Source organism: Mucilaginibacter pankratovii, assembly GCF_014773265.1.
Taxonomy (GTDB): Bacteria; Bacteroidota; Bacteroidia; order Sphingobacteriales; family Sphingobacteriaceae; genus Mucilaginibacter; species Mucilaginibacter pankratovii.
On the sequence record NZ_JACWMY010000016.1, the window covers coordinates 115,344 to 169,824 of the forward strand.

Genomic DNA, 54,481 nt, shown 5'->3' on the forward strand with positions numbered 1-54,481 from the left:
ACCAGCCTGATAGAAAAAGTGGTTAACAACCTGCAGGTAATGGCCGAACAGAAACATCAAAAGATATTACTGCAACTTAATTGCGCAAGTACCGCCAGGGTAGATAAGGGCCGCATACTGGAAGTTTTTGAGAACTTGCTAAGTAACGCTATCAAATATTCGCGCATAGATACCTGGATAACCATTTGTTCGGAAGAAGTGAATGGCAACCTTGTTGTAGAATTTCGCGACCAGGGACAAGGGTTAAATGATGAGGATATGCAAAAGCTGTTTACCAAGTTTGCCCGTTTAAGTGCTGTGCCTACCAATAAGGAGATCAGTAACGGCCTTGGCCTTTCTATAGCCAAAATTTTGGTAGAACTGCATAATGGGAAGATCTGGGCCGAAAGCAAGGGAAAAGACCAGGGCGCATCGTTTTTTGTATCGCTGCCGCTGCTGCAGAAGTAGCCGGGCAGGCGTTACCTCTTGTTACCAAATAACCTTCAACTCTTGATGCCCGTTAACAGTGTATTCCACATTACCGTCTTTTAAGGCTTTTCCCTTCAATTCATCCTTACCTACTTTTACGGTAAAAGCAGGCAGTTTCTTCTTACCTGTTTTAATGATGAGCATCCGGCAGCTTAAACGTTCGTCGCCTTTTACTTTAAAGCTTACGCTGCCGTCTTTCCTGTGTTTAAAATTCGCGGTAGGGTAATCAAGGTATATCATAAAATCTTCTCCCGGCACTTTATAAAAGTGGCGGGGAATAATGCCAAAGGCCACCCCCGCACCATAAACCTCCTGCCCTACCGTGCCCGATTGCTCCCAGCCATCATGGATATCTTCTATAGCTATCCAAAGCTTATGGTCTACCTGCCCGGTTTTTACCTCTTCAGATAGCATCTCCTTTGGCAGGTTTGGCGGGTAATAGTAGGGTGCCCTGTTTACAATATATTTTAAAAACTCGGGGACGAGCATAGATACCGATGGAAAGATCTCCTCGTCTTCGGCATACAACAGGAAATTATGCATGGCCGCAAACACCTCCTGTTCTTCGTAAGCGGCGGTATACGGTGCATCATTTAGTGGGAACATCGCGAAAAATGTTGGGTAATCTTTAGCGTACCCATAGTTACATTCCCACAGCTGGAAGTTTTTAAAGATATTGGCCAGGCACAGGTAGGTTAGGTCCAGGTATACTTTTTCTTTGGTCTCCTTATACAACCAAAACATCGCGTTTGCAGAGAAAGCCGTGTTATTGGCCTGGTAAAACAATTCGAAGCCTTTGCCCTGCAATGTTTTTGCCGCTTTTTTTGCTTCGCGAAGGTATTTATCATCTTTGGTTAACTGCCAGGCATGCAGCATCACCAGCGCGTACAGGCCCGCTACATCTTTTTCGCCGCCTTTGCCGGGTTGGGTCTCTTCCTTTACCACCTCCAGCGTTTTCATGTTGTACATTACCGGCCATTCGTAATTAAAGTGATGAGCAACCTTGATGGTAAAGCCCAGCGAATCTAAAAACAGCTTTTTAGCTTGTTTGTCCCCGCGGATCGCCAGCCGCCCTAAATTCAGCATCGGGTGGTGCAGGTACCACGAATCCATTACATTGGGCTTCAATTGCTCTTCCTCGCCGCTTAGCTCATCGGCCAAAGCAGGCAAAAAACGCACTACCGTTTTCAATTCTTCGCTGTAAAAAGCGTCCAGGCCATTTTTTATTTTTTGGATCGATGGCAGGTCTTTTTGGCTCCAGTCATAGTAATCCGTCAGCGGCAATAGCACGGCCAGCTGCACCATTAACTCGGGTGGCGTAGCATAATCGGCCACATAAGCGTTCAGGTAATCCTGTTCTGCCGCGTGCGACCAGCAGCCATGGCTAAATTCCAGATCGTGCAAGCCTTGGTCAACCATACCCGGCCAGTCATAATATTCGGTAGCGGGTTTGGGTAAATGCAGGTAAATATCGGCCAGCAGGTTCAAGAATTGTTTGGCCTGCGCCATGTCATCTTTCGGGTTTTCGCGACTAAAGGCGATAAAACCATCAGAAAGCACAATTTCTTTATGCGCGGGTATTGGCTTCTCCTTTAAAGTGGGCGGTAGGGCAAAACCCATTTCGGGCCAGCTACCCCCAACAACGTTGCCCAACGAGGTTTCGGTCGCCTGCGCGTAATCGTTAAGTGCTGTGAGGTTTTGGAAATAAAGCGCCGCGCCGGATGCAGGCTCGTCTATACTAAAATATTGCAAGCCCGAGCGGGTGCCTACCTGGTTTACATAAATTGTCCCTTTAGGGTCAGTTCCGCTTTCGTCCGGCCCGGTCACTACTACATCTCTGGGCCAAAACGGCACCAGCAGCGGTTCGTTTGCGGTAATTGTAGTTGTATAACGTATCAGCGGTTTGGCCTCGTCCGGCAACTGCAGTTTAACCCGGTAGTGCCCAATGCCGGCCGAAAGGTTAATGGTTATGCCGTCTTCATTCTTAACCACCCTGCCCATTTGTAAATGATCGTTGGGCGCGTAGGCCGGCCGAAGAATTACCTGTGCTCCTTTTGGGCAAGTAATGGCTATCCACAGGGCATTATTCAGGTTATGCACCCTGACGTTGTACCCGGAAATTTCCTGTTGAAAAATGGCAGGCAGGTCTTGCTCGTGAAACAAGGTTTTAACCGCGTTTGCCCAGGGTGATATGGCATTCATTGTAAAAAAATTAACTGTTAAACAACTTTCATTAAGCCAGAACGCGTTGATTAGCGCTCCAAAAAGAGCCTCGCTTATAATACCCCAACCTTTCTGGTATTGTTTTTAATTTTTTGACAATTTCTTAAAAAATTGATTTACAGCTCATTAAAAAAGCAAAACGCGTACGTATTAAAAAATAAGAAATATTATTAATTTCTAATAGAAACATTGCGCTTCCCTGTTGGTTGTATAAAAGGCACACAATTCCACAGTACTCAATTATTTACTTTTAAAATTTATATCATGTTTCACCACGTTAAATCACTACAATTCAATGCCAGGGTGTCCCGGCCCGACCCGCGCTTTGCCAACCTTTTGTTAGAGCAATTCGGCGGCGAAAACGGCGAACTTGCTGCCGCGATGCAGTATTTTACACAAGCATTTGGTGCCAAGCAGCCGCACCCTGATAAATACGATATGCTGATGGATATCGCTACCGAGGAGTTTAGTCACCTGGAAATAGTAGGTGCTACCATCCAAATGTTGCTGAAAGGCGTTAACGGCGACTTGAAAGACGCTGCCGAACAAAGCGAGATCATGGTGGCCATGAACGGTAAGGCCGAAAAGGAAAGCGTGATACATGCAGCCTTATCTGCAAACCCGCAGTTCCCCATCATCACAGGTGGCGGGCCAACCCCACGCAACAGCCAGGGCATTCCGTGGTGCGCATCTTATATCAATTCTAATGGCGACCTTACCGTCGATCTGCGTACCAACCTTGCCTCAGAATCGAGGGCGAAGCTGGTTTACGAGCACCTGATGAAATTTACGGATGACCCGTACGTGCAGGAAACGCTATCGTTTTTGATGACGCGTGAGGTTACCCACTATAAAATGTTTGAGGCGGCTTTAAACAGCATCCAGCCTAATTTCCCTCCGGGTGTATTGGCGGCAGATCCGCGTTACCTGCAAAACGTTTATAACCTGAGTGACGGCACCGTGCGCGGGCCATGGAACGAAGGCGAAATAAAAGGCATGGGTAAGGATTTTGTTTATGTAGAAAACCCGTTAGAGCAGGTACAGCAAACCGAAGGGCAAACCAATCTGCCACAGGATTTCGACAAGGAACTGAAAGCCACGGAAAAACTGGACAAAGAAATGAGCGAAGTAAAAAGCGGCGAAGTAAAAAACGCAGAACCAAAGGGCGTAGCCCAATGGAGCAACTATTAATGCCGAACAATAAATAATGGCTGCAGGGGTGAAAATTCACCTCTGCAGCTTTTTTTTTACCGGTATTGTACTCAGCCTTTCTATATTTAGCCCCCGATAAACGGCAAATTCCCCCTTTTGTAAACCCGAAAAGGCGACAGCTTGATGGGCAATTAATGTGCGTATGTTTAGCTTTCCCACCTGCTTGTGTATAAAAAAATGTACACTTTACATAGTACAAAGCGCTCAGTTGACCCGCTCCTTAAACCTTCATGTAACTTATTATTTTACGAGTTAAATCCTTAAGGATATTGTAAATAAAATGTTATAAACCAAACAATAATAAGCCCCTCAAGTTTATTCGGCATGTTTTTATAAGATACTTTTACCATAATCAATAAGTAAAATAGCGTAATAAAGCAATGTACTTGCGTATTAGTTATAATACTTACATGATACATCGGAACCAAATATTACTTTAAATGAGCATTACCAAACCAAAAAAGCCTGCATACCCTACCCTGCCCAAAACACCTACAGGTATAACCGGGCTGGATGAAATTACCGAAGGCGGGCTGCCTACCGGCAGGCCCACTTTAATATGTGGCCAGGCCGGCTGTGGCAAAACCCTTATGTCGATTGAATTTATCGTGCGCGGGGCAATTGAATTTAATGAGCCCGGCGTATTTGTAGCTTTTGAAGAAAAAAGCGACGAATTGGCCATGAACGTAGCCTCTTTAGGCTTCGACCTTAAGAAACTGCAGGAAGATAAAAAAATACGCATAGATCATGTACACATCGATCGCAGCGAAATTGAAGAAACCGGCGAATACGACCTTGAAGGCCTGTTTATCCGCCTTGGCTACGCGATAGACAGCATCGGCGCCAAGCGCGTTGTGCTGGATACGCTGGAGAACCTGTTCTCGGGCCTCAGCAACCAGGCCGTGCTGCGTGCCGAGATCCGCAGGCTGTTCCATTGGCTGAAGGAGAAAGGCGTAACCGCCATTATTACCGGCGAGCGCGGCGATGGCAATGCCTTAACGCGCCAGGGGCTGGAAGAATACGTATCAGATTGCGTTATCCTGCTGGATCATAGGGTGATCAACCAGATCTCCACCCGCAGGCTGCGCATTATCAAATACCGCGGCACCGTACACGGTACCAACGAGTATCCTTTCCTGATAGACGAGGACGGCATCTCGGTTTTACCGGTAACTTCTTTAAAACTGGCCAAACAGGTATCAACCGATAGGGTGCCAACCGGCATCCCTGCCCTGGACGAAATGCTGGGCGGCAAAGGCTTTTACCGTGGTGGCAGCACACTGGTATCGGGCACGGCGGGTACCGGCAAAACCAGCATAGCGGCCTATTTTGCCAACGAAACCGCCAACCGGGGCGAAAAGTGCGTTTACTTTGCCATGGAGGAATCTCCTAACCAAATCATGCGCAATATGCGCTCGATAGGCGTTGAACTTAAAAAGCATGTAGATTCGGGGCTGCTGTTATTCAATGCCTCCCGCCCAAATATGTATGGGCTGGAGATGCATTTGGTAGCTATCCATAAGATCATCAAAAAGTTTAAACCAAGCGTGATTATCATCGACCCGATAACCAACTTTATCAACATCGGCTCGATAAGCGAAGTGAAAAACATGCTGGTCCGCCTGATAGATTTTCTGCAGGAAGAACAGATCTCTGTAATGTTTACTGCCCTATCGCTTAACACCATTGTAAACGAGCAAACGGACGAGGGCGTATCATCGCTGGTAGATTCCTGGCTGCTGGTGCGCGATATAGAGTACAACGGAGAGCGCAACCGCGGCCTGTATGTAATGAAGGCCCGCGGCATGAAACACAGTAACCAGGTGCGCGAGTTTGTGATATCTGATGAAGGCCTCAACCTGATTGAGGTTTACGTAGGGCCTGAAGGTGTACTAACCGGCTCTGCACGCAAACAGCAGGTGCTGCTGGAACAAACCGGCAAGGCCATCCATACCCATTCAATAGGTCGTAAAGACAGGGAAATTGCCCGCAAACGCAAAGTGCTGGAGGCAAAAATTTCCAGCCTTAACAGCGAATACGAATCGGTAGAGGAAGAACTGAACAAAGTTTACCTGGAAGATGAATTGAAGAAAGAAATTTTAGAAAAAAACCGGGAAGAGATCACACGGATACGGAGAGGCGCGGAGGATACTAACAAACCCGCCGGAGGAAAATAATATGGAGTTTGATGAAACAGCAATAGATAAAAAATGGGAATTGAGGCTATACGTGGCCGGCAAAACCCCGAAATCGGTAACGGCGCTTAGTAACCTCAAAAAATACTGCGAGGAACACCTCAAAGGCCAATACCGCATACAAGTGATAGACTTATTAGAACAACCGCAACTGGCTGAGGGTGACCAGATACTGGCCATACCTACACTGGTGCGCAAAGTACCCGAGCCTATCCGTAAAATAATTGGTGATTTGAGTAACGAAGAAAAGGTTTTGGTGGGGCTGAACATTCGGCCTGCTTAATTGTACTATCGTAGCTTATGGCCAACCAAAATACAGAATTTGCAGATTACGAACGTAACGAAGAGGCTTCGGCCTATATATTACGCTTGTTTATAACCGGGGCATCGCCCAATTCTATCCGCGCGGTAGAAAATATAAATACTATTTGTGAAAAATATTTAAAAGGCAACTACGACCTGAAAATTATAGATATACACCAACAGCCTGAATTAGCACAGGGCGAAGATATTGTTGCTCTGCCGCTGCTCATTAAAAAGGCCCCCGGCACCGAAAGGCGCATGATTGGCGATATGAGCGATACTAATAAAGTTTTAAGAGGGCTTGGCCTGCCCGAACTCAATTAACACCATGGAGCAAAACAATTCAAATAACAGCTTATTAGCCGAGATTGAAGAGCTGCGCCAGCAACTGGAGGAAGCCACCGATACCATACACGCTATCCGTACCGGCCAGGTAGATGCTTTGGTGGTAAAAGATAACGATGGGCACCAGTTGTACACCCTAAAAACTGCCGACCAAACCTATCGTGTCTTCATCGAAAAAATGAATGAGGGCGCGGTTACCATAAACCGGGAAGGCATTGTTTTATACTGTAACACGCGTTTTGCCGAAATGGCCGATACTCCGCTGGAGAAGGTCCTTGGGATGCCTATGGTATCCTTCGTCCCGGAAGAGTCTAAAGAAAAATTACAAAAACTGATTGATGGCGGCTGGGATAAAGACTGTAAACAGGAAATTACGATAAAAGATGGCAGCGATAAGGATATGTGTTGCCTGTTTAGTTGTACCACTATCGATTTGGATAATGGTACGGCACTTAGCCTGATCATAACCGACCTTACGCTGCTTAAAGCTACCGAACAGGAGCTAAAACTGCGCAACGATCAATTGGAAGAGGCGCGGTCTGCAACAGAAATGCTGAATGAATCGTTAGAAGTAACTGTTAAAGAGCGCACGCACGATCTTACGATAAGCCGCGAGCATTTTAAGCTGCTTACCAATAATATTGCGCAGATGACCTGGACTAACCTCCCTGATGGCAGAATAACATCGTACAACCAGCGCTGGTACGATTATACCGGGCTTGATTTTGGCACAACAGGCGGCTTTGGCTGGAAGGATGTGCTAAACCCTGATGACCTGGCAGAAACAACAGAGAAATACCGGGCGGCAATACAAAGCGGCGAAATGTTTGAGGTAGAGAACCGCTACCGCCGGCATGATGGTGTTTACCGCTGGCATTTGAACCGTGCCAACCCGCTAAAAAACGATAGTGGCGAAATTATTTTCTGGGTAGGCACCGCTACCGATATTGAAGACCAAAAGCGCGAAATGGAGCGCAAGGATGAATTTATAGGGATAGCCAGCCACGAGTTAAAAACACCGCTCACCAGCTTAAAAGGCTACCTGCAGTTAATATCGGGCTATAAAAAAGAGGAACTGCCGCCTGTAATAAAAAACTATATCGCTAAAGCAGGCGGATCGTTAAACAAGCTGCAGTCGCTTATCAACGATCTGCTGGATGTAAGCAAGATAAAGGCAGGGAGGTTGGAATATGCCATTGCCGATGTAAACACCAACGACCTGGTTGGGCAGTGTATGGAGAACGCTGTACATATGTACCCGCTATATACGTTTGAAAACCGGGCAGGTAAAAATTACAAAATACGCGGCAACCAGGAACGGCTGGAGCAGGTGCTGATGAACCTGATAAACAACGCTGTAAAATACTCCCACTTTAATAAAACGGTGCTTATCAATAGCGAAGAGCGGGAAGGATATGTACGCATATCGGTAACCGATAAAGGTATCGGGCTATCAAACGACCAAAAAAGCAAGATATTTGAACGCTTTTACCGGGTAGAAGATAAAAAGAACATGACCAGCGGACTTGGGATGGGGCTCTATATTTCCAACGAGATCATCCAGCACCACAAAGGGCGCATCGGCGTGGATAGCGAACCGGGCAAAGGCTCCACCTTTTATTTTGAGCTGCCGCTGGTGGAAGAATAAGGCTATTTAAAAAATTTCCCGGCGATGAAATTGAATGTTTAAACATTGTTCGGGCTTGTTCGGGCTGTTCGCGCTTCATGTCGAACGCGAACAAGTCCGCCGCCTATCCTGTTTCGGGGCGAGAAACTCCTTTCTTTTCCAAATACAGAATTGCCGCTTAAACAAAATTTACTGATATTGGCAACATACGTATTAAACCCATTATGAGCACCCCAGATAACGGCAATGTATCCTTACATGTAGGCGATGATGGTATAGCTACCATCAGCTTTTACCATCCTGCCCAAAACTCGCTGCCGGCAAGCCTGCTTAACCAACTGGCAGAAATGATCACCTTCGCCGGTATCGACTCCGCCAGTCGTGTTATCCTCCTAAAAAGCGGAGGCGACCGTACCTTTTGTGCCGGTGCCAGCTTTGATGAATTGCTGCAGATAAAAGATAAACAAGCCGGCGCGGAATTTTTCTCGGGCTTTGCCAATGTGATAAACGCCTGTCGCAAATCGCCAAAAATTATCATCGCCCGTATACAAGGTAAAGCCGTTGGCGGAGGCGTTGGCCTTGCTGCCGCTGCCGATTACTGCCTGGCTACCGAAACCGCATCCATAAAACTAAGCGAACTTGCTATAGGTATTGGCCCCTTTGTAATATCGCCCGCGGTGATCCGCAAAATAGGTTTGCCTGCGTTTTCGCAGCTTACTATCAGAGCGGTGGATTTCCAATCGGCACAATGGGCTAAGGAAAAAGGGCTTTATAACGAGGTTTACGCTGATATACCGGCACTTGATGAGGCTGTGGCAGCACTCAGCAAAAAACTGGCCTCCTATCATCCCGAAGCGCTTATAGGACTCAAACAGATCCTATGGGAAGGAACAGACAACTGGGACCAGCTTTTATTGGACCGTGCCGCGATAAGCGGAGAGTTGGTGTTATCGGAGTTTACGCAGGATGCTTTAAAGGGATTTTTGAAGAAGTAAAAATAACGGTCATGTTGAATTTATTTCAACACCCCAACATAAAGGTCGCCTATATGCAAGCCGTTTTGCAGGTCGAAAACCATGCAAGCGGGGTGCCGAAACAAGTTCGGCGTGATAATTTGGCTTAAATACGCGCACAAAAAAAGCCCCTCAACCGAGGGGCTCCATATATTTTTATCTAATTTATAATTACCATTTTCTGCCACCGCGGCCCCATCCATTTCCGTGTCCACGACCATGGCCACGGCCTTCATAATAATGTTCGCGGTAAACTACCCTGCGGTATTGTGGCCTGTAGTACGCCCTGCGATATGCCGGACGGTAATAAACGGGGCGGTTAACATACACGGGTTGTTCGTAATAAACGGGGGCAGGTTCTTCATAATAGGCCGGGTATACTACCCTGCGGGGTTGGTTGTAACCAATATGGATGCTTGCGCCTACCCTTACCTGGGCTTTTGCAAACTGTGCCGAAACAGTTAGTACCAGGGCTATTATCGAAAATTTGATGAATTTCATGACTTGTAATTTTTAGTTACTAATTCCTGTTTGTTTTGCAGGTATGACTATCTAACGCCTCAAGGGTTTAAAAAATTATGCCTTTTTTTTTTACATTAGCCCTCATAAAGCCGCAAACGACTGCGCAGGGAGGCTATTTCCTGCTGCATATTTTCCACCTTATCCAGCAATTCATCTATCACTAAAATACCGGGCTCGTTAATATCCAGCTGGGTATGCAGTCGGGCTAATCGTTCTATTTTTTGTATCTCAGCTACTGGTATACAGGTAGTTTGGTTAACAATGGTCACCTCTATCAATCCGGCTTCCTGCAGTTGATCTATAAAGGTGTACTCCACATTGTGGTACACACAAAAATCGGTTACGGTTATCAAGTTATCGGTTTTCATTGGCTTAAATTTTTTTTCAGGATTTTGCTAATTCTTCAAATAATTCGCGCTGTTTTGCAGACAGATTGGTAGGTAATTGTACATTATAAGTGATATACAGATCGCCAAACTGCCCGTCTTTTTTGTAAACCGGCACGCCTTTGCCTTTCAATTTAACTTTGGTACCGCTTTGCGTGCCTGCTGCAACCTTCAATTTAACTTTGCCCGATAGGGTTTCGGCCGTGATCTCTCCGCCCAAAACGGCTGTATACAGGTCGAGGTTGATGGCTTTATGCAGATCGCTGCCCGTGCGTTTAAACTCGGGGTCATCGGGTATGGTAAATGTGATATACAGGTCGCCGGCCGGTGCACCGTTTGCACCGGCAGCGCCGTGCCCGGCTATTTTGATGGTTTGCCCGTTCTCTATCCCCGCGGGGATAGTTAAACGGATATTTTTACCGTTAACAGTAAGCGTTTGCTTCTTCGATTCCATCGCATCGCGCAGGCTCATTTGATAGGTAGCGTTCAGATCCTGCCCGCGGTAGCGCTGCTGCTGCCTTCCGCCGCCTGCACCGCTCCCCGGCGGGCCGCCGCCGAACATCGAATTAAAGAACTCCGAAAAATCGCTGCCACCACCAAAGTCGCTTCCGCCAAAATCCTGCGCACCGCCACCGCCAAAGCCACCGCTATAGCTGCTTTGCCTGCGTTGCTGTTGCTGGGCCTGCTCGTAAGCTTCGCCATGCTGCCAGTTTTCGCCGTACTTATCATACTTCTTGCGTTTCTCAGGGTCGCTTAAAACTTCGTTGGCCTCGTTTAGCTGCTGAAATATTTTGTTCGATTCCGCATTGTTGGGGTTCAGGTCGGGATGGTGTTTGCGGGCCAGCTTACGGTACGCGCTCTTGATATCCTTATCCGAAGCCGTTTTATCAACGCCCAGTATTTTGTAATAATCTATAAAAGCCATGGCAATAAAGGTTGTAATGTTTAAACCTGTAAACAAACGCTAAGTTTTAAACCCCGCATTAAATTACGGTAAGTTTACATAAATTACGCCACCAATTACCCTATAATGACGACTATCACTAATTCCCTTGCCGGGTTTAAAAGCAGCCCTACGGCTTACCTCAATATACTTCGCATTTTCGCCTGCCTGATGGTGCTGACCGTGCATAGCGGCGAGTTTTTTTATATTGGCCCGGTAGGCAATATCATTCGCACGCACCATGTTTGGGTAAATAATTATGGCAGCTTTATGCGGGCCTGTGTACCACTTTTTGTAATGATATCGGGCTATTTACTATTGCCGATAAAAGAAGCGCCGGAAGTTTTTTATAAAAAACGTTTTACCCGGTTGCTTGTGCCTTTTCTATTCTGGTCGGCCATGTACGCTATAGTGCCTTATTTTAAAGGCGAGTTTACCGCGCAGCAGATGTGGCAGGGCTTATATATTATCCCTATCAATTTTAATGGCCCCGCAGGTCACCTGTGGTTTGTTTATATGTTTATTGGTGTTTACCTGTTCATCCCCATCATATCGCCATGGGTGCAAACCGCATCGCAAAACTTTAAGCTTTTCTTTTTGGCGATATGGATATTTACGCTGTTCATCCCCTATATCCGCACCGTATACCCGGAGGTTTTGGGCGAGGCATTCTGGAACAAGTTCTCCGCCGTGCATTATTTTTCGGGCTATATCGGGTATTTAATATTGGGCCATTATATTAAAGATCATGTTAGGCTATCCAAAGCGGCAACGGCCATCATCGGGCTTTTACTGGTTATAATTGGCTATGCTATTACCCACATTGTTTTCGCACACCAATTGCCGTTCGCGAAAGATCTCCCTGAATTGGAGCTGAGTTGGGCCTTCCCAACCATCAACGTGGCTTGTATGGCAACCGGCTTGTTTTTACTGTTCAGTTTGATAAAAATTAAGAGCCCGGGACTGGAGAAATTCGCCGCCGGGGTATCAGGACTTACCTATGGAATGTATCTTGCGCACATTTTGGTACTGGTAGTACTATTTGGCCCTATAAATACCTGGCTGCATAACGACAGTAAGCTGGTGATACCCGTATTGGCGATAAGCACTTTTATTGTTACCTATGTGGGGATAAAAATATTATCGTACCTGCCGGGGAGCAAGTATATTGTGGGGTAGAACCGTTGATTTTATTGATTAAATGATTGCGCTGATGCCTGCTTTATTTTAAGAACAATACTTATGGATACATCTATTTTCAAATATTTTAAGGATATCGAAACCAGGGATATAGCGCCGGGCTATCATTCTAAAATAATCCACACGGCTACCAATACCATCAACTTTATTGAGGTGGATGCAGGCAGCGAAGTGCCGCCGCATCAGCATATACACGAGCAATGCGCTTTTGTGCTGGAAGGGCAATTTCAGCTCACGGTAAACGGCATCCCCCAAATCATGGAGAAGGGCATGTTTGCCATCATCCCGCCAAATGTACCGCATGGCGGCCGGGCTATTACCGATTGTAAACTGATAGATCTATTTAGCCCTCCACGCGAGGATTTTAAATTATTGTAGTTTAGTTGGAAAGTTGAGAGGTTATAAGAGTTAGAAAAGTTGCGGATGTGGCACATTTAAATGCAAATGCTACTTTTGTACCCGATGACAATTACTAAAGCTACCCCAACAGATATCCCCGAACTTACCGTACTCATCAACTCCGCCTACCGGGGAGAAAGCTCCCTAAAAGGATGGACCACCGAGGGCCATATGATAGATGGGCAGCGCATTGGGCCCGATGACCTGATGGAACAAATGGCCGACCCAGACGCCGTTATCTTAAAACATACCGATGATAATGGTGCCATAACCGGCTGCGTTTACCTCAAAAAACAAAACGAAAAAATTTACCTGGGCACGCTCACGGTGTCGCCCTTGTTACAGGCGCAGGGCGTGGGCCGAAAACTTTTAGCGGCCGGCGAAGGATATGCGCAGAGTATCGGCATCCATATCATTGTGATGACGGTTATTACCGTACGCACCGAACTGATAGCCTGGTACGAACGACGCGGCTACCAAAAAACCGGTGAGATTGTTCCGTTGGATATCCCCGAAAGGTTTGGGGTGCTAAAACAGCCTTTGGATATGTTTAAGCTGGAAAAGGCGGTGTGAGTACATTACGGGTTTTCCGGTGAGGACACCGGAAAAGGGGAATTTAATTTTATTTACTCCCCCTCCTCAAAAATTTCGGTGTCCCCACCGAAATTCCGAAAAGCACTTAGAAAACCGAATGCTATGTTTCAACGTCCACCGAAACTTTCCATTTTCTTTTAAATTCGTCATTTCACATGCAACCTCTTGCCAAAAAATGCATCTTATATAATATAAGGCACGTGCATGGAGCAGATACACCCGCAGTTAAAAAATTTTATTATTGATTACTGTAGCAAGTATAAGGTGCAGCAGGTGGATGTCGACAACCTTTCTCCGGATACCAGTATCGACCTCGACCTGGATATCTTCGACATAGAAATAGACCTTTTTATAGACGAATTTGCCGAACATTTTAAGATAGATGCCACCCGTTTTACCTGGTACAAATATGGCTACCCAACCGGCTCGGCAAAGGTGAACATGCTTAAAATGCTCTTCGGTTATAAACGCCGCTGGGTGAAACAACTGGCCGAGCGTTGGTATACGCCTAAGATGCGCGTGCGTACATTACAGTCGGCACTGCAAACAGGTAAGTTGTTATAGTTGCCGAAATTACTTACCCTATTCTTTTCCCCTCTTCGCTTGCCTTTATTAAAGCCGCTAACCGGCTCAATTGCGTTTTCTCCTGTTTAGCGCTCATTACACGGTGCTGCATTTGTTTTTTATACCAGGGTGCCTGCGACTGAAAAAAATCCCAGGCCGTTTTATTGGCTTTAAATTGTTTTTCATAAGCGGGCGCGAAAGGCATCTCATCGTTTTCGAAGCTGTAGATAGCCGAGCGCTTTTCTTCGCGTTTGGCGTAGGCAGCTATGCCAGCAGGCTGAATTAGGTTCTTTTCGGTGAGCTCTGCCACCTTTTTTATGTTGACAGCGCTCCAGATGCTTTTGGGTTTGCGCGGGGTAAAGCGAATGCTGTAGCTATCCTCGTTGATGTTTTTACGCACACCGTCTATCCAGCCAAAACACAACGCCTGGTCTACAGATTGCGGCCAGGTGATGCTGGGTTTGCCGCTGCCGGTTTTATAAAAGCCTACCAGCAGTTCGGTATGGTTGGCGTGGTTGTGCTGCAGCCAGGCGCGAAATTCCTCCTGTGTTTTAAAAAAGGTTGGTTCCATCGCGACTAAGATACAGCGCCTTTACGATTTTTTTGCTGTAGCCACAATAACTATCCCACCCACCAATAAAATACCGCCCAGGTATGGCGGCCAGTTTACGCTTTTTTGCCTGTCGGCCGATATTTGAATGGGGCCTGCATCAACTATTTTTTCTTTTTTGGTATAGGTAAAACCTGTCCATATCAACATGGCCGCGCCAATAACGATAAGTACTATTCCGATTGTTTTGTTCATATAATTGGGATTACACCGATATTTTTGTGATTACACCGATTGGGGATGATTTCACCGAACGTACCGATGGAGATTTTTATTGATTGAATAGGTAATACCGGATGCGGTTACTTTGTTTGCGATGAGAACGGAAATAACATAACTAAACCCGATAGAGCGGATACCGGCCTGTGAATAAGGCCCGTGTGCGTATAAGCGATAGCGGGGCTGCCGGGACAGATGGAAAGCTGCACTTGCTTTACAAATTGCAAAATTTATCCCGCGCTCATCATCTTCAAATCATTATCATAAAGCCTGGCGTTGTGGATGTTCCAATCGTCAATGTCGATTGCTCCGGGCTTGGTTTGATAGTGGGTATCATCAGTAGGGCACTTCAGCAAGTACAACCCATGGTCTGCAAGGGAAATAATCGGGGCCGACCCGCAATGCTTGCACCGTTGACAATTGAACGATTCCGGAACATTTATATAACCTTTCATAACCTGATTTATTAGTTGGTAATCAGGTGGTTCTGACAAGGCAAAAGAACTATAGTTTAATATGAATTAATTTATTATCTATATTAGAAATTTATTTAATAAATAAAATACTACCTCCCGCCCATCATCTTCAGGTCGTAATCGTTATCGTACAGCTGGCTGTTGTGTATGTTCCAATCTTCAACATCGATAATACCGGGAACGGTGCGATAGTGCTCATCGTTATTGGGGCATTTAACTACATACCCTTCAATACCGGCGTGCGCAATAATGGGGCGCGCACCGCATTCACGGCACGGCTTACAGTAAACAGATTTTGGGATATTAACGTAACCCTTCATACTTATATATACGCAAAGCATTCCGCATGGTTGTGCCATACGGAAAATAATTATCAATACAACTGTTAATTATTTAGAGTCGTTAATTTCTATGAGGTAACCATCAGGGTCGTTAATGTAAATTTGGTTTACACCATCTACGCGGTGCTCGGTTTTTCCAGCCTCGCCTTTCCAGTTGCTGTAGGGGATTTTCATGGAATCAAGCCGGCTAATAAAAGCGGTAATGGACGGTACGCTGAAACACAAATGCACGCCGCGCGGGTAATCTGCCTTGGGGCAATTGGCCTGGATGATGTGCATTTGCAGGTTGGGGCCAATGCTGTACCAGGTGTGCACGGTATCTTTAAATGGGTTTGGAATGATCTTCAGCTGCAATACTTCGGTATAAAACTTATTGCTCACCTTTAAGTTGGCCGAGCAAAGCGCGGCGTGGTTAAAAGTAGTTTGTGCCTGGCCTATAAAAGGCAAACAGCAAAAAACACATATGATGAGGGCTTTAAAAGCATTTGCCTTAAAGCGTTGCGAACGGTTGTTTATAAGCATGGCTATACGCTGGTTTATGCGCTAAATATACATGCACCATTGCCTATGTCATAATTTTATTTGTAACAAATGCACTTGCAATATTTTATGGATATCTTAGTATGATAAACCTTCAAACGCATTGCATGCCGATAGTAAAAAATATTAAAACTGTAACGGCTATATTGGGCATCATTGCCTGGCTTGGCGTTATTTCTCAGTTTTACACCTCGGTGCCTGCTTACCTCCAAAAAGGGCGTACATTGGGCGGCACGCTGGTAGAGTTATTTAGCTTTTTTACCATACAAACCAATATACTGGTTGCCCTTTGCTTTACCGCCGCGGCTTTGGGTGCTTCACAAACAGCTTTTTTTAAACGGCGGGGTACGCTAACCTCGGTTGCGGTAAACATCAGCATCGTAGCCCTGGTATTCAATTTGGTTTTACGCGCTACTTACCACCCGGTGGGCCTGGCCAGTCTTAGTAATGAGCTGGTGCATGTAATAACACCTGCACTATTTATTATTTACTGGCTGGCATTTGTGCCCAAGGATAGTATCAATTGGAAAGATGGTTTCGCATGGCTTTGGTACCCTGCATTTTACCTGGTGTATGTGTTAATAAGGGGTGCAATTTGCGGTATTTACCCTTATTTCTTTTTAGATGCCGGAAAATATGGCTACCCCAAAGTTGTGCTGAATATGGGGATCCTGCTCATCGTGTTTTTGATAATGGATCTGCTGTATATCTTCATTGCCAAGCTGGTGGACAGGTATTTTGGCGCTTGAATGGCCCCTCAGAAACACCACTACTTGTACTCTCACCCTTCCCTCCTCCCTTTTGTAACGTTTATGTGATACTGTTTTTACAGACTAAACTTTGCTTTCTACGCTTAGTTTAACCTATAAAAGAAACAGAAATTAACATTAAATATAAACATCATGAAAAAGGAAATAGTAAAAATGCTGGCCCTGCTTTTATTTGGTGCGGCAGCATTATCAAGTTGCGCTATCGACAATCCACGCAGCCACCGCAGGTATAATAACGGCCGTTACCACGATCGTAACCGGGATAATAACCGCGATGGCTACCATAACCGCGACAACAACAATAACGGTGGTTATAACCACGGCAACTATTAATATATCAACAGCAATAAATTCAACAACTAAAATAAAACATCATGAAATACTTAAAATTATTAGCCGTAACCATCATCGCTTTATTCGCCTTTGAAGGCGCAAAAGCCCAGGTAGTAGTAAGAACACGGGTAGCCCCGGTTCATCAACGTACCGTAGTAACCACACGCCCGGTTTACCGCCATGCTTACCGCCGTACCGTAGTGGCAACACGCCCGGTAGTTTATCACCGCCCATACCATCGCACCGTGGTAGTTACCCGCCCCGCATACCGCAGAACCGTAGCTTACCACCGCCCTTACAAACGTGTAGTGGTTAGGCGTTATTGATAGCCGTAGAGATGCAATATTTTGCGTCTCTTAACCAAATCATAAAAGAGACGCGAAGTATCGCGTCTCTACAGAAAGCGCTCCCACCTCCGGGAGCGCTTTCTTTTATTTGGTTACCAGCACCCAGTCTACATAGGTTTTGGCGTCACCGCTTTTTATTTTGTCTACCGATGACTGCGACAGGCCGAAATACGGTTCCTTTACTTTATTAACCCCATTTGGGTAGCCGCCCCCAAGTGCAAAGTTCAGGATGATGAACTTAGGGTTATCAAATGCCCAGCGACCGTATTTTTCTACCATGGCTTTGGTTACTGTGTAGGTTACCACATCATCTACCTTAAAAACAATACTGGCAGCAGTCCATTCAACGGTATATATATGCCATTGGGTCACATCCATTCCTTTAGGGAAAAACGCGCGGTATGCCAATGGGGTGTTGCCAAAATAGTTGGGGCCGTGCAGGGCGTTGCTGGTCCAGCTGCTGTCGCCAACGGTTTCCATAATATCTATTTCACCGCAATCGGGCCATTTGCCTTTGCCCAATAGCCAAAATGCAGGCCATAAACCCGCGCCTGCCGGGATCTTCATCCTTGCCGAAAACGTGCCATAGGTGAACATCATTTTATCGCGCGTATTTATCCTGCCCGATACAAAATCGTATTTTTTTTGCTCTTTACTGGTATGCCCGGGTTTGTAAACTGCTTTCAGCACCAGTGCGCCGTTTGCAGCGCCTTCGGCTTTGCCATTAACCATGTAAATTGTACCGGCCGAATCTACATAGGCCTGCTGCTCGTCATTCACTGTTCGCCCGGTAATTTCTACGTTCCATTTGTCGCGGTTGAGGGCCTTGTTGTTAAAGTCCTCAAAAAACAGGGTATCCTTTTTGGTTTGCTGCGCGATGGATGCAATGGAGAAGAATAATAAAGCCAATAGCAGTTGATACTTCATAAATTAAAATTGGTGGTTAAAAATAGTTATTTGCACCGAATAGCCTCTCCAATTTTTACACCCTAATTACCTAAGCTTGTTTATATTGCGCCCTTACCTGTTTATAATATGCACAGAGGCGGCTTTTTAATGTTTTTTGTATACATAGCGGCAATTACGCTGCTAATGGACTGGTATGTGATCCACGGATTACGCAGTTTAACGGCCGACTGGCAGTCGCGCCCATGGCGCCTAATTGTGCTTTGGGGCTACGCCACTATTTCTATAGGCGTAACGCTGCTGTTTATTGCCGGCTTTGGCAGCTACAGCACCGCCAAAGGGATGACGCCCTATCACGAGTGGATGCTGAGCCTGCTGCTTACCTTTTTTATCACCAAGCTATTCTTCATCATTGTTATATCGCTGGGCGATCTGGGTCGGTTTTTGTATGGTATTGGCGATAACATCATAAATAATAAGCCCGAGGACCAGCCCTTCTTCCCCGAGCGCCGCAAGTTTATTGTGCAGATAGGCTTGATATTGGCTGCGATACCCTTCACCGGCGCTTTATACGCCATGATACGGGGTAAATACGATTACAAGGTACACCGCACCACTATTTACTACGATGAGCTGCCCGAGGCGTTTGACGGTTTCACAATTACCCAGCTCTCGGATATCCATTCCGGAAGCTTTGATAATGTTACTGCCATGCAGCGGGGGATAGACCTGGCCCAAAGCCAAAAATCAGATCTGTTTGTGTTTACCGGCGACCTCGTAAACAACGCCGCCTGGGAAATTGAGCAATATATCGACAGGTTTAGTCAGCTAAAGGCACCTTACGGGCAATTCTCGATCCTGGGCAACCACGATTATGGGGACTACATCCCATGGGGCAGCCCGGAGGAAAAAGCCGCCAACCTGCAAAAACTAAAACGCCACCACGCCGAATTGGGTTACCGTTTGTTGCTTAACGAGAATGTGGTAATAGAAAAAGGCGGCCAGAAGATCTCGCTCATCGGTGTAGAGAACTGGGGTAAAGGTTTTATACAGATGGGCGATCTGAACAAAGCCTTGCAAGGCGTCGATAAAGATGCGTTTAAAATCCTGCTCTCGCACGACCCTACCCACTGGGAGGAAAAAGTGCGCTACAACCCTACCGATATTCACCTAACGCTGGCTGGACATACCCACGGCGCGCAGTTTGGAATAGAAACCGCGGGCATTAAATGGAGCCCCGTTAAATACCGCTATTTGGATTGGGCCGGCCTCATCAACCATAAAAACCGCTACCTGTATGTAAACCGAGGCTTTGGCTTTTTGGCGTTCTCGGGCAGGCTGGGTATTTGGCCGGAGATAACGGTGATCACATTGAAGAAGAAGGTGGCGTAAGATGGATGTTGCAATAATCCCCGTTGCCGTGGTAACCGCTGTTTTTGCGTATTTCGAGATCAAAAAACGATTAAAAAAACAGCCCGTAATCATAAAAAAAACGATCACTGAATCGGCTACTGTTTTGAAGGTTGAAAAAAGCGTGTGGCAGTGGGACACCGGCTATATTAATACCATGCTGGACTTCGAATTCACGTTGCGGGTAGGAAATACCGAATTGGGCGGAAGAAATATCCTCGTAAAACAAAGTTTTAATTACATGTTGCACCCGGAAGTTGGAGACGTAGTTAACATTGCCGTTGAAGTAGACGATATTAACAAAGCAGTTATTTTGGTTGACAACGGCGACAGCTAAAACCTCTCCAGTAAAACAATTCCGCACCTCGCGGGCTTATTATAGCATGGAAAAGAAGAAGATAGGCAGTGGAAAAGCCAACGCAACACGTAGCAATGATCATAATGCATTGGAAGTTATGAAGCCGTTTTTAAACTTCGGCGTGAAGGCCATAACAGTGATCGGCAGCGCGCTGATTACTATTGTGCGTAATATCCCTAAACCGGAGGGTCACACAGCAAAGCCCAAGAAAGACGGAAGAATAATTAAGATTTAAAAGAGTCCGCAAAGCGGGAAGTCAGTAAAGTCCGAAGATGGACTGGATTCTCAATTTTGGATTTACCGCCAAGCGCGTACTTGTCTTCCGGACTTTCCGACTTAAGTAAGCCACTTCCCAAATTCGTAGTACTTATTTACCTTGATACCCACTTTACTGCCAACCTTGTGCTTACCCCTGTTATAATTGATCACGCGAAGCGATACTTCATCGCGCTCGATAACCAGTTCCTCAAAAAAACCTTTAAACAACACCTGCTTTACCACCCATTTTTTAACAGTGCCGATACCACCTATGCTGATATGTTCAGCATAAATAACTACAGTGCCGCGTTTTGATTTGATGCCGCAAACCGCGGCTTCCGCGGCGGTAAGCTCGCTGCAGGAGACCAGAATTTTGGCTGTGTATAATAATTTTGGCGAGTGGTAAAGTTTTTCGGGGGTGCCGTGTTCTACAATCTCGCCCTCTTTTATAACAATGAGTTCATCGGCCATGGAGAGCAGCTCCGCCGGATCGTGCGAAACCAGTATCACCGTGACGCCCCACTCCTTTACTATCTGGCGGATGTCGTGCTGCAGTGCTTCGCGGTAATTGGCATCTACCTGGTTAAAGGGCTCATCCAGCATCAATACTTCGGGGCGGTTTATCAGCGCCTTGGCAATGGTAACACGTTGCTTTTCGCCCCCGCTCAGCTTACCGAACGATTGCTCTTTTAGTCCGTAAATACCCAGTAAATTGAGCGCCTGCGTGGTTTTTTGCACCTGGTAGTTAATATCGCCGGTGGGTAGGCCCGCACTTACATTATACCAAACAGATTCGCCCATATCCATATCGCGGTTATCCTGCGTTACTGTGGCAATGGCAGCATGTTCGGGGGCAAAGCCCTCACTTCGCTGTTTTAGCACCTGGGAGTGAAAAAACACGTCGCCCGAATCGGGTTTCATGCTGCCGCTGAGCAATTTAAGCAGGGTGGTTTTACCGCTGCCGCTTTCGCCTACAATGGCAGTTATCTTTCCTTTCGGTATAAAAATGGTAATGTTATTTACCCCTGTAGATTTATCGCCAAAAAAGTTCTTTGTGATGGATATAGTTTCCAGTATCAGTTCAGCACTCATAAATGTTCGCAGGAATTTTAACTTCTCTCAAACCTAACCTATAAAAAATTACCAGCCAAAAAAAAGTTGAAATGGGAGTTGGATAGATTATCTGAACCAGAACTTATTGAATTAGCGAATGCGCAGAATAAGAATTTGCCTAAGTAACAAATTTGTGAAACTGCCAATTGCCCACCGCAAACTGCCAACTATGTTTAAACCTTCCCTCCCGTTTCCTGTCGAAATAATAGAAACACAACAACAAGAATATTAATTGCTAAACCATGAAAACTACCCTATCAACTATAAAAAACGACCTTTACCGTGTATTAGTTAAAGGAGATGCCGATACCGTACAAATGGCCCACGTATTTTTTATACTGGCCGTGCCATCATTAACCGCTTTGTTCGCTTTGGGCCAATTCCCTATATAATAATCGGCATAAGGGCTGCTCCCTAAAAATAAACTTCTATTTTTGCCGCACAAATCGCAAAAATGGACAGCACATTAAAAGACCAGTACGACAGCATCATTTTCGACCTCGACGGTACCCTTTGGGATAGTACCGATACCATCACCGGCGCCTGGCAAGCCGCGCTTAACAAAGCGCCATACATGAGCCACGAGGTGATGACCCGCGAGCGTGTACGCTCTATCACCGGGATGACCTACGACGCGATATTTGAAAAGCTGTTCCCGTTTTTAAACCCGGACCAGCGTGCCGAGGTACAAAAACTTTGCTCGCTTAGCGAACTGGAAATATTGCACAAACAAGGCGGTACCCTGTACCCAAAGCTGGAAGAAACGCTGATCTACCTGAAACAAAAATACAAGCTGTACATAGTAAGCAACTGCCAAAGCGGTTACATCGAGCTGTTTTTAGATCTGAATAGCATGCACAGCCACTTTTTGGCGCACCAGTGCTTTGGCACCAAGGGCAACCCCAAGGCCGATAACATCCGCGATATTGTGAACGATAACGGATTGAAAGCACCGGTATACGTGGGCGATACCATGGGTGATTATGATGCGGCAACTAAAGCTGGCGTGCCGTTCATATTCGCATCTTATGGGTTTGGCGTGGTAGAAAGCGGGCAAATTGCCACTATAGACAACTTTGAGGAATTAAAGGTGATATTGTAACGACAAACCTTTCTTCCGTCGACAGGTTTATTGGGGTAAATTTGCTATCGCTGCTATGAAAATATCCAAATACATCCACTCCTGCCTGTTATTTGAACTGGACGGTCACAAACTGCTGTTTGACCCGGGAAACTTTACCTTTGCCGAAGGCATTGTAATGCCGGAAATGTTTGCAGATGTTAACAGCATTATTATCACCCATATCCACCCGGACCATTTAGATATTGAGAACCTGAAGAAGATAGTAGCGCTTAGTAAGGCCCCGATATACACTAATATGGAAGTAGGTACCGTTATCCAAAAATCGGGCTTAAATTATAATTTGATAGAGGAGGGTATTTACAAGATCGGTCCGTTTAAATTGAAGGCTATCCCCGTGGTGCATGAACCTTTACTGGATAACCCGATCCCGCAGATGACCGGTTTCCTTATTAACGACAAGGTGCTACACCCGGTAGATTCTATGGAGGACAAGCTTACCCAATACCATGACATAGAACTTTTACTGCTGGTAACCATGGCTCCCTTTGCCAACGAGCTGCGCATTGCCGGTTTTGGTGATAAAGTAAAACCAAAACGTATTCTCCCCGTGCACGATGGCTTTGCCAAACCGTTCTTTGTAAAGTCGCGCTTTCAGAATTACGTTAGGCATTTTGCTAAATCGGGCATCGAGTTTATCGAGATCTATGAACCTGGTGATAGTGTAACGGTTTAATAGTTAAGCATGAATTGAATTGCCTGCTGCCAAATAGTGAGTGCTAACTAACTACTCATCAATAACTACTTTGCCTTAACTTCTTTATCAAAATTCTCCATTACCAAAACAGCCGCGCCGATAAGTTCCGCATCAAAACCTAAGGAGGATATCAACAACTCGGTACCGGATGCCAGGCGGGGGATACAATATTTATGCAGGGCCTGCTGTATGGGCGCCAATAGTATTTTACCAACTTTGGCCCCGCGGCCGCTTAAAACAATGTTGGCCGGGTTCATAATATGGATGAGGATCGCCAGCGCCTTACCGATCTTATAACCCGCGTCTGAAAGCAATTCCAGCGCAAACTGGTCGCCCTGGTTGGCGGCATCCATCAGGGCATCGCCCATCTGTTTAAAGTTGCCATCGGTACTTTTCAGGCTGGTTACACGGCCCTCTCTGATCCCTTCTTCAGCTTTTTCGGCTACTACCAGCATGCTTGCTTCTGCCTCCAGGCAGCCGCGTTTACCGCAGGTACAAAGCGCGCCATCGTCTGATAAAGGGATATGGCTCAACTCGCCCGCGAAACCGTTATACCCGCGAAAGATCTTACCATCGATGATCATCCCCAGCCCTATACCCCAGCCCAGGTTTATCACCATAACTTCCTGCTGCGTTTTGGCTATACCAAATTTTTGCTCGGCAAGGGCAATCAAACTGCTATCGTTATCTATGTATGTGGCAATGTTCGTTTTTTGCGAGATGTAGTCGCTCAGCGATTGTCCGCCGGCATCCAGGTAGGTATAGTTAATGCCTTCCACTGCATTGATGAAACCCGGCATACCAATACCGATACCCGCTATCTTATTCTTAGGGATGCCGCTTTCGGCCACATAATCGTTTAGGCTGCTAATGAGTGTGGGCAGCGCGTCTTCGTTATTCAGCAGTTTTATATCAACGGTGGCCATTTCGGCAACCGGGTTATTTTGCAGATCTATCAGTTGCAGGCGCGCCGAAAGCTGATCCATAGCTACGGCCAAAATATACATGGCCTTGGCGTTGATGTTGTACATTAAAGGGCGACGGCCACCGCTGGAGGGGGCGTAACCTTCTTCTACCACAAAGCCTTCTTTTATCAGTTCGTTTATGGCTTTTGTTATGGAGGGGATGCTTTTATCAAAAAGCAGGCTTAACCCGGCACACGACATTGCATTATCAAAATACAAGCGTTTAATGATCATATTTTTCAACCAGCCGCTTTTAACGCCATTACTTTTTATTTCCATTCAGTATAAATGTTCGGGTTTTATTAATTAGGGGTTTATAATTTGATAAAATTAAAAATAATGCGGCAAAGTACAACATCATCGTTGATAACATAGCCATTTAGCCCCGCTATTTTTAATAAGTATAGCCCCTAATTAAATAATGATATATTTACGTTACCAATTAAGGCCAAAACGCAGCCCGATGAAGAAGATCTTTCTCATGATTATCCTGGCGGGAACTATGTTTTCCTGCAAAAAGGAAAGCGCCGCGCCGGATACCAACGCCAGCTTAAAAGGCCATTGGAAATCCAACCTTACTACGGATGTGATATTTGATAATGCTACAGATATTGAACTTACCCGGGTGAGCTACCTGCACGGTTTAGAAACCGAGCTTACTTTTGACGGCTCGGGCTCGGTAACCTCCTTTGACGCGCAATACAACGTGTCGCTGGTGCACACTTACAGCCTGCATACCGAAAACGGACACGATTATATCAACACCCAGATAGTGCGTTTAAACCCTACGGATTATGAGATAGTGGCCCTGAGTGGGCCCGACCTACAATTAAAAGGGACCATTATTACCAATTCGGCTTACAGCATAAACGGTAAAAACTACCGCGTACACTATGAACGCACACAGTATTTTACTAAGCAATAAACAGTTTATTATTGACGGCATTTACGATTTCGTATCGGCCAGTTGCTTTTTTAGCTTTTCCAGCTCATACTCCAGTTTTAACACGTATTCGTTTTGCGGGGCAAAAGCGCGTTTTATTTCATCTTCAGTATAGCGGGGCGTAATATGCTGGGGGCAGTTCCAGTCGAAGGCTTTTACATCAAACAGGATCATGCGCTCGGGCGTATGTTTATAATCGGAAGGATCTAATAATTTAAACAGCGCCGGCTCATCAGCCAGCTCGATGATGCGCGCATCGGCATATATTTTCAAGCGGGTTTTATGCGGGTAATCCATCAGGAATAGCGAAACCTGGTGATGAGCAAGTACATTCCCTACCGATATGTATTGTTTATTACCTTTAAAATCAACCACGCCAAGCGTACCGGAATTGATCACCTTGATAAAACCTGCGGGGCCGCCGCGGTGCTGAATGTAGGGGTAGCCATTTTCACCAATGCTGGCCATATAAAAACTGTCGCGGCTTTCGATAAAATCGGCCTCAGCTTCGGTTAATCCGTCTGTATCCGTGCGGTCCTCCATACGGGCGTAAGCATCGCGACTGCCGTATTGTTCCTGCAGGGCCTTAATACCATCGGTAAAAGCAAATTTTGCGAAGTTCATATGAGGTAAAGATTAGTGCTGTAGTATAAAGATATTACATGCAAGCCTGATACTTACCCGATACCCGGTAAATTTACAATAGCAGGATTTAAAGCCCCATCCGCATCTGGATCATATTTTTACTGAAGCCGGATTTTTCGTAAGCTTTTACAGCGGGTGCGTTGTCGTAATAAACTTCCAGCTGCAATTCGGTTATGCCCTGGTTGATGGCCCAGTTCTTTAACTCCTGCATTATTAAATTATTTACGCCTTTGCCCCTGTGCTGTGGCAATACGTACATAAAGCCCAAATAGCAATGCTGCGGATGATTTAAAAAAAGCTTGGAGGTTTGTATTCGCGCGTAGCCGCTGCCAATAGGCCGGCCATCCAGCTCTGCAACCACCAGGTGAATATGCGGCGCCGTAACCATCAGGTCGAGATCGTAATACTTGGTGGGGTGTGGCTTTATAGTGAGGTCGAAAAGGCGCTCGGCAGCTATAACGCCCTGCTCAAACTCAAGCAGCGCATCCATATCAGCCAAAGTGGCTTCGCGGGTAGTAATAGTTTCCATATTGCTTTGATTACACCGATTTGTTGTGATTTCACCGATTATTGGTTGATTCCACAGTTCAACACCGATTTTTCAAAGATAAAAACTTACTTAACATAAGCCCAATGAACCAATGAACCAATGAACCAATGAACCAATGAACCAATGAACCAATGAACCAATGTCCTACGCTGCTCCGCCAAAGTCGGCAATAAAAGCAAAATAATCATCCCAGTTGGGGTCGTCGGTTGTGGCGATGGTGATGGGGAGCCTTTCGAAATCGAACAGAACGGTATCGATGCGCTCCTGCGCGCTTTCGGCATTGGATGTATACCAAGCCCAGCGTTTTTCTCCCTGTCCGGTTATTACCGATGCGAGGATGCTTTGCCGGTCGCTTTCAAGGGCGTAGATCAGTGCCGTTTCAAAATTATCTATTACATCGGCTTCGCCGGGTGCAGGCATTTCCGAAGCTTCGTCGGTATCATAACTCCAGTGGATCTCAATTTTTGTGGGATAGTCGCCGCTCTCCATAAATCCTCGCAGGTTTTGGCGGTAACGCACCATTACGGGTATGCCTTCGGCGTTTGAACCTTCGCCACCCGTCCAGTTATCTTCCAGTATCAAGTCATTATTCATGCTTTTAAAAGGAGTTTGGAGGAGAAATGTTTGGGGTGAGTTATGGCAATAGCCAAAACCGCCAGCCGTCCCAATATTCGCTGTAATGTTTGTAGAAATCTTCAAACTCATCAGGCAAAGGCAACTTATACTTATCGGCAAATGTCATATATGCTGCCTCTCTTTTAAATCTTACTACTTTATCGCTTTTTAAATTGTAGTACAATATACCTGAATCCGCTTTCGCACAGATAATATCGCCTGATATTGAAAATGTTCCGATGTTTAATTGTACTGAATGGCCGGGCATCTCAAGATAAGGATAACCATCGGACGCATAAACACTTTTGCCGTTTCCTATAGGTATCCGCGATTCATCTCCTAAACCATGGTCGCCATAATAAGTGAACATAAACACAAATAAAATTATCGCTACGATTCTGTAAATGGCAAAAAAACTTACCTTTTTGAATTTGAGTTTTGGCATTTTAGCAATCACATCAAGGAATAAAAATAACACTGCCGAATATCCCGCAGACAGCAGCGCTATCTTAACTATCTCGAACAGGAAGTGAAACGATGCAGCCATGATATTTCCGGTGATGATGAACAGTTTAGGATCGAAAGATACGGAATCTGGCATTAAAACATCCCCTCAGGGTCCTTTTTCAAAGAGACCCTGAGGGGACATCACAATTAAGTGGAAGAGTTTTCAATAATGATATCGATATGATTCCCACCAACTTCTTCCTGATACAGGCTCATAGCTTCCTCAATATTAAATTGCAACATCGTTATTGATTTGCCCGTTGTGTAAACCGGCAAGTTCTCCGCATAAGCGGAGAACCCGGTAGATGTTTCTTCAACTATAAATTTCACTTCCACCATAAAAAACCTTTTACCTTTCAGCTTTCTCCTCTACTCCACCACAAATTCCTTCTTCAGCTTAATATCTTCCGACGACGCGCCTATCATTACGGTAAACGTTCCGGGTTCTACAGTCCAGTTCATGTTTTTATCCAGCAGGGCGAGGTCATCCGGGTGGAGGGTGAACTGCACGGTTTTCTTTTCGCCGGGTGCCAGCGCAATTCGCTCGAAGCCCCGCAGATCGAATTCGTAGGTAGTTACGCTGCTGATGTTATCTTTAAGATACAGCTGCACCACATCATCGCCTTTGCGGGCGCCGGTGTTGGTTACATCTACCGTTACCGTTACATCACCTTGTGAATTACCTTTCTCCGGCGATACCGTTAGATTGCTGTACTCGAATTTGGTATAGCTCAGCCCATAGCCAAAAGGATAGAGCGCGCCGTTAACACTGGTTTTGCCCCAGCTGTTTTGCCCGCCCTGCCCGGCCTGCGAGTTGGGTTTGAAGGGGAAGTTAAACTCTATTTGCCCGGTAGTTTTCGGGAAAGTGATGGCCAGTTTACCGCCGGGGTTGTTGTCGCCAAAAAGTGTTTCGGCAATTACCTGCCCGCTTTGCACACTCGGGAACCAGGCCTCTAAAATGGCGGGTACGTATTTATTTTCCCAGTTAATAGTAAGCGGCTGCCCGTTTATCATCACCATTACCACCGGCTTGCCTGTTGCCTGTAGCGCCTGTATCAGCTTTAACTGGCGGCCGGGCAGGTTCAGCCCCGTGCGCGAAAGGCTCTCGCCCACCCTGCGTACATCTTCGCCAACTACGGCTATCACCACATCAGATAACCGTGCCTGTGCAACTGCCGAATCGATACCGGCCTGTTCGGCAGCGGTTAGCGGTGTTTCTATGATCTCGCTCTCCGGCCAGGTAGCATCAACAATATCGCAGCCTTTTAAATAGGTTACATTGGCGCTGCTGCCCACGTATTTCTTTATCCCATCATAAACATTAATGATTGGGTTGTGCGATGGGCCATAACGACTAATGGTATAATTAGATTCCACCGCCAGTGGGCCGGTAACCAAAATATTCTTCAGCTTGCTTTTATCCAGCGGCAGCAGGTTGCCTTCATTCTTTAGCAGTACCATGCTCTCGCGGTTCATTTGCAGGCTCATTTGTTCGTCGGCAGCGGTATGCACCAGCTTATCGGCGGCTTTAGGGTCTTTCACGTATGGGTCGTCAAACAATCCAAGGCGAAACTTCACTCGCAGCACATCAGCCACGCGGGCATCAATTACCTTCATCGAGATCTTGTTCTCTTTGATCAGTTCGCGCAGCGGTAATATAAAAGTTTGAGGCATGGTAAAATTAGTGCGCACGTTCAAACCGGCTTCCACAGCCTGCCTTACCGCTTCTTTATAATCTCCCGCCACTTTATGTTTAGAGTACAGGTATTCCACCGCCTCACTGTCAGACACCACATAGCCGTCGAAGCCAAATTGCTGGCGCAGCAGCTGGGTTAAAAAGTAATAGCTACCGGTGATAGGCACGCCATCATAATCGTTATAGCTGCTCATTACCCCCATTGGGTGCGCCTCCTGTATCACCCTGCGGAATGGGTACAAATAGATCTGGTGCATCTCGCGCGGCGCCACATGCGGATCGGTACGGGCGCTGCCATCGCGGCCGCCTTTTGGTATGCTGTAAACAGCATAATGTTTAAGCGTAGATGCTACCCCTTCTTCCTGTATGCCCAAAACCATTTGCTTGCCCAGCTCGGCTATGTGAAAAGGGCTTTCGCCATAGCATTCCACTACGCGGCCCCAGCGCTGATCGCGTGCGGGATCTAATATCGGCGCGTATACGTTGGTGTAACCCAGGGCCTTTGCTTCGCGACCAACAGTTTGGCCGGCGCGGCGCACCAGTTGTTTGTTCCAGGTGGCACCGATGGATATAGGTGCGGGCAACGGTGTGGCACGATCATGCGTTAAACCATGAATACCCTCATTGGTAAAATCTACAGGGATACCCATGCGGGTTTCTTCTACAAACCATTTTTGCACGGTGTTAATAGCCGATGCGTGCTTGCTGAAGGGGAATGAATACTGCGTAGGCGCATCATCCGTGGTGGAGGTAAGGTTATTCAGCTCCTCGTCGATATTGGCGATGCCATCCTTCCATATCTCGGTTTTCCAGCGGGGAACGGGCATTTCATCCTTCAGTACGCGTTTATAGCCGTAAAGGGTAGCCATTTGGCAGGTTTTCTCTTCCACGTTCATCTGGCTTAGCAGATCGTTCACCCTTTTTTCGGTGGTTTGCGATGGGTCCTCAAAAACGTCCATTTTGCCGTTCTTGTTAAAATCTACCCAGCCTTTATGATATATGTTTTTTTGTTGGGCCGACGCGGATAACGAAAGCAGTGGCAGCAGCAATAGCAGCAGTGGTTTTTTCATTAACAGGAGATGTATTGGTTTACATCTCAAATATAGAAGAAAGTTGAGCGCGGGTAACTCAACAAGAAAGTTTTTATACGACAACGTTTGCGTGGATATGCCTAAACCGGATTAAACGCGTTTTGAATGGACAGCATTTGCAAGTATGTTCAAACTTTAAAATTCTGCAAATTCGATGATTTCTTATAACCCGGGGCCAGACAACGCCGCCTGCTTGCTTTGCCATACACTTGTACACAAAAACATGTAGCGATACGCTTAAAAAAAACGTAAATTACAATAGCAGCAGCAACGCAGTTCTTTGGCATTACAATTGTGCTGTTTGCAATACACATCATACCGGAAGTTTTTTATGAGCAAGGCGTTTTTACTAAGCTTCTTTAGCTTGCTGCTATTCACCGTCAACAGCGGCGAAGCGCCGGTTGCCGCACTGGCTGCCGACGAGCAGATCTGCGGTAAATGGCAAAACCAGGACAAAAATTTAATAGTGCAGGTTTATAAGGAGGACAGCGAGTTTAGGGCCAAAATTGTTTGGTTTAATAATGGCGACGGGCTAAAAGCAATGGAAACCAGCACCGACAAGCATAACCCGAACCCCGCTTTACGCAGCCGCAAATTATTAGGTATGAACGTGCTTGAAAAATTGGTTTACGACCCCGACAGCAATTCATGGGAAGACGGCATAATATACGATGCTCAAAATGGCAGGCACTGGAATTCTTCGGCCTATATTAATAAAGATGGCGCGCTAAAGGTAAAGGGCTACTGGCACTTTAAGTTCATCGGCAAAACCATGACGTTTAATCGCATCTAATAAACAAAACTAAACACCATAAATAACAAAAGCGCCCCTGGGTTATCCTTGGGGCGCTTTTTATGTAGATTGAAAATTTATTACTTAGCCTGGCCAAATTCGCCGCTTGCGCTCAGTTCAACTTCGTCGCTCAGCATTGGTGAACCATATTTGCTGCCGAAACCGAAATCAGAACGTTTGATAGTACCGGTAACTTTAAAACCAGCTGCAGGTTGTTTGCTCATTGGGTTGGTGATGGTACCGCGGTGAACCAAATCAAAAACAACTGGTTTGGTAACGCCATGCAGCGTTAAGTTACCTGTTAATTTGTATTTGCCTGTACCAGCCGGTGCAATACCTGTACTTACAAAAGAAAGGGTTGGGAATTTAGCTACGTCGAAAAATTCTTCGCTTTTCAGGTGACCGTCGCGGCGATCGTTCTCTGTGTTAACAGATGCTGTTTGGGCTACAAAAGAAACTTTAGCATCACTAAAATCTGGTTTTGCGGCTACAATGGTTGCATCAAAATCTTTAAATGTACCATCAACATCAGATACCGCTAAGTGGGTGATGGTGAAAGTTACATGCGAATGTGCTTTATCATTCTTCCAGGTGGTTTGCGCGAACACGGCCGTTTGCATCAACAATGCAGTAGCGGCTAATAATAATGTCTTTTTCATTTTGTTTTTAATTGTGTTTAAATATTTTTTACGATTCAAAGATATATAAAGGTTTGACATTAGCTCAAATTAAGTGTTTAAACATTTAATTTGTGAAATAAGGGTGACAAATACCTCTATTTTTCGAAAAATTCATCCACCTTTTTGTTAAATTCCTTTGCGTGTTCTATCAATGTGCCATGCCCGGAGTTGGGTACTATCCACAATTGCGAGCCGGGTATATTGCTTTGAATGAGGCGCGTATGCTTATCAACTATTACATCGTGCTCGCCGGCTATAATAAATGCAGGGCATTTTATCTGCTGCAGCTCGGCAAGTTTAATATTAGGTTGGTTCCAGTCGAGCATAAATATTTTCCAGCTATTCTTTGCTTTTGGTGTTTTCCAAACGCGGTTTTTATTTTCGTTGTAATATTTCTCGCTTTGTTTCCAGCCTTGCGGGTCAAGCGCGGTACTGTCGGGCCAGATGTTGGCACCTGTTGATGCCAGTTTGATCACCTTATCCGGGTGCCGCATAGCCATCAACAGTGCATTTATACCGCCGTCGCTCCAGCCCAGCACATAGGCTTTGGGCACGTTAAGAGTATCCAGCAGCACCGCGAAATCATCGGCCATCTGCTCAAAACTCAGCGAATCGCTGGCATCCACCGTTTTACCCTGCGCGCGGCTATCGGCCAGTATCACGCGATATTTTTTGGCAAAGTAGGGCACGTTCTCTGTAAACGCACTCATGTCGCCGCCATTGCCGTGGATCATCAGCAGGGGCTTGCCGCTGCCGTACTCTTCCACATACATTTTTATGCCGTTTATATTATAGTACTTGCCTGCTTCGGGGTTATTGCCATACATGGTTTTTGTTTTACAACCCAACAAGGTTAAAAGCTGCGGCAATACCATCAGCATGAGCATTCGTTTTATACGCATATACAGTTTAAGCATTGGGATGGTTAAAGATAGTGATTAGAGTTTAGAGGTTGTTTATTAGAGGTTAGGGAAAAAATGCTTCCGGTTGATTTGAGTTTTATGATGACTGGTGTTTACCACTATTTAAACAACGGTTAATGTTTTATATAATTAGGAAAATCCTTGGTAAATTAATACTTTCACACTGAACCAACACCGCTGTTACCGCTACTTTTATGGAAACATTTACCGAGACCATTAATTTATTAGAACGATCTAATTTTTATTATTCGCTTATCATCGGGATGGATAACCGGTATATTCATGTAAGCCGGCATTACAACCGCAATTTCGATTTTCTGAACGAATCCTTGGTAGGCAAACCGTTTTACATCACCCTGCACCCCGATGATATTAAAATTTGCCGTGAAGTTGGTGGCAAGTGTTTTGAGAACCCGGGAAAGCTGTTCCCGGCAACCTTACGCAAACACGATGGCAGAGGTGGTTTTGTGGTTACCCAATGGGAGTTTAAAGCCATTTTTGATGACGATGGGCAGCCATACGGAATCTTCTGCATGGGCCACAACATTACCGAACATGTGGCCGTAACCCACCAGTTAGAAGATGCTAAGGCCGAAATTGAGGATAAAACAGGCAAGCTGAATCATATAGGGTTTATACAATCGCACGTTGTGCGCAGGCCGCTGGCCAATATCCTTGGGCTGGCCAATGTACTTGGCAGTATGGAGGTAGACCATAATCTTGCGGGCATAACTAATATGATAGTAAATAGTGTGACTGAATTAGACCAGGCAATCAAAAATATAGTAGATGAAACAAGTGATTAACTATCTGCATCCTTATTAACGGCGCTTTTTAGGTAACTACCAATTTGCGCGAAGTTTAGCAGAGCCGCCTCATCCCCGCCTTCCGATGGCGCATATTCTGCCCAGCCAAGTGGCGTAGCGCCGTAAACTTTATCGGCAGCATTTAAATCCGCCCCCGCTTCAACCAAAAGCCGTACCGTTTCCAGCGAACCTGACCATACTGCCTGATGCAGTGGCGTAGCGTGCGAATGGAAGCCGCTGTTAGGCTCCGGGTAGCCGTTTGGCTCAACACCTTTGTCCAATAAAAATTTCACCATATCTGCCATGCCATAAAAAGCAGCGGCGGTAAGCGACGACAGTTTTTCATCAGTTGTAGCGGTTTGCAAAAGGCGGTCAGTATCATCCATCCGGCGCAGACCAATGGCAACACCCAGTGTTAACTTGCCGCCCCGTTCTATCAGGTAACTGGCGGCTTCGGTATTGCCGTTGGCTAAAGCGCCCATGCCGCCGCCGGGTGTAGCACCGGCGTTTATAAGGGCATCCATCATAGGTATTTGTACGCTGCAATCCCGTGGGATGCGGCCGGTAGCTACCAGTCCGAGGCAATAATCTAACTGGTATTGCGCCGTATCGGGCGCTTTAGCCTTTACTGCGGCTATCAGTAAATTGGTTATATCCACAATATTGGCGGGTAGCTTCTCGTGCCTGATGGGATTATCAGCCACAAACCAAAGCAGGTATGGGTCTTTAAAATAGCCTTCTTCGGTGGTTTGCAGTCTATCGGTAATCAGGCGTGGGTTATCCGCAACTAGTTTTTGAAGCAGCGCGATATCGCCGCAATCTATCGCTTCAACAGCTTGCAGGAAGATGGTGTCGGTGATATCGGAGGTCTGCATCTGAACTGTATTACTTTAGCTATGGCTAACACACCCCTGCGCCCCTCTCAAGAGGGGAGTCGCACAGGGCCCTGCTTTTATCGGTGTAATCCTATCTAAAATCGGTGAAATCGCTATATATTCTCCCATTTGCCGCTATCCAAACTACGGTAAATAGCATCTACCACTTTCATATCCTTCAGTCCTTCTTCGCCGGGTACGCGGCTTTGTTTGTTGAGGGTTACGCAGGTGGCAAAATCGTCCATCTGGGCGGCTTGCTGGTTAATGTTGGGGATGTCCATGGGTTTGCCATTCACTTTACCGTCCAGGCCGCCGTAACCAAAGGCGGGATCCAGTTCAAAATTACCTTTTTCGGTGGTTACATGCAGGTAGCCCCAGTTGTTGTTATAGCTGCTTTTGCCGGTAACCTTTGCGCCGCCGGGGAATTTCAGTTCCCAAAATATGGTTTCGTCTACCTCTTTAAATAGTTCGGGCTTGGTTTTTTCCTGGGTAGCTTTAACGGCAATGGGTTCCTCGCCCAATGTATAGCGCGAACCCTGTATAGAATAAATGCCCATATCCATCAGCGCCCCACCACCGGATAGCGCCTTTTTCAGGCGCCAGGCGTTCGGGTCGCCGCCATAAGTGAAACCGTTGCCGGTATCCAGTTTGGTTACTTTACCCAAAATCTTTTTCTGGCCAAGGCGCATTACCTCCTGTGTATGCGGCTCGAAATGCAGACGGTAACCTATAGACAATAATCTTTTGGCTTTTTTGCATTCGGCAATCATTTCACGGCACTCGGCAGCGTTCAATGCCATAGGCTTTTCGCATATCACATGCTTGCCCGCCTTCGCAGCACGGATGGTAAACTCTTTGTGCATACTTACCGGCAGCACAATGTATACGATATCGATATCCGGGTTTTTGGCTATCTCATCAAAATTTTGGTAATTGTAGATGTTCTTTTGCGGGATGTTGTATTTTTTTGACCACTCTTCGGCTTTGGCTGGTGTGCCGGTAACCAAACCTGCCAGGTAGCAGTTTTTGGTTTGCAGCAAAGCTGGCGCCAGTTGTCCGCGGCTGTAGCCGCCCAGGCCAACCAGGGCAATACCCATTTTCTTACCGGCGGCAAGTGCAGCAATAGTATTGCCAAGCATAAGCGCCCCGGCAGCAATAGAACTTTTTTGAATAAAACTACGGCGCGAAAGATGATTTACAGGTTTCATTAGATGTGGTTTAATGTTTAACAGGGGCACTTAAAGTTAAACAAAAAACCAGCAAGCAAAGTTTTTTAGAAATAAAACCTGCCTAACTATTAAAACCCGCCTTGTATTTTTTTATAGCGCGGATGATGGATTGCACTATCTGGTTCTGCCCCTCGTCCGAATTAAGGTACCTTTCGTCATCGGGATTGTTGATAAAACCTGTTTCTATCAGCAGACCCGGCATGCCACTTTGCTGCAGCACCAGTACGCCCTGCTCTTTTACGCCAACGCTTGGGCGGCCATCTGTTTCGGTGAACTCGGTGTTCAGCAACTCGCCAAACTGTACGCTTTGCTTGCGGTAACGCTGCTGAAAAGCGGCCAGCACAATGGCGTTCATGGCGGCATCTTCGCCATAGCCGTTATATTTTTTTTGGTAATCTTTTTCCTGGTAAATGGAGGCGTTCTCGCGCAGGGCCTCCAATTGTTCCTGCTTGCGGTGGAAACCATACAATAGCAACATGGCGCCCCGGCGGGTGCCTACACGCTGCGGCGTAGAATTGCAATGGATGGATATAAACAGGTTGGCCTTGTTCTCGTTGGCAATTTCGGCACGGTTGTGCAGTTCGATAAACTTATCGGTACTGCGCGTCATGATGACATTGATATTGGGGAGCTGGTCGTTAAGTGCGTCGCGCAGCTTTTTGCCTATGCTTAGCGCCACAGCTTTTTCGTTGGAGTAAGCCCCATGGGCACCGGGGTCTTTACCGCCGTGCCCGGGATCGATAACGATGGTTTTGAAACGGAACGCCCCGGTAGAGTCTTCGGTTTTACCAGGCGACTGGGCAAACGCCGGGCAAGCCCCGGCCAAAAAAAGTATAGTACAAGAAAGCAACACGGCCCTTGTAAGCGGCTTAAAAAACATGGCGCAAAGATATACGATTGTTTTTGGGTACAAACCCTGTGTTTTTGAATTATTTGCAGGCATTATTTGGTTATAAACTGGCTACCCCTTATAAAGGCAAAAGGTGCGTTATTGTTTTTAGTATGACTGCAAAGCTGTGCGCGGGTTTAACGCCGATTAAGGATTGGCCGATTAAACATGATCAGCGCCGTATATTGCTATTATCCAATGGCCTTATTAGTATTGTCAATATTAAACAGTTTCAAGTAGGAGAACCAATCCTGCTAAATTTCTAAGGATATTAATATTATTTTCGGCAACAAAGGCTTTTACTTTGGCCATTAGCCCCTGTTTTAGTTTTAAATAAGCCGGGCTATTACTTAACCGGGTATCAAAACCAATTTTGCGGCCATCCCATTTAAAGCGCGGGCTAAGTTTACCGTCCTCAAAATCAATTACGTTAAAAAGTTCAAGCAGGCCATCCATACGGCATTCGCTTACTTCGCCCTGGTTAAGGTCGTTCACGTAAATGGCCGGGGTACCCATCCCTACCGATGGCAGCGCGCAGTGTACACGGCTGGTTACTACAAAAGCGGCTTTAGCGTATTTATGCAGCAACTCGCGGGCATATTCCAGCTTTTCATCCTCATCGGCATAGGTTTTAAGCGGGTCGGCGTGTTTTACGTACTCCGCCTGTGTTAAAACCTCGTCGGTAAAATAGGGCGAGTAGCTTTTATAAAAGCTGGCTGCACGGATCATCCAGCGTAAACTGGTAAAACCCGAGCGGCGCTGAGAAATGGTTTTAATAATATTGTATTTGCTGAGCAGGATCCAGCTAAAGCCGATAATGGAGGCATCCCTCTTAATAGGCTCATACTTGGTATCTACAAAATATGCTTTACGCTCTTTTTGCGGGTTACCATAAGTTTCGCCCAGGGTAAGGGTTAAACAACCCGAAAAATAGGCTTCGATACCCTTTGCGTTCAGCACTTCGGCAGTTTTGCGATCGCGGCAGCCGATGGGCGCATACTGCTTTAAGTATTCAACAATTTTGGGGGTGTTTAAAAAATGTTCCTGTGCTAATACATTCAGATGAAAAGAGATAAAAAACGGCAGGATATCTTTTGATGGCGGCCAGTTTTTGGGATGGTGAGTGAACCATCCGTTCATAATCAGCGCAACCTGTTCGCCGCTGTATTGATCCAGCTGTTCGCGGTTTAAATAAATATCTGCCTTGTTGCCCAGAAACTGCAGCGCTGCAAGGCTCTGCACATAATCGCCTACGTTATCTTTTCTAAATCCCGACTCGTAGATTAGAACGCCTTTTTTGATGCCCATAAACCTGTACTTAGTGTGTTTGCAGATGTAATTTTTAAATTATGCGGTTGCAAATATGTACGGGGGCTAAGTACTCCTTTTTGCAACCCAGCTGCTTTAGTGTTTTCAAAAATAAGGATAAATATCAATTTTGCAAACCAAGCCCTGCCTCCATGTGCTAAACACGCGTAGTTACTTATTGTTTACAGGTGATATTATTGCTTACAGGTGATACATTGGCTAAAAAATAATTGCGCCAAAATTAATTTTTTTTGCAACCTATTGGCTAACAAACTCGTAATAAATAGCAGATTACACCAGTACAAGATGGACGCGATATTTTCTAACTCAATTACAACTTTTTTCTTTTTCCTATTAGTAGGCACAGTAATAGTTTACTTAATTTTAAAATACGATAAACACCAGCGCGCTAAAATGAGCAGTATTTTGGCACAAACCCGCGATGTACAGCCCCTCTTTGTGGCAAAGGCTATTAACAATAAGCTAAAAGCAATAAAACCCGAATTAAACGCCGATAGCCGCCGCGATATAGCCAAACAGCTGGATGAATTGGTTGCCGCTTACGATAGCGGGCGATTATCATTGCCCGAGTATTGCCACAAGCTGAACAGCCTGCTGGCTATGGTAGCTTAGTGTTAAATGCTGAGCAGTGGGTGATCGCTTACAGCGCTGGCTATTTCTTTTCTCCCTGTGTTCCTGTATAATCCACATCATTAATATTCGTTAAGTTTGGCGCTATCATGAGCGCAGATCAATCCACAAATAATTTACAAATAGTTGCCACTGCCGATGGTTCCAACACCATTTACAACGCGCAGGTTGGCGAAAACTATCACTCGCGCAATGGCGCTGTACAAGAAAGCCGGCATGTGTTCCTCCAGGCAGGCTTAGCGTATTTTTTTGATCTGAGCCCCACCCCTCCTTCGGCTGTTAGCATATTAGAAGTAGGCTTTGGCACCGGGCTTAATTTTTTACTGAGTGCCGATCTTTGCACCAGCCGGGAAATAAAATTAGATTATACCGGCATAGAGGCTTATCCGTTAAGCGCCGACATGATCAGCCAAACCGGTTATGAGAAATATGTAAACGAGGCTACCTGGCGAAGTTTTTTACAGCATTACCCTGCATCGCTAAAAACTAAAATACCATTAAATCCATTTGTAGAACTGCAAACCGCACACAGCGAGCTACAGGCGTTCACCTCCCTGCAAAAATTCGATATTATTTATTTTGATGCCTTTGCCGTTGCCCACCAGCCCGAAATGTGGAACGAGGCCGCTATAACGCACACCCTTAGCTTTTTAAAGCCCAGCGGCGTATTTGTTACCTACGCCATTACCGGCAACCTAAAACGCATCATCAAAGCATTGGGCCTAAAGGTAGAGAAGGCCCCCGGCGCACCGGGCAAACGGGAAATGCTAAGGGCGATTTTCAGTTAGCAGTTAGCAGTGGGCACTACTAAACCGTAATTGTTGTTTTAACAAAAGCAGCATATTGCAGCCTAAAAACTACCAACTGAAAATTGGAAACTGCAAACCGCAAACTGCCAACTGAAAACTGTTCCCTATCTTTGTTTAACTCATATAATATCATATGCCTTTAACTGCTCCTATTGCTTCTGCTACGCCTTCAGGCGCTTTCGAACGATTGCTTACCATTATGGATGACCTGCGCACCAATTGCCCATGGGATAAAAAACAAACCATCGAAAGCCTGCGCCACCTCACCATCGAAGAAACTTACGAACTATCTGATGCCATACTGGGCGGCGATATGCAGGAGATAAAAAAAGAGCTGGGCGATATTATGCTGCACCTGGTATTTTACTCGCGCATCGCATCCGAAACGGATGATTTTAATATTACGGGCGTACTTAACAGCATTTGCGATAAACTGATCAACCGCCACCCGCATATCTACAGCGATACCGAGGTTAGCAGCGAGGAAGACGTAAAGCGCAACTGGGAGCAGATAAAACTAAAAGAGGGGAATAAATCGGTACTGGCGGGGGTGCCTGCATCATTACCCGCATTGGTAAAAGCATCGCGCATACAGGAGAAAGCCCGCGGTGTTGGCTTTGATTGGGATAACAAAGGCCAGGTTTGGGCCAAGGTGGAAGAAGAACTGCAGGAGTTTAAAGATGAGTTTAACGTTGCCGATGATATTGCTATTGACCAGGAAAAAGCAGAAGGGGAGTTTGGCGACCTGCTGTTCTCGCTCATTAATTACGCACGCTTTATCAATATTAACCCCGAAGACGCGCTGGAGAAAACTAATCGTAAATTCATCAAGCGGTTTCAGTATCTCGAAAGCAGGGCCGAAGAGCAGGGCAAACAACTGCAGAATATGAATTTAGCGGAGATGGACGTATTTTGGAACGAAGCAAAAAAATCGTGAAAAATATTATAATACTTGTAACGTTTTAAGTACCGGCCTCGTAACCCTTTATAACTTAACATAAAATGAAAAAAAGATTTACTTATCTATTGCCGGCTTTAACCATATTAATAGCGTTAGCAACCAGCTGTTCGCCCAACAAACCAGCCGATCCGGTGCCGGTGCCAACGGGCACTTTTAACGGTCAATTTCGTAAATTACACCGTGCTAAGGGCGCAACAAAAATTGATACCACTAAAGCCACTATACAGTTAGTATTGGAAAGCGGGGGCACCTATAAGGTATTGGGCGATACAGCTACCCTGCATGCAGGCAGTAAAGGCGGTTATAGTGTAGTTGGAAATGCACTTGCGTTTCAGGATGCAACCTACTCTGCTTCCGATCCTAAAATACATTTATACGGGTACTATGCTTATTATTACGATAACAGCAGCGTTTTGCAAATGGTGCTCAATAGTTCCGATACGCTCAGCTTACAATACGACCTTAAAAAGGTAAATTAAACAAACGCATTCAATATTTTTGTTCCTGTGGCCACACTTACAACGGTCACAGGAATTTTCTTTTAAAATACCCGCAACCCGGTGTAGCGTTTTACAATAAACAACCGTAATTATTACACTTAGCAGAACTAATAGTATTTAATGCATCTAACCCACCGCATTACTGAAGACGAAATAGTAAGTAAATGCAAAACAGGCAGCCTCAAATACCAGGAATTGCTGTATAAGCAGTTTTACGGCTATGCTATGGGTATAAGCGTGCGCTACAGCCTTAACCAGGATGATGCCTTAGAAGTTGTAAATGATGCTTTTATAAAAGTGTTTAATAATATAGATACATATAATACCGATAAACCCTTTAGGGCTTGGCTGCGTACCATAGTGGTAAATACAGCTATAGACAGGCGCCGCAAAGAATTAAAGCACCAGGCCACTACCGACCTGGATAACGCGGTTGGCGTGGGCAGCAGCGCCAGCGCCATTGAGAGTTTAAACGCACAGGACATTTTAAAGTTGATGAAGCGCCTGCCGCAACTGCAACTTACCATTTTTAACATGTACGAGATAGATGGCTACAACCACGATGAGATAGGTAAAATTTTGAACCTGCCGGCCAGTTCATCAAGGGTTTATTTAAGCAGGGCCAAAGATAAGTTAAGGCAGCTATTAACAACAGAAACACAAAGCCATGGATGAGCAGTTTGATGAAAAACTAAAGAGCCGCATCACGGAGGTGTTTGATAATTACGAATTCCCTCCGGCCGATGAAGCGTGGCTGGAACTCCGCAAAAAGTTCCCGGTGAAACAGGAACGCAAAATTGCCTGGCTTTGGTGGAGTAGCGCCGCAGCTATTTTATTGGTATTTTTAGGTGTAGGCCTGTGGCTGATCAATAAACCCGATGCAAGCACAAATTTGGCTGTAAACCATAACCAACCACTAAACCACGCTACTAAACAAACCGATAGCGTAAAACACGCTGAGGCAGTACAAAACAACGTTGCTTCTGCGCAACCGCAGCAGGGCAATATCAATGATACATCAATAAACACTAATAGGGCAACTAAGGGCCAGGCTTTAACACCGGCGGCATCCGATACCTACATTACCGGGAATAACAAACCGGCAGGGAAGCAATACGCCCCTTTTGGCAATGCCAATGCCCTGCCTGTTGTTGTAGATGGCAACAAAAACACCAGTATCGCGAAACAAGATCAAAACGCTACCACCGTTGCGGCTACCCCGCCTGTAAACAAACAAGCGCCTGTAAACACAACTACCCTGCCCGATGTACAAAAACCGGCAATTGTTAAAACCGACCAGCAACAGGTGGCCAAAATTGATGTACCTGTTACCATTAACAGCCAAACCGACGCAGCAAATGGCAAAGCCAGCCCTGTAATAACAAAGCAGCCTGTTAAAACCATTGATGACCTGTTTAAGGACAGCAAGCCTCAGATAGCACAACAAAAGGCAGATAAGAAGGAATTAAAGAAAGTAAACTTCAGTGTGTATGCGGCTACTTATATCAACTATGCCGAAGGCAGCGCCAACCAGGTAAACGCCGGTGCGGGCTTTACTTCGGATATCCGCCTGGGTAAAAGGGTTAAACTTTCTACGGGTATTTCGCTTGCGCAGAATACACTGAGTTATGCCGGGTTGCCGCCGGCAACAGGTGTAGATAGCCGGGCATTTGCCGCCGCTGCAGCGCCGGATATTAAACAGAGCGGCTCATTTAGCCCGGCAGCCTCGGTAGCCGAACTAAAAAATTATAACGCCAGCCTTGTTGGGTTAGATATCCCTATCAATATTAAATACGAATTTAACCCCGAGAAGAGCGATACCTACGTATCGGCCGGCTTAAGCTCGGGTACGTTTATAGATGAGCGCTACACTTACCGGTACGCTTACCACAATAACAGCTTTGGTAACAACAGCGTTACCACGCAGGATCAAACGTCCACGAAAAGTTTCAACAGTTTTTATTTTGGTAAAACGCTAAATCTTTCTTTCGGCACCGGCTTTCCTATTGGTAAAACAAACCGGCTTGTTATCGAGCCATTTTTGAAATACCCGCTTGGCGGCATGGGTACCCAGTCTATCCATTTTGGCTCGGGTGGTGTTAACCTTAAATTCAATTTTAAAGCAACCAAAAAATGAAGAAACTTCTACTAAGCGTTACTTTGGTGTTTGCCTGCATAACGTTATTTGCACAAAAACCGGAGGTTACAGTTGGCGCTTATTCGGGTTTGTTTAGGTACAGCGGTACGTCTTCCGAGTCGGTTTCATTTATTAATGCCAGCTCAGATAATAACGCTATCAAATCGTATACAAACAACCCCTATGGCAATAAATTTGGTATTGGCTATGGCATAGGCGGGCAGGCACAACTGGTTGGCAAGGGCGGATTTCTGGTAGGGCTTCAAGCCGCTTATGAGCAATTAAAAAGCAAGATAGATATTAACAGGGTAAGCTCCTTTGTTCCGGTTAGCAGCGGCCCTGCTAACAATTTTGATGCTAATGGCAGCACTGCATTAAAAAACAACATTATCAACATTAACCCTTATATAGGGTACCGCATACCTCTCGCAAAAATAAAGCTTGATATATTGGCGGGAACCGATATTGGTTTCATCAGCAGCACCCACGAAAAAGGCTCGGCTAAAGGTAGTAACGGTGATACTTACACCACCGACCTTGACCGCACCACTGTAACGGAAGATTTCAGGCTGCGCATTGGCTTTGTCGCCAGTTTGAATAAGTTCAGTCTCAATGCCAGCTACGCCAATGGGATATCTAACTACATGGGAGGCTACATCGGCGGCGGATCGCACAATGCACATAGCAAAGTGATAAGGATCGGGCTGGGATATAGAATTTTTTAGTGACAGCGGTTAGCGGCTGGAAATTACAAGGGATAAATCCGAATTAATATCTAATAATGAAGGTAAAACTTCGGCATTCGATATTATTACCGAAATGAGCTCTTCCTCCTACTTAAACCTTATCGCCTTCACCGGCGAGATGCGGCTAACCAGCATACTCGGCACAATCAATACCAGCAGGCATACTACAAGCGTACCTATATTTAACAAGATCACGTCGCTTATTTCGATTTGGATCGGTACGAAGGTCATGTAATAACTCGCCGGGTCCAGTTTAAAAAAGTGGGTGTACAGCTGAAAGTAACCTAAGCCAAGGCCCAATAAATTACCCAGCAACAGCCCTATCCCTATCAGGTACGCTGCGTTGTACAGAAAAACCTTTTGGATAACCCAGTTGCGCGCGCCCATGGCCTTAAACATACCTATCATAGCTGTTCGCTCCAGTATCATGATCAGCAGGGCCGATATCATATTAATAACCGCTACCACCGTCATCAGTACCAACATTACAACCGTATTTACATCCAGCAGGCCCAGCCATTCAAATATGGCGGGGTAATTTTCAAACACCGTGTACGATTTTAGCAGGATAGGTAACTTGTTGTCTATCCAGTTGGCCGTGGAGTTTATCCTGTCGAAATCGGCCACGCGCACTTCGTAGCCGCCAATTTCGCCTTTGCTCCAATCGTTAAGGCGTTTTATCAGATTGATGTCGCCAATAATAAAAGTTTTATCCACCTCATCCACACCAATGCTAAAGATACCTTTTATGGTTAGTTTTCGCCTGCGCGGGGTTTCCTGTATAAAGTAGATGATGAGGTCATCGCCGACCTTTAGCCTGAGGCGGTTAGCTGTCACCTGCGATATCATCACCTGCTTCATGGCTTCGGCGCTGTCTCTAAAATCTATCACGGTACCGGCTACCAGCGCTTTTTTAATATACTTCCAGTCGTAATTTTTATCAACGCCCTTCATCACCACGCCTTCTATTTCGCCGTTGGCCTTAATAATTCCGGGCTTGGTGGCATAGGGGTTTATGGCGGTGATGTATTTATTGGTTTTTAGTTTTGTGGGGAGGTCGGCCTCCGGGATAAAGGAGGAGTTTTCGTAAGAATTGTTCAGGTCGGATTTTACGATCTGCACATCGCCGGCAAAACCGCGAACTTTTCCGCGGATCTCCTGTTTAAATCCTCTGATAACGGCCAGCGAAAGAATCATCACCCCAAGCCCCAGCATAATGCCAACGATAGCGATGCGTACAATTAATTTTGAAAATGTACGCTTACTCTTTAGTGTAATGCGGCTTGATATAAAACGGGCGAAACTCAATGCTGAATGATTTTTGTACCTTCGCAAATATGCGTTTTTAAGGTTAAACAAGCCGCTTTTAAATTTGCTTTAAGTTGATAAATTTATGATGAGGATAAAAATATTGCTGCCCGCCGCCGTTATTTGCTGCCTTTTTTTTACCTGCGATAACCTGGCGCAAACACCCAAAAGAGAGCGCAAGCTGGCCATTAAAAAATTAACACCTCTGCTTATCCCGGCCGCCGACCAGGTGCCTGTTTACCTCGATTACTTGAAAGGTAAAAACATAGGGATGCTGGTAAACCAAACATCAATTATCGGCCCCCGGAAAGTGCCCGTGGTTGATAGCCTGCTGAAACTGGGTGTGGCGGTGAAAAAGATATTCGGGCCCGAGCACGGCATCAGGGGCAATGCCGCTAACGGCGCCACCATAAACGACAGTACCGACCCGGTGACCGGCCTGCCCGCTATTTCGCTCTATGGCAAGCATTATAAACCAACCGCGGAGGACCTGAAAGGCCTGGACCTGATGATATTTGATGTGCAGGATGTGGGCACGCGTTTTTATACCTACATATCCACCCTGCACTACGTAATGGAGGCCTGCGCCGAAAATAACATCGAGCTGATGATATTAGACCGCCCAAACCCCAATGGCTATTTTGTAGACGGACCAACGCTGGACACCGCCTTCCGCTCGTTTGTGGGGATGCACCCTATCCCCGTAGTACACGGGATGACCATTGGTGAATATGCCCAGATGATAAATGGCGAGGGCTGGCTGAAGAACAAGGTGCAATGCAGGCTTAAGATCTTTAAAGTTGCAAATTACACCCACGATAAGCCTTATAAATTACCTGTTGGCCCATCGCCAAATTTAAATTCAGACCAGTCTATATTATTGTACCCGCACATCTGTTTTTTTGAGGGCACCAACATTAGTTTGGGCCGGGGAACCATGGAGCCCTTCCAGATCCTGGGTAGCCCCTTGCTTAAAGGAAAGTACCCTTTTTCGTTTAAACCGGTGAGTATCCCGGGCATGAGCGATAATCCGCCCCTAAAAGACCAAATTTGTTATGGAATTAGCTTAAAAGATTATAATACCGACACCCTAAGGCAACAGAAAAAGCTTAACTTAGCGTGGCTGATCAGCTTTTATAAAGCGTACCCCGATAAGGAACACTTTTTTATAGCCTACTTCAACAAACTTGCCGGCAACGATGTGCTGAAAAAGCAGATCATAGCCGGTAAAACGGAGGCTGAAATAAGACAAAGCTGGGAGCCTGCCCTATCAAATTTCAAGGTAACACGCAGCAAGTACCTGCTGTACAAATAGCAGCCGCGGTTGAACACCGCAACGCTATTAAGCTCTTTTTTATTTTGCTACATCTTAATCTTATAAGCAGATGAGAATTATTTTTATGGGTACCCCCCAGTTTGCCGTTGCGTCGCTCGATGCTTTAATAACCGCCGGTTGCGATGTTGTGGCCGTTATTACCGCGCCCGATAAACCCGCAGGCCGGGGCCAGAAAGTAAACGAATCTGCCGTAAAACAATATGCCGTGGCCAATCACCTGAAAGTGCTGCAGCCCGAAAAACTAAAGAACCCCGATTTTTTAAAAGAACTGGAAGCCCTGAAAGCCGATCTGCAGGTAGTGGTTGCTTTCCGGATGCTGCCCGAGGTGGTTTGGAATATGCCCCCAAAGGGCACTATCAACCTGCACGCCTCGCTGTTGCCCCAATACCGTGGTGCTGCGCCTATTAACTGGGCCATCATCAACGGCGAAAAAGAAAGCGGCGTTACCACGTTTTTCCTTACCCATGATATTGATACCGGGCACATCCTCTTTACCGAAAAGGTTACCCTGAAAGGTACCGAAACCGCCGGCGACCTGCACGACTGGCTGATGAACAAAGGCGCAGGCTTACTGGTAAAAACCGTAAAAGGGATAGAAAGCGGCCGCTACAGCCAGCATCCGCAGGACCATTTTACCGAAGGCGTCGAACTGAAACACGCGCCAAAACTATTTAAGGAAGATTGCCTGGTAGATTTCAATCAGCCCGCCGAACAGGTTTACAACCGTATCCGTGGTTTAAGCCCCTCGCCTACTGCCTACACCACTATCGATGGTAAGGTGCTGAAAATATACAACGCTACCTTTGAGGTAACCGAACCGGGCGTATCTGCCGGGGCCTTTGTAACCGATAACAAAACCCACCTGAAATTCACCACCCCTGATGGTTACGTAAGCGTTACCGATGTGCAGCTGGAAGGCAAAAAACGCATGGGTATTGAGGAATTTTTGAGGGGAAATAAATTTTAAAGGCCTCCGTTAATTACCACCGTATTTTTTAACTAAAGCCTGCGTTTTATTGTTCAGCCTTTTTGCCTCATCAGATAGTTTTTGCACCGGTTTTATGCCTGGCATGTTTTTATCCTGGTAGGTTTCTATAACCGGCAGCGTGGCCACCAGTTTAAGTGCCTGGTGGTAATCCTCCATAATTCGGGATTCCTTATCCGCGTTTGCTATCAACATGGAAAAACGGCTCGTTTTTTTCTGGAGTTTATTTTTACTTGCCTCCAGCAACAAACCCAATCTTTGTTTTAAAACCGAATCCTTAATACTTAGCAGCAATGAGTTAGCTGATGAGTAATAACTATCGGATTTTGCGTAGTAGTTATCAAAAGCTTCAACACTGTCTGTGCGTGCCGCATAAAATTCTTTCAGCTGGCTCTCCAGCGTTTGCAATTCGGGTTGTTTTTCGGCCAGATCATTATATAATTCATCCACCAAAGATCCATCTGAGAAACGCCTTACATCGCTTTTTACCAACAGAGCGGCGGACGATTTATCCTTTAAAGGTTCGGGAACTTCGGCTTTGCCGGCATCTGCTTTTTCAACTTCGCGGCCACAGCCGAGGAAGCAAACACAAAGTAATAGGACAGGTAATAAGGTTTTGGTTGTCATGCTTAAAGATATATTAATTTGATTGTAAAATCCACGGATTGTTACCCGGGAATTTGGATAAAACAACTGGCGCAAAAATTCAAAACCTTACTTTTGCTGTTTATTTTTCTACCATGAGGAATCAGAACGCAAGAATAAGGCAATTAAAGAACGAAATAGAACCGCTCCGCGCGCAACTTATAGCCCACCCGCTTTACCATAACATTAATACGAAAGATGACCTGCATGTATTTATGCAGCACCACATTTTCGCGGTATGGGATTTTATGTCGCTACTGAAAGCTTTGCAGCAAAATTTAACCTGCACTACCCTGCCCTGGATGCCCGTTGGCAACGCCAATACCCGCTACCTCATCAACGAAATTGTAACCGGCGAAGAAAGCGATGTGGACCATACCGGCGAGCGCACCAGCCATTTCGAACTATATTTAAAAGCCATGGAACAGGCGGGGTGCGATGCATCGGCTATACTGTCGTTGTTTAAGCAACTGAGCATCTACCCAAATGTGACCGATGCCTTAGCAAACGTAGATATTCCTGTCGCCGCCCGCGAATTTGTAACGCACACCTTTGATGTAATAGCCGCGGCTAAAAGCCACCTCACTGCCGCCGTGTTCACCTTCGGTCGCGAGGATCTGATACCCGGTATGTTTATAGAAATGGTGAAGAAGTTAAACGGCCAGTTGCCCGGCAAAGTAGAGATCCTGCTCTACTACCTGGAACGCCACATAGAGGTAGACGGCGACCACCATTCCCAACTCGCCTACCAGATGACCGCCGAACTCTGCGGAGACGACGACAACAAATGGATGGAAGCTACAACGTCTGTTAAGGCAGCCCTGCAAGCAAGGTTAGCCTTATGGGATGGGATATTGGCAGGGATAAGGATGGGGGTTTTGGAAGGGTAATTCCCACCGTGTCATTCCGAGGGAAGCGTAGCGACGAGGAATCTTGTTGTTCTTGCTAAGTCTCGTTGCTGCAAAGTCATGAACTTGGTGGTGAGCCTTGCACAGCTAACAAGATTTCTCCCTCGCTATCGCTTGGTCGAAATGACAACGTGTTATTGTTTTCCCCTACAACTTATTCAACTCATCCATCAACCCTTTGCTTACGCGGTTGAAATAACGTTTTACGCCGTAACCCATTACCCATTGTATTCCGCTGGTGGCGTTGGTTAAAAACACTTCATCGGCTTCGTTTAATATCTCGGGATTGATCTGGGCTTCGGTAATGGGGATACCGCTATCCTGGGCCAATTTAATCACTACCTGGCGCATTACGCCTTCCACACAGCCTTCGCTAAGGGCGGGGGAGTACAGGTGGTTTTGGTACCAAACAAAAATATTGGCAGCCCCAGCCTCGCATAAAAAACCGTTTGCATTCAGCAGGAAAACCTCATCAAGCTTATTTTGCTGTTTAAACAAACCCGCCATTACATACAGCAGCGAGTTGCAAGTTTTTATGGTAGACAAGTAATTAAGCGGCTTGGGCAATTCGCTGTAAATATCCATAATGAGGCCGCGCTCATTCAAAAAATAGCGGGGTTCCTCAAAAGGGGTTATCTCCATGCAAAAACCCATTTTATTTTGGCTGGGCGTATACAGGCCCTCGGCGTCCCGATAAACGGTAAGACGTACGCGGCCATGGCGGATCTTATTACGGCGGCCAAGCTGCTCCACCTGCTCGCGCAAAAACCAGGTATCGGCCTGCGAGTAGCCATCTATCTTAAGCGCCTTCATACCGCGCTGCAGGCGTTCGGCATGCAGTTCGGCAAATTGCAGTTTGCCCTTCATCAGGCGCATACTCTCAAACAGCCCGTCGCCATACTTAAAGCCGCGGTTGGCAATGGTAAGCAATATGCTATCTTCTGGGAGTATTTCGCCGTTAAAATTGATGTACCTGGCCGACATTTTAAGATTTGAGGTATGAGATTTTAGATGTGAGAATTGCGCCGTTATTTAACATCTGCAAACTTAAAAAATTATCAAAATATTAAGTTTTATTTTGGCTATCAACCAGCAAAAGTGGCATTTGTTCTCATCCCCTAAATACCATCTTTTAAATCTGCCTTGCTGTACTTGCGCCATTTGTCCAAAACGGTTTCAAAATCAAGCGGTAAAGTTGCTTCAAAATAAATATCCTTTTTTAGCGAGGGGTGTAAAAATCCCAGCGATTGCGCGTGCAGGGCCTGCCGTGGCATGATCTCGAAGCAATTCTCTACAAACTGGCGGTATTTGCTAAACACCGTACCCTTTAAAATTTTATCGCCGCCGTACATGGCATCGCTAAACAGCGGGTGGCCAATATGCCGCATGTGCGCGCGGATCTGGTGCGTACGGCCGGTTTCCAGCTTGCATTCTATCAGGGTAACATAACCCATGCGCTCCAGCACTTTGTAGTGTGTAACGGCCCATTTGCCCTTCTCCGGGTCATCATATATCGACATCACCCGGCGGTCGTTAACGCTGCGGCCAATATAGCCGCTCACGGTGCCGTCTTCGGCAATGTCGCCCCATGCCAGGGCAAGGTATTTACGATTGATGGTATGATCGTAAAATTGCTTGGCCAGGTAGTTCATGCTGCGTTCGTTCTTGCTGATGAGCAGCAACCCCGAGGTATCCTTATCAATACGGTGCACCAGTCCGGGGCGGCCGTCGTTGCCCGGCAAGGTTGGCAATTGCTGAAAATGGTAAACCAGCGCATTTACCAATGTTCCTGTATAGTTATTATACCCCGGATGCACCACCATGCCCGCCTCTTTGTTTACGATCAGCACATCATTATCCTCGTAAACGATATTGATGGGCAGGTTTTCGGGATAAACTTCGGTATCGCGCGGCGGATGTGGCAGCACAACGGAGATCACATCCATCGGCTTTACTTTGTAGCTGGCTTTAACGGGTTTGTCGTTCAGCAGTACATTGCCCGCTTCAATGGCATTCTGGATGCGGTTACGCGATGCATTCTCCACGCGGTGCATCAAAAATTTATCTATCCGCAACAGCGATTGCCCTTTATCAACCACCACGCGCAAGTGTTCAAAAAGGTCCTGCTCGTCGCTATCTATTAATTGGGTATCCTCTGCTGCCATGGCGCAAAAGTAAGAAAAATAGCCCCGCCCCCCAACCCCCTGAAGGGGGAGCTTTTGATTGTTGAGGCCGGGATTTGCATGGTGGTTATTTAACTCACCCCGAAAGCGCTGCGCTGTTCGACCCTCTATACAGCAAAGAGGGTGAAGAAAGAGATTGAGAAATTGAAGCTCAGCCCTCTTTCCGCTTGCGGACAGAGGGCGGCCCAGCGTAGCGTCGGCGGGTGAGTCAACTTGCCATAACAACAGCTCAGCTAATCAAAAAGCTCCCCCTTCAGGGGGCTGGGGGCTTACCATTTTGCTTATATTCGCCTCCATGCATATCGCCCTCGATATTTACAGCCCAATCCACCAAATAACCGATCCGTTATTTGAGGTGAAAGGCATCGAGGTTTTTATTAAGCGTGATGACATGATCCACCCGCTGATATCTGGGAATAAATGGCGAAAGTTGAAATATGTGCTGCAAAAAGCACAGTCTGAAAATAAGACCCATTTGGTAACCTTCGGCGGTGCATATTCCAACCACCTGCTGGCAACGGCTGCCGCTGCAGCCAGGTTTGGCTTTAAATCAACCGGTTTTGTACGTGGCGAGGATGTGCAGAACGATACCCTTTTTATGTGCCGCCTGCATGGAATGGAGTTGATTTTTACCGACAGGGACAGCTACCGCGACAAACCCACCTTGTTTAATAAATACTTTGGAACCGATACCGATGCATTTTTTATAGACGAAGGCGGCGCATCACCAGAGGCGGCCACAGGTTGCAGTGAACTGGTTAGCGAGCTCACCGAAACATACAATCACCTCTTCTGCGCCTGCGGAACCGGCACCACCGCAGCAGGTATTATCAACGGCATCCATCAGCACCAACTAAACACCCGCTTTAACGCCGTCCCCGTTTTTAAGAACGGTGGTTTTATAAAGGATGAGATAGACAAATACGTAACCACGCCAGTCGATTACTACTTGCACCTGGATTACCACTTCGGCGGCTACGCCAAAACCACACCCGAGTTGATCGGTTTCATCAAACAATTCGTTGCCAAAACCGGCATCCTGATAGAACCCGTTTACACCGCCAAAATGCTGTACGCTTTGTACGACCTGGCCGCTAAGAATTATTTCAAACCGGGTGACAAAGTACTCGCCATCCATACCGGCGGCATTTGGGGATTAATGGGGATGAAAGATAGATTTTAATTACTCTCTACCCACGCGTCATTGCGAGGCACGAAGCAATCTCCCGACTTTGCATGACCACCTGGATAGTGGCTTGTCCTGCGTAGAGGTTGCTTCGTGCCTCGCAATGACGTGGTGGTAATTTTGCGCATTTTTTCATCATCTGCACATCTGAAATCTGCACATCTGCACATATACTCTTTCCCTCTTTGGTACAAAAACTATGTTTAGTTAATTTAAAGTTACTTTTTTGCCAATCGGTTCAAAAACCTTTAAATTATTGTTATTTAGCCCTTTTTGTTAGATTTGTTAAAACTAAATTATACTTATGAGCCATTCACAGATCACTCCTCAGAACGTACAGGCCACCCTCAGCAAGCATATCCTCGCCGATGGTTTCGACCTTACTTTTGATATGGAAAAGAGCCAGGGCGTCCACATCTACGATGCCAAAAACAAGCGTACCCTGCTGGATTTTTTTACCTGCTTTGCATCTGTGCCTTTAGGTTATAATCACCCCAAAATGCTGGGCGACGAGGCCTTTAAAAAGAACCTGATGTTGGCGGCCCTCACCAATCCGTCCAACTCTGATATCTATACCGAACAATATGCCCAGTTTGTAGAAACATTCGGTCGCGTAGGCATCCCCGACTACCTGCCACATGCCTTTTTTATTGCCGGGGGTAGTTTGGCTATTGAGAACGCCCTTAAAGTGGCTATGGACTGGAAGGTGCAAAAGAACTTTGCCAAAGGCCACACGCAGGAAAAGGGCCACAAGGTGCTGCACTTTGAGAATGCATTCCACGGTCGATCGGGCTATACTTTAAGTTTAACTAATACCCAGCCCGTAAAAACAAAATGGTTTGCCAAATTTGATTGGCCGAGGGTTTCGTTACCCGAGATCCATTTCCCGCTGAACGAGAATAATATTGTAGACCTGGCTGCCCGCGAAGCAAGATCGATAGCCGAGATCCGCACGGCCTTCGCCAACAACCCGGATGATATCTGCGCCATCATCATCGAACCCATTCTGTCTGAAGGTGGCGATAAGCATGTTCGCCGGGAGTTTCTGGAGCAATTACGACAAATAGCCGACGAATACGAGGCCATGCTGATCTACGATGAGGTACAAACCGGCGTAGGGCTAAGCGGCAAGTTTTGGCTGCACCAGCATTTTGGCGAAAAGGCCCGCCCGGATATCATTGCCTTTGGTAAAAAAATGCAGGTATGTGGAATCCTGGTAAGCAACCGGGTTGATGAAATTGAGGACAATGTTTTCAAGATCTCATCGCGCATCAACTCTACCTGGGGCGGCAGTTTGGTGGATATGGTCCGCTCGGCCAAAATCATGGAAATTATTGAAGAGGACGGATTATGCGCGAAAGCTGCTGAAACGGGCGCTTACCTGCAAAACGGATTGCAAAAAATAGCGGATAAAAGTGGCCTGGTTACCAACGTACGCGGCAAAGGTTTGCTCACCGCGTTTGATTTTCCAGACGCAGCCACCCGTGCCGCTTTTATTGATAAAGGCTTGGAAAACAACATCATGTACCTCGGCTGCGGCGACCGTACCATCCGTTTCCGCCCGGCGCTGATCATCGAAAAGGAACATATTGACGAAGGCTTATACAACATCGAAAAAATATTGCCCTCACTATAATATCAATGTAATAATATTGATACAGCGCATGTTTTAGGTAAAACAGTGCTTTTTTTGTTTGCAGTATACTATAATCGCACTTTAGCGTTATTATATATTATTAACTATTATATAATGCGCAGGTAGCGTATAATAATTTAGTTAACAAATTGTAAAACATTAACTTATATCAATATTAAAACAGGGGTACTATTTTAGAAAATGAGCAGACAAATTGAAAAATTAAAAAAACAACTGGTAGAGATTGCCGAAGTTGTTAATTCTTTCCAGTCTGAAGCCGTACAAGTAAGAGTTGTAGACAGGCTGTTAGACGAGATTATGGAAACAGAGAGGGTGGAAACGGAAGGATCAGAAATTTTCAATAAAAAGGGCCGTAAGCCCAGGGGTGAAAATGACGACGAGCAAAGCCTTACCGTACAAAGGCGTAAAAAACCGGGTGCCACCAAGGTGCTGAACCAATTG

Annotated in this window: 63 protein-coding genes (2 of these 63 only partly in view); 36 read left to right on the plus strand and 27 right to left on the minus strand. The window is 46.0% G+C overall.

Annotated features, from left to right (window positions below; all coding sequences use genetic code 11):
- A protein-coding gene (locus IDJ77_RS25075) for a GAF domain-containing sensor histidine kinase (RefSeq protein WP_191191736.1) crosses the window boundary here: on the plus strand, window positions 1–447 show its 3' end. It extends 750 nt beyond the left edge of the window; the window shows 447 of its 1,197 coding nt (coding positions 751–1,197); its start codon lies beyond the left edge, outside the window; its stop codon occupies window positions 445–447.
- Between the two features lie 21 nt (window positions 448–468).
- On the opposite strand, the gene IDJ77_RS25080 is transcribed toward IDJ77_RS25075, so the two are convergent.
- On the minus strand, window positions 469–2,670 hold the full coding sequence (locus IDJ77_RS25080; protein WP_191191737.1) for a glycoside hydrolase family 88 protein: 2,202 nt from the start codon (window positions 2,668–2,670) through the stop codon (window positions 469–471).
- A gap of 285 nt (window positions 2,671–2,955) precedes the next feature.
- Between IDJ77_RS25080 and IDJ77_RS25085 the strand changes: the two genes are divergently transcribed.
- The 6 genes from IDJ77_RS25085 to IDJ77_RS25110 all read left to right on the plus strand — a co-directional run bounded on the left by IDJ77_RS25085 (window position 2,956) and on the right by IDJ77_RS25110 (window position 9,368).
- The gene (locus tag IDJ77_RS25085) at window positions 2,956–3,882 is read left to right on the plus strand and encodes a manganese catalase family protein (protein ID WP_191191738.1); all 927 of its coding nucleotides are present in this window, start codon (window positions 2,956–2,958) and stop codon (window positions 3,880–3,882) included.
- 461 nt (window positions 3,883–4,343) lie between these two features.
- Window positions 4,344–6,080: a circadian clock protein KaiC gene (kaiC, locus tag IDJ77_RS25090; RefSeq protein ID WP_191191739.1), complete on the plus strand. Its 1,737-nt coding sequence runs from the start codon at window positions 4,344–4,346 to the stop codon at window positions 6,078–6,080.
- Between the two features lies 1 nt (window position 6,081).
- On the plus strand, window positions 6,082–6,381 hold the full coding sequence (locus tag IDJ77_RS25095; protein ID WP_191191740.1) for a circadian clock KaiB family protein: 300 nt from the start codon (window positions 6,082–6,084) through the stop codon (window positions 6,379–6,381).
- A 17-nt stretch (window positions 6,382–6,398) separates the two neighbouring features.
- On the plus strand, window positions 6,399–6,725 hold the full coding sequence (locus IDJ77_RS25100; RefSeq protein ID WP_191191741.1) for a circadian clock KaiB family protein: 327 nt from the start codon (window positions 6,399–6,401) through the stop codon (window positions 6,723–6,725).
- A 4-nt stretch (window positions 6,726–6,729) separates the two neighbouring features.
- Complete coding sequence (locus IDJ77_RS25105; RefSeq protein WP_191191742.1) at window positions 6,730–8,394, plus strand: PAS domain-containing sensor histidine kinase; 1,665 nt, start codon at window positions 6,730–6,732, stop codon at window positions 8,392–8,394.
- Between the two features lie 203 nt (window positions 8,395–8,597).
- A complete protein-coding gene (locus IDJ77_RS25110; protein WP_191191743.1) occupies window positions 8,598–9,368 on the plus strand; it encodes an enoyl-CoA hydratase/isomerase family protein in 771 nt (256 codons plus the stop codon).
- 189 nt (window positions 9,369–9,557) lie between these two features.
- Here IDJ77_RS25110 and IDJ77_RS25115 read toward each other — a convergent pair whose 3' ends face one another.
- The 3 genes from IDJ77_RS25115 to IDJ77_RS25125 form a co-directional block, all read right to left on the minus strand.
- A complete protein-coding gene (locus IDJ77_RS25115; RefSeq protein WP_191191810.1) occupies window positions 9,558–9,887 on the minus strand; it encodes a hypothetical protein in 330 nt (109 codons plus the stop codon).
- A 95-nt stretch (window positions 9,888–9,982) separates the two neighbouring features.
- Window positions 9,983–10,276, minus strand: a complete 294-nt coding sequence (locus tag IDJ77_RS25120; protein WP_191191744.1) for a chaperone modulator CbpM — start codon at window positions 10,274–10,276, stop codon at window positions 9,983–9,985.
- Between the two features lie 16 nt (window positions 10,277–10,292).
- Window positions 10,293–11,219, minus strand: coding sequence for a DnaJ C-terminal domain-containing protein (locus IDJ77_RS25125; protein ID WP_191191745.1), 927 nt, complete (start codon window positions 11,217–11,219; stop codon window positions 10,293–10,295).
- A gap of 105 nt (window positions 11,220–11,324) precedes the next feature.
- Here IDJ77_RS25125 and IDJ77_RS25130 point away from each other — a divergent pair, with 105 nt between their 5' ends.
- The 4 genes from IDJ77_RS25130 to IDJ77_RS25145 all read left to right on the plus strand — a co-directional run bounded on the left by IDJ77_RS25130 (window position 11,325) and on the right by IDJ77_RS25145 (window position 13,994).
- On the plus strand, window positions 11,325–12,416 hold the full coding sequence (locus IDJ77_RS25130) for an acyltransferase (protein WP_191191746.1): 1,092 nt from the start codon (window positions 11,325–11,327) through the stop codon (window positions 12,414–12,416).
- Between the two features lie 63 nt (window positions 12,417–12,479).
- A complete protein-coding gene (locus IDJ77_RS25135) occupies window positions 12,480–12,815 on the plus strand; it encodes a cupin domain-containing protein (RefSeq protein ID WP_191191747.1) in 336 nt (111 codons plus the stop codon).
- 84 nt (window positions 12,816–12,899) lie between these two features.
- Window positions 12,900–13,409, plus strand: coding sequence for a GNAT family N-acetyltransferase (locus IDJ77_RS25140; RefSeq protein ID WP_191191748.1), 510 nt, complete (start codon window positions 12,900–12,902; stop codon window positions 13,407–13,409).
- 225 nt (window positions 13,410–13,634) lie between these two features.
- Window positions 13,635–13,994, plus strand: a complete 360-nt coding sequence (locus IDJ77_RS25145) for a DUF1493 family protein (protein WP_191191749.1) — start codon at window positions 13,635–13,637, stop codon at window positions 13,992–13,994.
- A gap of 13 nt (window positions 13,995–14,007) precedes the next feature.
- On the opposite strand, the gene IDJ77_RS25150 is transcribed toward IDJ77_RS25145, so the two are convergent.
- From IDJ77_RS25150 to IDJ77_RS25165, 4 genes are all read right to left on the minus strand, one after another.
- Complete coding sequence (locus IDJ77_RS25150) at window positions 14,008–14,565, minus strand: YdeI/OmpD-associated family protein (protein WP_191191750.1); 558 nt, start codon at window positions 14,563–14,565, stop codon at window positions 14,008–14,010.
- Between the two features lie 21 nt (window positions 14,566–14,586).
- Window positions 14,587–14,799 (minus strand): hypothetical protein, encoded by a 213-nt coding sequence (locus IDJ77_RS25155; protein ID WP_191191751.1) that lies wholly within the window; start codon window positions 14,797–14,799, stop codon window positions 14,587–14,589.
- Between the two features lie 589 nt (window positions 14,800–15,388).
- Window positions 15,389–15,619: a hypothetical protein gene (locus IDJ77_RS25160; RefSeq protein WP_191191752.1), complete on the minus strand. Its 231-nt coding sequence runs from the start codon at window positions 15,617–15,619 to the stop codon at window positions 15,389–15,391.
- 69 nt (window positions 15,620–15,688) lie between these two features.
- Window positions 15,689–16,162, minus strand: a complete 474-nt coding sequence (locus IDJ77_RS25165; protein ID WP_191191753.1) for a VOC family protein — start codon at window positions 16,160–16,162, stop codon at window positions 15,689–15,691.
- A 125-nt stretch (window positions 16,163–16,287) separates the two neighbouring features.
- Here IDJ77_RS25165 and IDJ77_RS25170 point away from each other — a divergent pair, with 125 nt between their 5' ends.
- The 3 genes from IDJ77_RS25170 to IDJ77_RS25180 all read left to right on the plus strand — a co-directional run bounded on the left by IDJ77_RS25170 (window position 16,288) and on the right by IDJ77_RS25180 (window position 17,609).
- Complete coding sequence (locus IDJ77_RS25170; RefSeq protein ID WP_191191754.1) at window positions 16,288–16,929, plus strand: Pr6Pr family membrane protein; 642 nt, start codon at window positions 16,288–16,290, stop codon at window positions 16,927–16,929.
- 153 nt (window positions 16,930–17,082) lie between these two features.
- Entirely contained in the window at window positions 17,083–17,283 is a 201-nt protein-coding gene (locus IDJ77_RS25175) for a hypothetical protein (protein WP_191191755.1), read from the plus strand.
- Between the two features lie 41 nt (window positions 17,284–17,324).
- Window positions 17,325–17,609, plus strand: a complete 285-nt coding sequence (locus tag IDJ77_RS25180) for a hypothetical protein (RefSeq protein ID WP_191191756.1) — start codon at window positions 17,325–17,327, stop codon at window positions 17,607–17,609.
- Between the two features lie 105 nt (window positions 17,610–17,714).
- Here the strand turns inward: IDJ77_RS25180 and IDJ77_RS25185 are convergent, their stop codons facing one another.
- Window positions 17,715–18,557, minus strand: a complete 843-nt coding sequence (locus IDJ77_RS25185; RefSeq protein ID WP_191191757.1) for a glycoside hydrolase family 16 protein — start codon at window positions 18,555–18,557, stop codon at window positions 17,715–17,717.
- Window positions 18,558–18,686: 129 nt separating this feature from the next.
- Between IDJ77_RS25185 and IDJ77_RS25190 the strand changes: the two genes are divergently transcribed.
- Genes IDJ77_RS25190 through IDJ77_RS25200 form a run of 3 tightly spaced genes read left to right on the plus strand, consistent with a single transcriptional unit; the run spans window position 18,687 to window position 20,539 of the window.
- Window positions 18,687–19,928 (plus strand): metallophosphoesterase, encoded by a 1,242-nt coding sequence (locus IDJ77_RS25190; protein ID WP_191191758.1) that lies wholly within the window; start codon window positions 18,687–18,689, stop codon window positions 19,926–19,928.
- 1 nt (window position 19,929) lies between these two features.
- Complete coding sequence (locus IDJ77_RS25195; protein WP_191191759.1) at window positions 19,930–20,283, plus strand: hypothetical protein; 354 nt, start codon at window positions 19,930–19,932, stop codon at window positions 20,281–20,283.
- Window positions 20,284–20,329: 46 nt separating this feature from the next.
- A complete protein-coding gene (locus tag IDJ77_RS25200) occupies window positions 20,330–20,539 on the plus strand; it encodes a hypothetical protein (RefSeq protein ID WP_191191760.1) in 210 nt (69 codons plus the stop codon).
- 101 nt (window positions 20,540–20,640) lie between these two features.
- Here IDJ77_RS25200 and IDJ77_RS25205 read toward each other — a convergent pair whose 3' ends face one another.
- Window positions 20,641–21,654, minus strand: coding sequence for an ABC transporter ATP-binding protein (locus IDJ77_RS25205; protein ID WP_191191761.1), 1,014 nt, complete (start codon window positions 21,652–21,654; stop codon window positions 20,641–20,643).
- Window positions 21,655–21,917: 263 nt separating this feature from the next.
- Here IDJ77_RS25205 and IDJ77_RS25210 point away from each other — a divergent pair, with 263 nt between their 5' ends.
- The 3 genes from IDJ77_RS25210 (at window position 21,918) to IDJ77_RS25220 (ending at window position 23,492) form a co-directional block, all read left to right on the plus strand.
- Window positions 21,918–22,067: a hypothetical protein gene (locus IDJ77_RS25210; protein ID WP_191191762.1), complete on the plus strand. Its 150-nt coding sequence runs from the start codon at window positions 21,918–21,920 to the stop codon at window positions 22,065–22,067.
- Window positions 22,068–22,129: 62 nt separating this feature from the next.
- Complete coding sequence (locus IDJ77_RS25215) at window positions 22,130–22,777, plus strand: HAD family hydrolase (RefSeq protein ID WP_191191763.1); 648 nt, start codon at window positions 22,130–22,132, stop codon at window positions 22,775–22,777.
- Window positions 22,778–22,832: 55 nt separating this feature from the next.
- Window positions 22,833–23,492, plus strand: coding sequence for an MBL fold metallo-hydrolase (locus IDJ77_RS25220; protein WP_191191764.1), 660 nt, complete (start codon window positions 22,833–22,835; stop codon window positions 23,490–23,492).
- 65 nt (window positions 23,493–23,557) lie between these two features.
- On the opposite strand, the gene IDJ77_RS25225 is transcribed toward IDJ77_RS25220, so the two are convergent.
- A complete protein-coding gene (locus IDJ77_RS25225) occupies window positions 23,558–24,757 on the minus strand; it encodes an ROK family protein (RefSeq protein WP_191191765.1) in 1,200 nt (399 codons plus the stop codon).
- A gap of 184 nt (window positions 24,758–24,941) precedes the next feature.
- Between IDJ77_RS25225 and IDJ77_RS25230 the strand changes: the two genes are divergently transcribed.
- A complete protein-coding gene (locus IDJ77_RS25230) occupies window positions 24,942–25,403 on the plus strand; it encodes a hypothetical protein (protein WP_191191766.1) in 462 nt (153 codons plus the stop codon).
- A gap of 21 nt (window positions 25,404–25,424) precedes the next feature.
- On the opposite strand, the gene IDJ77_RS25235 is transcribed toward IDJ77_RS25230, so the two are convergent.
- The 6 genes from IDJ77_RS25235 to IDJ77_RS25260 form a co-directional block, all read right to left on the minus strand.
- The gene (locus IDJ77_RS25235; protein ID WP_191191767.1) at window positions 25,425–26,045 is read right to left on the minus strand and encodes a pyridoxamine 5'-phosphate oxidase family protein; all 621 of its coding nucleotides are present in this window, start codon (window positions 26,043–26,045) and stop codon (window positions 25,425–25,427) included.
- Between the two features lie 88 nt (window positions 26,046–26,133).
- Window positions 26,134–26,595 carry a GNAT family N-acetyltransferase gene (locus tag IDJ77_RS25240; RefSeq protein WP_191191768.1) on the minus strand — a complete coding sequence of 154 codons (462 nt, stop codon included), beginning with the start codon at window positions 26,593–26,595 and terminating at the stop codon, window positions 26,134–26,136.
- 165 nt (window positions 26,596–26,760) lie between these two features.
- On the minus strand, window positions 26,761–27,210 hold the full coding sequence (locus IDJ77_RS25245; RefSeq protein WP_191191769.1) for a DUF695 domain-containing protein: 450 nt from the start codon (window positions 27,208–27,210) through the stop codon (window positions 26,761–26,763).
- Between the two features lie 40 nt (window positions 27,211–27,250).
- Entirely contained in the window at window positions 27,251–27,832 is a 582-nt protein-coding gene (locus tag IDJ77_RS25250) for a hypothetical protein (protein WP_191191770.1), read from the minus strand.
- Between the two features lie 53 nt (window positions 27,833–27,885).
- The gene (locus tag IDJ77_RS25255; RefSeq protein WP_191191771.1) at window positions 27,886–28,077 is read right to left on the minus strand and encodes a hypothetical protein; all 192 of its coding nucleotides are present in this window, start codon (window positions 28,075–28,077) and stop codon (window positions 27,886–27,888) included.
- Between the two features lie 30 nt (window positions 28,078–28,107).
- Window positions 28,108–30,504 carry a glycoside hydrolase family 3 N-terminal domain-containing protein gene (locus tag IDJ77_RS25260; protein ID WP_191191772.1) on the minus strand — a complete coding sequence of 799 codons (2,397 nt, stop codon included), beginning with the start codon at window positions 30,502–30,504 and terminating at the stop codon, window positions 28,108–28,110.
- 352 nt (window positions 30,505–30,856) lie between these two features.
- Here IDJ77_RS25260 and IDJ77_RS25265 point away from each other — a divergent pair, with 352 nt between their 5' ends.
- Window positions 30,857–31,318 carry a DUF2147 domain-containing protein gene (locus tag IDJ77_RS25265; RefSeq protein ID WP_191191773.1) on the plus strand — a complete coding sequence of 154 codons (462 nt, stop codon included), beginning with the start codon at window positions 30,857–30,859 and terminating at the stop codon, window positions 31,316–31,318.
- 80 nt (window positions 31,319–31,398) lie between these two features.
- Here IDJ77_RS25265 and IDJ77_RS25270 read toward each other — a convergent pair whose 3' ends face one another.
- The gene (locus IDJ77_RS25270; RefSeq protein ID WP_191191774.1) at window positions 31,399–31,977 is read right to left on the minus strand and encodes a YceI family protein; all 579 of its coding nucleotides are present in this window, start codon (window positions 31,975–31,977) and stop codon (window positions 31,399–31,401) included.
- Window positions 31,978–32,093: 116 nt separating this feature from the next.
- A complete protein-coding gene (locus IDJ77_RS25275; RefSeq protein ID WP_224751229.1) occupies window positions 32,094–32,915 on the minus strand; it encodes an alpha/beta fold hydrolase in 822 nt (273 codons plus the stop codon).
- 200 nt (window positions 32,916–33,115) lie between these two features.
- Here IDJ77_RS25275 and IDJ77_RS25280 point away from each other — a divergent pair, with 200 nt between their 5' ends.
- A complete protein-coding gene (locus IDJ77_RS25280; RefSeq protein ID WP_191191775.1) occupies window positions 33,116–33,727 on the plus strand; it encodes a PAS domain-containing protein in 612 nt (203 codons plus the stop codon).
- Here IDJ77_RS25280 and IDJ77_RS25285 read toward each other — a convergent pair.
- From IDJ77_RS25285 to IDJ77_RS25300, 4 genes are all read right to left on the minus strand, one after another.
- Window positions 33,724–34,602 (minus strand): ankyrin repeat domain-containing protein, encoded by an 879-nt coding sequence (locus IDJ77_RS25285; protein WP_191191776.1) that lies wholly within the window; start codon window positions 34,600–34,602, stop codon window positions 33,724–33,726. The two genes, IDJ77_RS25280 and IDJ77_RS25285, sit on opposite strands and share 4 nt — an antisense overlap.
- 113 nt (window positions 34,603–34,715) lie before the next feature.
- A complete protein-coding gene (locus IDJ77_RS25290; RefSeq protein WP_191191777.1) occupies window positions 34,716–35,810 on the minus strand; it encodes a Gfo/Idh/MocA family protein in 1,095 nt (364 codons plus the stop codon).
- An 82-nt stretch (window positions 35,811–35,892) separates the two neighbouring features.
- Complete coding sequence (locus tag IDJ77_RS25295) at window positions 35,893–36,774, minus strand: N-acetylmuramoyl-L-alanine amidase family protein (RefSeq protein WP_191191778.1); 882 nt, start codon at window positions 36,772–36,774, stop codon at window positions 35,893–35,895.
- A gap of 168 nt (window positions 36,775–36,942) precedes the next feature.
- Window positions 36,943–38,028 carry a polysaccharide pyruvyl transferase family protein gene (locus IDJ77_RS25300; protein ID WP_191191779.1) on the minus strand — a complete coding sequence of 362 codons (1,086 nt, stop codon included), beginning with the start codon at window positions 38,026–38,028 and terminating at the stop codon, window positions 36,943–36,945.
- A 414-nt stretch (window positions 38,029–38,442) separates the two neighbouring features.
- On the opposite strand from IDJ77_RS25300, the gene IDJ77_RS25305 reads away from it, so the two are divergent.
- The 7 genes from IDJ77_RS25305 to IDJ77_RS25335 all read left to right on the plus strand — a co-directional run bounded on the left by IDJ77_RS25305 (window position 38,443) and on the right by IDJ77_RS25335 (window position 43,811).
- Entirely contained in the window at window positions 38,443–38,661 is a 219-nt protein-coding gene (locus IDJ77_RS25305) for a hypothetical protein (protein ID WP_191191780.1), read from the plus strand.
- A gap of 107 nt (window positions 38,662–38,768) precedes the next feature.
- Window positions 38,769–39,467, plus strand: a complete 699-nt coding sequence (gene mnmD / locus IDJ77_RS25310) for a tRNA (5-methylaminomethyl-2-thiouridine)(34)-methyltransferase MnmD (RefSeq protein ID WP_191191781.1) — start codon at window positions 38,769–38,771, stop codon at window positions 39,465–39,467.
- 154 nt (window positions 39,468–39,621) lie between these two features.
- A complete protein-coding gene (gene mazG, locus IDJ77_RS25315) occupies window positions 39,622–40,425 on the plus strand; it encodes a nucleoside triphosphate pyrophosphohydrolase (protein ID WP_191191782.1) in 804 nt (267 codons plus the stop codon).
- Window positions 40,426–40,490: 65 nt separating this feature from the next.
- Window positions 40,491–40,928 carry a hypothetical protein gene (locus IDJ77_RS25320; protein WP_191191783.1) on the plus strand — a complete coding sequence of 146 codons (438 nt, stop codon included), beginning with the start codon at window positions 40,491–40,493 and terminating at the stop codon, window positions 40,926–40,928.
- A 141-nt stretch (window positions 40,929–41,069) separates the two neighbouring features.
- Window positions 41,070–41,624, plus strand: coding sequence for an RNA polymerase sigma factor (locus tag IDJ77_RS25325; RefSeq protein WP_191191784.1), 555 nt, complete (start codon window positions 41,070–41,072; stop codon window positions 41,622–41,624).
- Complete coding sequence (locus IDJ77_RS25330) at window positions 41,617–43,086, plus strand: hypothetical protein (protein WP_191191785.1); 1,470 nt, start codon at window positions 41,617–41,619, stop codon at window positions 43,084–43,086. The genes IDJ77_RS25325 and IDJ77_RS25330 overlap by 8 nt, the downstream gene beginning before the upstream one ends.
- Window positions 43,083–43,811, plus strand: coding sequence for an outer membrane beta-barrel protein (locus IDJ77_RS25335; RefSeq protein WP_191191786.1), 729 nt, complete (start codon window positions 43,083–43,085; stop codon window positions 43,809–43,811). The genes IDJ77_RS25330 and IDJ77_RS25335 overlap by 4 nt, the downstream gene beginning before the upstream one ends.
- 108 nt (window positions 43,812–43,919) lie before the next feature.
- Here IDJ77_RS25335 and IDJ77_RS25340 read toward each other — a convergent pair whose 3' ends face one another.
- Complete coding sequence (locus tag IDJ77_RS25340) at window positions 43,920–45,140, minus strand: ABC transporter permease (protein WP_191191787.1); 1,221 nt, start codon at window positions 45,138–45,140, stop codon at window positions 43,920–43,922.
- Between the two features lie 85 nt (window positions 45,141–45,225).
- On the opposite strand from IDJ77_RS25340, the gene IDJ77_RS25345 reads away from it, so the two are divergent.
- Both IDJ77_RS25345 and fmt read left to right on the plus strand, forming a co-directional pair.
- Entirely contained in the window at window positions 45,226–46,455 is a 1,230-nt protein-coding gene (locus IDJ77_RS25345) for an exo-beta-N-acetylmuramidase NamZ family protein (RefSeq protein WP_191191788.1), read from the plus strand.
- A 70-nt stretch (window positions 46,456–46,525) separates the two neighbouring features.
- The gene (fmt, locus tag IDJ77_RS25350) at window positions 46,526–47,443 is read left to right on the plus strand and encodes a methionyl-tRNA formyltransferase (protein ID WP_224751230.1); all 918 of its coding nucleotides are present in this window, start codon (window positions 46,526–46,528) and stop codon (window positions 47,441–47,443) included.
- A 9-nt stretch (window positions 47,444–47,452) separates the two neighbouring features.
- Here the strand turns inward: fmt and IDJ77_RS25355 are convergent, their stop codons facing one another.
- Complete coding sequence (locus tag IDJ77_RS25355; RefSeq protein ID WP_191191789.1) at window positions 47,453–48,088, minus strand: hypothetical protein; 636 nt, start codon at window positions 48,086–48,088, stop codon at window positions 47,453–47,455.
- A 113-nt stretch (window positions 48,089–48,201) separates the two neighbouring features.
- Here IDJ77_RS25355 and IDJ77_RS25360 point away from each other — a divergent pair, with 113 nt between their 5' ends.
- Window positions 48,202–48,996: a DUF3050 domain-containing protein gene (locus IDJ77_RS25360; protein WP_191191790.1), complete on the plus strand. Its 795-nt coding sequence runs from the start codon at window positions 48,202–48,204 to the stop codon at window positions 48,994–48,996.
- A gap of 165 nt (window positions 48,997–49,161) precedes the next feature.
- Here IDJ77_RS25360 and IDJ77_RS25365 read toward each other — a convergent pair whose 3' ends face one another.
- Entirely contained in the window at window positions 49,162–49,998 is an 837-nt protein-coding gene (locus IDJ77_RS25365) for an aminotransferase class IV (protein WP_191191791.1), read from the minus strand.
- 134 nt (window positions 49,999–50,132) lie between these two features.
- Window positions 50,133–51,179, minus strand: a complete 1,047-nt coding sequence (locus IDJ77_RS25370; RefSeq protein ID WP_191191792.1) for an RluA family pseudouridine synthase — start codon at window positions 51,177–51,179, stop codon at window positions 50,133–50,135.
- 313 nt (window positions 51,180–51,492) lie between these two features.
- Here IDJ77_RS25370 and IDJ77_RS25375 point away from each other — a divergent pair, with 313 nt between their 5' ends.
- From IDJ77_RS25375 to IDJ77_RS25385, 3 genes are all read left to right on the plus strand, one after another.
- Window positions 51,493–52,380: a 1-aminocyclopropane-1-carboxylate deaminase/D-cysteine desulfhydrase gene (locus IDJ77_RS25375; RefSeq protein WP_191191793.1), complete on the plus strand. Its 888-nt coding sequence runs from the start codon at window positions 51,493–51,495 to the stop codon at window positions 52,378–52,380.
- Window positions 52,381–52,687: 307 nt separating this feature from the next.
- Window positions 52,688–54,019, plus strand: a complete 1,332-nt coding sequence (gene lat, locus IDJ77_RS25380) for an L-lysine 6-transaminase (protein ID WP_191191794.1) — start codon at window positions 52,688–52,690, stop codon at window positions 54,017–54,019.
- A 201-nt stretch (window positions 54,020–54,220) separates the two neighbouring features.
- Window positions 54,221–54,481 carry the 5' portion of a hypothetical protein gene (locus IDJ77_RS25385; RefSeq protein WP_191191795.1) on the plus strand. The gene runs 186 nt beyond the window's last position, so 261 of the gene's 447 nt are visible here — the first part of the coding sequence; its start codon is at window positions 54,221–54,223; the stop codon falls past the right edge of the window.

Excerpts from the sequence above, each read along its gene's own strand:
- IDJ77_RS25275 (WP_224751229.1), bottom strand. The coding sequence starts at position 32,915 with ATGCTTAAACTGTATATGCGTATAAAACGAATGCTCATGCTGATGGTA.
- IDJ77_RS25140 (WP_191191748.1), top strand. The coding sequence starts at position 12,900 with ATGACAATTACTAAAGCTACCCCAACAGATATCCCCGAACTTACCGTA.
- IDJ77_RS25170 (WP_191191754.1), top strand. The coding sequence starts at position 16,288 with ATGCCGATAGTAAAAAATATTAAAACTGTAACGGCTATATTGGGCATC.
- IDJ77_RS25155 (WP_191191751.1), bottom strand. The coding sequence starts at position 14,799 with ATGAACAAAACAATCGGAATAGTACTTATCGTTATTGGCGCGGCCATG.
- IDJ77_RS25185 (WP_191191757.1), bottom strand. The coding sequence starts at position 18,557 with ATGAAGTATCAACTGCTATTGGCTTTATTATTCTTCTCCATTGCATCC.
- IDJ77_RS25290 (WP_191191777.1), bottom strand. The coding sequence starts at position 35,810 with ATGAAACCTGTAAATCATCTTTCGCGCCGTAGTTTTATTCAAAAAAGT.
- IDJ77_RS25250 (WP_191191770.1), bottom strand. The coding sequence starts at position 27,832 with ATGCCAGATTCCGTATCTTTCGATCCTAAACTGTTCATCATCACCGGA.
- IDJ77_RS25110 (WP_191191743.1), top strand. The coding sequence starts at position 8,598 with ATGAGCACCCCAGATAACGGCAATGTATCCTTACATGTAGGCGATGAT.
- IDJ77_RS25255 (WP_191191771.1), bottom strand. The coding sequence starts at position 28,077 with ATGGTGGAAGTGAAATTTATAGTTGAAGAAACATCTACCGGGTTCTCC.
- IDJ77_RS25330 (WP_191191785.1), top strand. The coding sequence starts at position 41,617 with ATGGATGAGCAGTTTGATGAAAAACTAAAGAGCCGCATCACGGAGGTG.
- kaiC (WP_191191739.1), top strand. The coding sequence starts at position 4,344 with ATGAGCATTACCAAACCAAAAAAGCCTGCATACCCTACCCTGCCCAAA.
- mnmD (WP_191191781.1), top strand. The coding sequence starts at position 38,769 with ATGAGCGCAGATCAATCCACAAATAATTTACAAATAGTTGCCACTGCC.
- IDJ77_RS25345 (WP_191191788.1), top strand. The coding sequence starts at position 45,226 with ATGATGAGGATAAAAATATTGCTGCCCGCCGCCGTTATTTGCTGCCTT.
- IDJ77_RS25245 (WP_191191769.1), bottom strand. The coding sequence starts at position 27,210 with ATGAATAATGACTTGATACTGGAAGATAACTGGACGGGTGGCGAAGGT.
- IDJ77_RS25220 (WP_191191764.1), top strand. The coding sequence starts at position 22,833 with ATGAAAATATCCAAATACATCCACTCCTGCCTGTTATTTGAACTGGAC.
- IDJ77_RS25265 (WP_191191773.1), top strand. The coding sequence starts at position 30,857 with ATGAGCAAGGCGTTTTTACTAAGCTTCTTTAGCTTGCTGCTATTCACC.
- IDJ77_RS25210 (WP_191191762.1), top strand. The coding sequence starts at position 21,918 with ATGAAAACTACCCTATCAACTATAAAAAACGACCTTTACCGTGTATTA.
- IDJ77_RS25180 (WP_191191756.1), top strand. The coding sequence starts at position 17,325 with ATGAAATACTTAAAATTATTAGCCGTAACCATCATCGCTTTATTCGCC.
- IDJ77_RS25135 (WP_191191747.1), top strand. The coding sequence starts at position 12,480 with ATGGATACATCTATTTTCAAATATTTTAAGGATATCGAAACCAGGGAT.
- IDJ77_RS25225 (WP_191191765.1), bottom strand. The coding sequence starts at position 24,757 with ATGGAAATAAAAAGTAATGGCGTTAAAAGCGGCTGGTTGAAAAATATG.
- IDJ77_RS25280 (WP_191191775.1), top strand. The coding sequence starts at position 33,116 with ATGGAAACATTTACCGAGACCATTAATTTATTAGAACGATCTAATTTT.
- IDJ77_RS25195 (WP_191191759.1), top strand. The coding sequence starts at position 19,930 with ATGGATGTTGCAATAATCCCCGTTGCCGTGGTAACCGCTGTTTTTGCG.
- IDJ77_RS25320 (WP_191191783.1), top strand. The coding sequence starts at position 40,491 with ATGAAAAAAAGATTTACTTATCTATTGCCGGCTTTAACCATATTAATA.
- IDJ77_RS25230 (WP_191191766.1), top strand. The coding sequence starts at position 24,942 with ATGAAGAAGATCTTTCTCATGATTATCCTGGCGGGAACTATGTTTTCC.
- IDJ77_RS25285 (WP_191191776.1), bottom strand. The coding sequence starts at position 34,602 with ATGCAGACCTCCGATATCACCGACACCATCTTCCTGCAAGCTGTTGAA.
- IDJ77_RS25335 (WP_191191786.1), top strand. The coding sequence starts at position 43,083 with ATGAAGAAACTTCTACTAAGCGTTACTTTGGTGTTTGCCTGCATAACG.
- fmt (WP_224751230.1), top strand. The coding sequence starts at position 46,526 with ATGAGAATTATTTTTATGGGTACCCCCCAGTTTGCCGTTGCGTCGCTC.
- IDJ77_RS25205 (WP_191191761.1), bottom strand. The coding sequence starts at position 21,654 with ATGAGTGCTGAACTGATACTGGAAACTATATCCATCACAAAGAACTTT.
- IDJ77_RS25360 (WP_191191790.1), top strand. The coding sequence starts at position 48,202 with ATGAGGAATCAGAACGCAAGAATAAGGCAATTAAAGAACGAAATAGAA.
- IDJ77_RS25130 (WP_191191746.1), top strand. The coding sequence starts at position 11,325 with ATGACGACTATCACTAATTCCCTTGCCGGGTTTAAAAGCAGCCCTACG.
- IDJ77_RS25115 (WP_191191810.1), bottom strand. The coding sequence starts at position 9,887 with ATGAAATTCATCAAATTTTCGATAATAGCCCTGGTACTAACTGTTTCG.
- lat (WP_191191794.1), top strand. The coding sequence starts at position 52,688 with ATGAGCCATTCACAGATCACTCCTCAGAACGTACAGGCCACCCTCAGC.
- IDJ77_RS25080 (WP_191191737.1), bottom strand. The coding sequence starts at position 2,670 with ATGAATGCCATATCACCCTGGGCAAACGCGGTTAAAACCTTGTTTCAC.
- IDJ77_RS25325 (WP_191191784.1), top strand. The coding sequence starts at position 41,070 with ATGCATCTAACCCACCGCATTACTGAAGACGAAATAGTAAGTAAATGC.
- IDJ77_RS25085 (WP_191191738.1), top strand. The coding sequence starts at position 2,956 with ATGTTTCACCACGTTAAATCACTACAATTCAATGCCAGGGTGTCCCGG.
- IDJ77_RS25105 (WP_191191742.1), top strand. The coding sequence starts at position 6,730 with ATGGAGCAAAACAATTCAAATAACAGCTTATTAGCCGAGATTGAAGAG.
- IDJ77_RS25260 (WP_191191772.1), bottom strand. The coding sequence starts at position 30,504 with ATGAAAAAACCACTGCTGCTATTGCTGCTGCCACTGCTTTCGTTATCC.
- IDJ77_RS25240 (WP_191191768.1), bottom strand. The coding sequence starts at position 26,595 with ATGGAAACTATTACTACCCGCGAAGCCACTTTGGCTGATATGGATGCG.
- IDJ77_RS25175 (WP_191191755.1), top strand. The coding sequence starts at position 17,083 with ATGAAAAAGGAAATAGTAAAAATGCTGGCCCTGCTTTTATTTGGTGCG.
- IDJ77_RS25150 (WP_191191750.1), bottom strand. The coding sequence starts at position 14,565 with ATGGAACCAACCTTTTTTAAAACACAGGAGGAATTTCGCGCCTGGCTG.
- IDJ77_RS25370 (WP_191191792.1), bottom strand. The coding sequence starts at position 51,179 with ATGGCAGCAGAGGATACCCAATTAATAGATAGCGACGAGCAGGACCTT.
- IDJ77_RS25190 (WP_191191758.1), top strand. The coding sequence starts at position 18,687 with ATGTTTTTTGTATACATAGCGGCAATTACGCTGCTAATGGACTGGTAT.
- IDJ77_RS25200 (WP_191191760.1), top strand. The coding sequence starts at position 20,330 with ATGGAAAAGAAGAAGATAGGCAGTGGAAAAGCCAACGCAACACGTAGC.
- IDJ77_RS25235 (WP_191191767.1), bottom strand. The coding sequence starts at position 26,045 with ATGAACTTCGCAAAATTTGCTTTTACCGATGGTATTAAGGCCCTGCAG.
- IDJ77_RS25215 (WP_191191763.1), top strand. The coding sequence starts at position 22,130 with ATGGACAGCACATTAAAAGACCAGTACGACAGCATCATTTTCGACCTC.
- IDJ77_RS25165 (WP_191191753.1), bottom strand. The coding sequence starts at position 16,162 with ATGCTTATAAACAACCGTTCGCAACGCTTTAAGGCAAATGCTTTTAAA.
- IDJ77_RS25365 (WP_191191791.1), bottom strand. The coding sequence starts at position 49,998 with ATGTCGGCCAGGTACATCAATTTTAACGGCGAAATACTCCCAGAAGAT.
- IDJ77_RS25100 (WP_191191741.1), top strand. The coding sequence starts at position 6,399 with ATGGCCAACCAAAATACAGAATTTGCAGATTACGAACGTAACGAAGAG.
- IDJ77_RS25300 (WP_191191779.1), bottom strand. The coding sequence starts at position 38,028 with ATGGGCATCAAAAAAGGCGTTCTAATCTACGAGTCGGGATTTAGAAAA.
- IDJ77_RS25120 (WP_191191744.1), bottom strand. The coding sequence starts at position 10,276 with ATGAAAACCGATAACTTGATAACCGTAACCGATTTTTGTGTGTACCAC.
- IDJ77_RS25125 (WP_191191745.1), bottom strand. The coding sequence starts at position 11,219 with ATGGCTTTTATAGATTATTACAAAATACTGGGCGTTGATAAAACGGCT.
- IDJ77_RS25375 (WP_191191793.1), top strand. The coding sequence starts at position 51,493 with ATGCATATCGCCCTCGATATTTACAGCCCAATCCACCAAATAACCGAT.
- IDJ77_RS25160 (WP_191191752.1), bottom strand. The coding sequence starts at position 15,619 with ATGAAGGGTTACGTTAATATCCCAAAATCTGTTTACTGTAAGCCGTGC.
- mazG (WP_191191782.1), top strand. The coding sequence starts at position 39,622 with ATGCCTTTAACTGCTCCTATTGCTTCTGCTACGCCTTCAGGCGCTTTC.
- IDJ77_RS25270 (WP_191191774.1), bottom strand. The coding sequence starts at position 31,977 with ATGAAAAAGACATTATTATTAGCCGCTACTGCATTGTTGATGCAAACG.
- IDJ77_RS25305 (WP_191191780.1), top strand. The coding sequence starts at position 38,443 with ATGAGCAGTATTTTGGCACAAACCCGCGATGTACAGCCCCTCTTTGTG.
- IDJ77_RS25355 (WP_191191789.1), bottom strand. The coding sequence starts at position 48,088 with ATGACAACCAAAACCTTATTACCTGTCCTATTACTTTGTGTTTGCTTC.
- IDJ77_RS25145 (WP_191191749.1), top strand. The coding sequence starts at position 13,635 with ATGGAGCAGATACACCCGCAGTTAAAAAATTTTATTATTGATTACTGT.
- IDJ77_RS25095 (WP_191191740.1), top strand. The coding sequence starts at position 6,082 with ATGGAGTTTGATGAAACAGCAATAGATAAAAAATGGGAATTGAGGCTA.
- IDJ77_RS25295 (WP_191191778.1), bottom strand. The coding sequence starts at position 36,774 with ATGCCTGCAAATAATTCAAAAACACAGGGTTTGTACCCAAAAACAATC.